Source organism: Streptomyces sp. WM6386 (assembly GCF_000972385.1).
Lineage (GTDB): Bacteria > Actinomycetota > Actinomycetes > Streptomycetales > Streptomycetaceae > Streptomyces.
On record NZ_JXTE01000072.1, the window covers coordinates 1 to 42,151 of the forward strand.

General features: G+C 69.1%; 41 protein-coding genes. 9 read left to right on the forward strand and 32 right to left on the reverse strand.

The genetic code is table 11. The features are described 5' to 3' along the window. The first annotated feature begins 37 nt into the window (after positions 1-37). The gene (locus tag TN53_RS33230) at positions 38-916 is read left to right on the forward strand and encodes an ABC transporter permease (protein ID WP_046262492.1); all 879 of its coding nucleotides are present in this window, start codon (positions 38-40) and stop codon (positions 914-916) included. Here the strand turns inward: TN53_RS33230 and TN53_RS33235 are convergent. After that, a complete protein-coding gene (locus TN53_RS33235; RefSeq protein WP_046262493.1) occupies positions 913-1,236 on the reverse strand; it encodes a hypothetical protein in 324 nt (107 codons plus the stop codon). The two genes, TN53_RS33230 and TN53_RS33235, sit on opposite strands and share 4 nt — an antisense overlap. Before the next feature lie 222 nt (positions 1,237-1,458). Here TN53_RS33235 and TN53_RS33240 point away from each other — a divergent pair, with 222 nt between their 5' ends. Next, positions 1,459-2,487 carry an LLM class flavin-dependent oxidoreductase gene (locus tag TN53_RS33240; RefSeq protein WP_046262494.1) on the forward strand — a complete coding sequence of 343 codons (1,029 nt, stop codon included), beginning with the start codon at positions 1,459-1,461 and terminating at the stop codon, positions 2,485-2,487. Between the two features lie 85 nt (positions 2,488-2,572). Here TN53_RS33240 and TN53_RS33245 read toward each other — a convergent pair whose 3' ends face one another. Beyond that, on the reverse strand, positions 2,573-2,965 hold the full coding sequence (locus tag TN53_RS33245) for an SCO5389 family protein (protein WP_046262495.1): 393 nt from the start codon (positions 2,963-2,965) through the stop codon (positions 2,573-2,575). Positions 2,966-3,214: 249 nt separating this feature from the next. Between TN53_RS33245 and nucS the strand changes: the two genes are divergently transcribed. Next, a complete protein-coding gene (gene nucS / locus TN53_RS33250) occupies positions 3,215-3,898 on the forward strand; it encodes an endonuclease NucS (protein ID WP_046262496.1) in 684 nt (227 codons plus the stop codon). 75 nt (positions 3,899-3,973) lie between these two features. On the opposite strand, the gene TN53_RS33255 is transcribed toward nucS, so the two are convergent. From TN53_RS33255 to TN53_RS33270, 4 genes are all read right to left on the reverse strand, one after another. Further along, on the reverse strand, positions 3,974-6,496 hold the full coding sequence (locus TN53_RS33255; protein WP_046262497.1) for an ATP-binding protein: 2,523 nt from the start codon (positions 6,494-6,496) through the stop codon (positions 3,974-3,976). A 255-nt stretch (positions 6,497-6,751) separates the two neighbouring features. Further along, a complete protein-coding gene (locus TN53_RS33260) occupies positions 6,752-7,075 on the reverse strand; it encodes an STAS domain-containing protein (RefSeq protein ID WP_046262498.1) in 324 nt (107 codons plus the stop codon). A gap of 150 nt (positions 7,076-7,225) precedes the next feature. Beyond that, entirely contained in the window at positions 7,226-8,074 is an 849-nt protein-coding gene (locus tag TN53_RS33265) for a 3-hydroxyacyl-CoA dehydrogenase family protein (protein ID WP_046262499.1), read from the reverse strand. 136 nt (positions 8,075-8,210) lie between these two features. After that, positions 8,211-8,852 carry a TetR/AcrR family transcriptional regulator gene (locus TN53_RS33270; RefSeq protein WP_046262530.1) on the reverse strand — a complete coding sequence of 214 codons (642 nt, stop codon included), beginning with the start codon at positions 8,850-8,852 and terminating at the stop codon, positions 8,211-8,213. Between the two features lie 80 nt (positions 8,853-8,932). Between TN53_RS33270 and TN53_RS33275 the strand changes: the two genes are divergently transcribed. Genes TN53_RS33275 through TN53_RS33285 form a run of 3 tightly spaced genes read left to right on the forward strand, consistent with a single transcriptional unit; the run spans position 8,933 to position 11,064 of the window. Then, positions 8,933-9,715, forward strand: a complete 783-nt coding sequence (locus TN53_RS33275; RefSeq protein ID WP_046262500.1) for an ABC transporter ATP-binding protein — start codon at positions 8,933-8,935, stop codon at positions 9,713-9,715. A 13-nt stretch (positions 9,716-9,728) separates the two neighbouring features. Continuing rightward, on the forward strand, positions 9,729-10,478 hold the full coding sequence (locus TN53_RS33280; protein ID WP_046262501.1) for an ABC transporter permease: 750 nt from the start codon (positions 9,729-9,731) through the stop codon (positions 10,476-10,478). A gap of 13 nt (positions 10,479-10,491) precedes the next feature. Beyond that, positions 10,492-11,064: a cob(I)yrinic acid a,c-diamide adenosyltransferase gene (locus TN53_RS33285; RefSeq protein ID WP_046262502.1), complete on the forward strand. Its 573-nt coding sequence runs from the start codon at positions 10,492-10,494 to the stop codon at positions 11,062-11,064. Here the strand turns inward: TN53_RS33285 and TN53_RS33290 are convergent. Next, a complete protein-coding gene (locus TN53_RS33290; RefSeq protein ID WP_046262503.1) occupies positions 11,061-11,594 on the reverse strand; it encodes a hypothetical protein in 534 nt (177 codons plus the stop codon). The two genes, TN53_RS33285 and TN53_RS33290, sit on opposite strands and share 4 nt — an antisense overlap. A gap of 152 nt (positions 11,595-11,746) precedes the next feature. Here TN53_RS33290 and TN53_RS33295 point away from each other — a divergent pair, with 152 nt between their 5' ends. From TN53_RS33295 to TN53_RS33305, 3 genes are all read left to right on the forward strand, one after another. Then, on the forward strand, positions 11,747-12,952 hold the full coding sequence (locus TN53_RS33295; protein ID WP_046262531.1) for a sensor histidine kinase: 1,206 nt from the start codon (positions 11,747-11,749) through the stop codon (positions 12,950-12,952). Beyond that, entirely contained in the window at positions 12,949-13,590 is a 642-nt protein-coding gene (locus TN53_RS33300) for a response regulator (protein WP_046262504.1), read from the forward strand. The genes TN53_RS33295 and TN53_RS33300 overlap by 4 nt, the downstream gene beginning before the upstream one ends. A 119-nt stretch (positions 13,591-13,709) precedes the next feature. Next, positions 13,710-15,536 (forward strand): glycoside hydrolase family 18 chitinase, encoded by a 1,827-nt coding sequence (locus TN53_RS33305; protein WP_046262505.1) that lies wholly within the window; start codon positions 13,710-13,712, stop codon positions 15,534-15,536. 18 nt (positions 15,537-15,554) lie between these two features. Here the strand turns inward: TN53_RS33305 and TN53_RS33310 are convergent, their stop codons facing one another. The 25 genes from TN53_RS33310 to TN53_RS33430 all read right to left on the reverse strand — a co-directional run. After that, positions 15,555-16,001, reverse strand: a complete 447-nt coding sequence (locus TN53_RS33310; RefSeq protein ID WP_046262506.1) for a DUF2550 domain-containing protein — start codon at positions 15,999-16,001, stop codon at positions 15,555-15,557. 128 nt (positions 16,002-16,129) lie between these two features. Further along, positions 16,130-16,504, reverse strand: coding sequence for a F0F1 ATP synthase subunit epsilon (locus tag TN53_RS33315; RefSeq protein ID WP_046262507.1), 375 nt, complete (start codon positions 16,502-16,504; stop codon positions 16,130-16,132). A gap of 132 nt (positions 16,505-16,636) precedes the next feature. Further along, positions 16,637-18,073, reverse strand: coding sequence for a F0F1 ATP synthase subunit beta (atpD, locus tag TN53_RS33320; RefSeq protein WP_046262508.1), 1,437 nt, complete (start codon positions 18,071-18,073; stop codon positions 16,637-16,639). After that, positions 18,073-18,990 (reverse strand): F0F1 ATP synthase subunit gamma, encoded by a 918-nt coding sequence (locus tag TN53_RS33325; RefSeq protein WP_046262509.1) that lies wholly within the window; start codon positions 18,988-18,990, stop codon positions 18,073-18,075. Before TN53_RS33325 ends, atpD begins: the two co-directional genes overlap by 1 nt. 20 nt (positions 18,991-19,010) lie before the next feature. Then, a complete protein-coding gene (atpA, locus tag TN53_RS33330) occupies positions 19,011-20,603 on the reverse strand; it encodes a F0F1 ATP synthase subunit alpha (protein WP_046262510.1) in 1,593 nt (530 codons plus the stop codon). A gap of 122 nt (positions 20,604-20,725) precedes the next feature. Continuing rightward, positions 20,726-21,541 carry a F0F1 ATP synthase subunit delta gene (locus TN53_RS33335; protein WP_046262511.1) on the reverse strand — a complete coding sequence of 272 codons (816 nt, stop codon included), beginning with the start codon at positions 21,539-21,541 and terminating at the stop codon, positions 20,726-20,728. Next, complete coding sequence (locus TN53_RS33340; RefSeq protein WP_046262512.1) at positions 21,538-22,086, reverse strand: F0F1 ATP synthase subunit B; 549 nt, start codon at positions 22,084-22,086, stop codon at positions 21,538-21,540. Before TN53_RS33340 ends, TN53_RS33335 begins: the two co-directional genes overlap by 4 nt. 39 nt (positions 22,087-22,125) lie before the next feature. Continuing rightward, positions 22,126-22,362: a hypothetical protein gene (locus TN53_RS33345; protein ID WP_015657805.1), complete on the reverse strand. Its 237-nt coding sequence runs from the start codon at positions 22,360-22,362 to the stop codon at positions 22,126-22,128. 72 nt (positions 22,363-22,434) lie between these two features. Continuing rightward, positions 22,435-23,205, reverse strand: coding sequence for a F0F1 ATP synthase subunit A (gene atpB / locus TN53_RS33350; protein ID WP_046262513.1), 771 nt, complete (start codon positions 23,203-23,205; stop codon positions 22,435-22,437). 273 nt (positions 23,206-23,478) lie between these two features. Beyond that, complete coding sequence (locus TN53_RS33355) at positions 23,479-23,916, reverse strand: hypothetical protein (protein ID WP_046262514.1); 438 nt, start codon at positions 23,914-23,916, stop codon at positions 23,479-23,481. A 311-nt stretch (positions 23,917-24,227) separates the two neighbouring features. Next, positions 24,228-25,568: an MraY family glycosyltransferase gene (locus tag TN53_RS33360; protein WP_046262515.1), complete on the reverse strand. Its 1,341-nt coding sequence runs from the start codon at positions 25,566-25,568 to the stop codon at positions 24,228-24,230. A 129-nt stretch (positions 25,569-25,697) separates the two neighbouring features. Continuing rightward, positions 25,698-26,939, reverse strand: a complete 1,242-nt coding sequence (gene glyA / locus TN53_RS33365; RefSeq protein WP_046262516.1) for a serine hydroxymethyltransferase — start codon at positions 26,937-26,939, stop codon at positions 25,698-25,700. A 69-nt stretch (positions 26,940-27,008) separates the two neighbouring features. Beyond that, positions 27,009-27,680 carry a low molecular weight phosphatase family protein gene (locus tag TN53_RS33370; protein ID WP_046262517.1) on the reverse strand — a complete coding sequence of 224 codons (672 nt, stop codon included), beginning with the start codon at positions 27,678-27,680 and terminating at the stop codon, positions 27,009-27,011. Next, positions 27,677-28,324: an L-threonylcarbamoyladenylate synthase gene (locus TN53_RS33375; protein WP_046262518.1), complete on the reverse strand. Its 648-nt coding sequence runs from the start codon at positions 28,322-28,324 to the stop codon at positions 27,677-27,679. Before TN53_RS33375 ends, TN53_RS33370 begins: the two co-directional genes overlap by 4 nt. Positions 28,325-28,374: 50 nt before the next feature. Further along, positions 28,375-29,220 carry a peptide chain release factor N(5)-glutamine methyltransferase gene (gene prmC / locus TN53_RS33380; protein ID WP_046262519.1) on the reverse strand — a complete coding sequence of 282 codons (846 nt, stop codon included), beginning with the start codon at positions 29,218-29,220 and terminating at the stop codon, positions 28,375-28,377. Positions 29,221-29,260: 40 nt separating this feature from the next. Beyond that, positions 29,261-30,337: a peptide chain release factor 1 gene (gene prfA / locus TN53_RS33385; protein WP_046262520.1), complete on the reverse strand. Its 1,077-nt coding sequence runs from the start codon at positions 30,335-30,337 to the stop codon at positions 29,261-29,263. Positions 30,338-30,440: 103 nt separating this feature from the next. Then, complete coding sequence (gene rpmE / locus TN53_RS33390; RefSeq protein WP_046262521.1) at positions 30,441-30,659, reverse strand: 50S ribosomal protein L31; 219 nt, start codon at positions 30,657-30,659, stop codon at positions 30,441-30,443. Positions 30,660-30,817: 158 nt separating this feature from the next. Beyond that, complete coding sequence (locus tag TN53_RS33395) at positions 30,818-31,954, reverse strand: LCP family protein (protein ID WP_046262522.1); 1,137 nt, start codon at positions 31,952-31,954, stop codon at positions 30,818-30,820. Positions 31,955-32,158: 204 nt separating this feature from the next. Then, positions 32,159-33,901: a trypsin-like serine protease gene (locus TN53_RS33400; protein ID WP_046262523.1), complete on the reverse strand. Its 1,743-nt coding sequence runs from the start codon at positions 33,899-33,901 to the stop codon at positions 32,159-32,161. A gap of 170 nt (positions 33,902-34,071) precedes the next feature. Next, positions 34,072-36,150, reverse strand: coding sequence for a transcription termination factor Rho (rho, locus tag TN53_RS33405; RefSeq protein WP_046262524.1), 2,079 nt, complete (start codon positions 36,148-36,150; stop codon positions 34,072-34,074). 408 nt (positions 36,151-36,558) lie between these two features. After that, a complete protein-coding gene (gene thrB / locus TN53_RS33410; RefSeq protein ID WP_046262525.1) occupies positions 36,559-37,488 on the reverse strand; it encodes a homoserine kinase in 930 nt (309 codons plus the stop codon). A gap of 239 nt (positions 37,489-37,727) precedes the next feature. After that, a complete protein-coding gene (gene thrC / locus TN53_RS33415; RefSeq protein ID WP_046262526.1) occupies positions 37,728-38,786 on the reverse strand; it encodes a threonine synthase in 1,059 nt (352 codons plus the stop codon). A 6-nt stretch (positions 38,787-38,792) separates the two neighbouring features. After that, complete coding sequence (locus tag TN53_RS33420) at positions 38,793-40,085, reverse strand: homoserine dehydrogenase (protein ID WP_046262527.1); 1,293 nt, start codon at positions 40,083-40,085, stop codon at positions 38,793-38,795. Between the two features lie 144 nt (positions 40,086-40,229). Continuing rightward, positions 40,230-41,621 carry a diaminopimelate decarboxylase gene (lysA, locus tag TN53_RS33425; RefSeq protein ID WP_046262528.1) on the reverse strand — a complete coding sequence of 464 codons (1,392 nt, stop codon included), beginning with the start codon at positions 41,619-41,621 and terminating at the stop codon, positions 40,230-40,232. Between the two features lie 17 nt (positions 41,622-41,638). Then, positions 41,639-42,151: DALR anticodon-binding domain-containing protein (locus tag TN53_RS33430; protein ID WP_046262529.1), on the reverse strand; the 513-nt coding region annotated here is incomplete at its 5' end.

Consider the following 42,151-nt stretch of genomic DNA (forward strand, 5'->3'; position numbering starts at 1 on the left):
CGCCCGCCGCCGACCTGACGAAGTCCGAGGACGCCCGATGAGTACGCCCCAGCCCCCGATGCCGCAGGCCGCCGTACCCGACTGGCAGGCGGCGCCCGCTCCCTCGTACGCCGCGTACACCTCGCCGATCCCGGTCGTGCGCACGCACCTCGGGCACGCGATCGCCTCGGAGTGGACGAAGATCCGCTCGGTGCGTTCGACGATGTGGACGCTGGGCGTCTTCGTGCTGCTGGTCGTCGGCATCGGCCTGCTCGCCGCCGCCGTGGTGTCGAGCAGCGCGAGCGACGGCGGCCTGTCCGGTGAGAACCCGCTGTCGTTCGGCTTCTTCGGACTGCTGCTCGGCACGATGTGCGTGATCACGCTCGGCGTGCTGACCACGGCCTCCGAGTACGGCACCGGCATGATCCGCACGACGATGACCGCGTGCCCGAGCCGTGGCCGGGTGCTGACCGCGAAGGCCATCGTCTTCTTCCTGGTCGCCTTCGTCGTCACGTTCGTGTCGGTCCTGCTGGTCGCCCTCGCCGACGTGGCCCTCCTGGACGGCACCGGCGTGAAGGATCCCTCCGGCAGCGAGTGGCTCAAGGGCACCCTCGGCATCTCGCTCTACATCGCGCTGCTCGGCCTGCTCTCGCTGGTCGTCGGCTCGATCATCCGGCACTCGGCGGGCGCCATCACCATCATGATCGGCCTGGTGCTGGCCCCGCTGGTCATCGCCCTGTTCATGTTCTCGTCCTCGCTGGAGGACCTGCGTACGGCCCTGTTCGAGTACTCCATCCCGAACCAGCTGAGCGTCTTCTACTCCAACTCGCTCACCGAGACCGGCCCCTCCGGCTGGGACCCGCTGTGGATCATCGCGGGGGTGACGGCCGCCGCGTTCGCCGGCGCCTACGCCCTCCTCAACCAGCGGGACGTCTAGAACCTCGGCGCGTTACGGGACCGCTGCACCCGCGAGGTGCGGCGGTCCTTCGCGTTCCAGCACGCCTTGTGCCAGTGCCGGCGCTCGTCGACGCCCGAGTGGTCCGGCCAGGCCACCACGTGCGGGACGCCGTCGGGGATCAACTGGTCGCAGCCCGGGCAGCGGTAGGACTTGCCCTGGGCGCTCGCCCCCGCCACATGGCGGATGTTCCACTCCTCGCCCTGCCAGCTCTCGGTGGACTGGAATCCGCCGTAACGTCCCGAGCTGTCGTCCCCGCCTGAGGGGTCGGCTCCTTTGGGTCGGTTGCGACGCGGGGACACAGGACACCTCACGGGGCTATACAGGAAGCATGGGCCGTGTCCAGCCTACGCGGCGCGAGCCTGGGTAGGCGTAGGGGACCAACCCCCACAAGTGCCCCTTCGCATCGGGCCATTCTGCAGACAATCCGAGTATCTCTTCGCCAGGCCGTGTCCTCGGCACGTGTCAGACGGTTATGCCGGGTGGGGGAGCTCCGCGTCGGAGCCAAGGAAGCAGGAAAAGCAATGCACGTGGGAAGTTTCGTGTTGGCGGCCCAGTTCCCGGGGCAGGGCCAGGGGGAGGCGCTGCACCGCGCGGTCCGCTCGGCCGAGGTCGCCGAAGAGGCCGGCCTCGATTCGGTCTGGCTGGCCGAGCATCACTTCGTGCCGTACGGCACCTGTCCATCGGCGATCACCCTGGCGGCGTTACTGCTGGGCCGCACCCGCCGCCTCAGGGTCGGCACCGCGGTCAGCGTGCTGCCCACCGTGCACCCGGTCGCCCTCGGCGAGCAGGCCGCGCTGCTGCACATCGCGTCCGGCGGTCGGTTCTCGCTGGGCGTGGGGCGCGGCGGGCCGTGGGTCGATCTGGAGGTGTTCGGCTCGGGCCTGGAGGCGTACGAGACGGGGTTCCCGGAATCACTCGATCTGCTGGTGCGCTGGCTGCGCGAACCGTCGGTGGCAGCCTCCGGGGAGCGCTTCACCTTCCGTGAAGTAGCCGTCGTACCGCGGCCGTCGGAGTCCCTGTCGGAGGAACCAGGGCCCGAGGTCGTCGTCGCGTGCACCTCCCCGGCGAGTGTGCGGCTGGCCGCCGAGCGCGGGCTGCCGATGCTGCTCGGGATGCACGTGGGGGACGAGGAGAAGGCCGAGATGGTCTCCCTGTGGCGCACGCACGCACGCGCGGCGGGCCGTTCGCCGGAGGAGGTGCTGGGCGCGGCGCATGTCTCGGCCGGGGTCTGCCAGATCGCGGACCGGCGCACGGACGCGGTGGAGACCCTGGTGAAGGCGATGCCGGGCTGGCTGCGCCAGGGTCTGGAGGCCCATGTGACGGTCGATGGCCGGCCTCGCTCGATGCGCGACCCGGTGGCGTACACCGAACTGCTCTGCGGGCTGCACCCGGTGGGCACTCCGCGGCTCTGCGCCGACCGGCTCGCGGCGACCAGCGAGCGGACCGGCATCTCCCGCTTCGCCCTGCTCACGGAGGGCTCGGGGGATCTGGCGGCGACGGAGGAGAACGTCCGGCGGCTGGGCGCCGAGGTGCTCCCCCACCTCGGCTGACCGTGCGTACCGCCCCGCCGTGCTTGCCGCCCCGGTACTTGATGCACCTCCCGCGTACGGAGCGGCAAGCAGGCAGCTCGCTGTCTCAGCAGTCCCGGAACTCCGGTGACTGGTTGAGCAGCTGGCTACGGACCGAAGTGAAACGGGCCAGTGTCTCGTCCACCGAGCCATCCAGCGGGAACACCGCCACACGGTGGCAGTTCTGGAAGGCCAGTCGCACCCCGAAGTGCCGTTGCAGCGCGCCGCGTATCGCGTCACTCGCGAGCGCACGCAGCAGCTGACCGCGTGCCTGCTCGTCCGGCGGAGGCGTCTGGTTGTCGGCGAACTGACCGCCGTCGACCTTCAGCTGGGCCACCAGGGAGCTGACCATCTCCCATGCGTAGGGCAGGGAGGTCCGGACGCAGTCGACGAATTCCGCTTCGTCGACCTCGCCTCGCTCGGCCTTCTCGAGTAGGGCCGGTGAGACGTCGAGCGACATGGGTTCTCCTCTCGCACCCCCGAACAGGTATTCAGGGGTTGCCGGACAGGTAAGGGAGTTCGCGATTCTGAACACGCTGAGTGCACGCTCCGCGACCTCCCGGTTACTACGGTAAGCAACGGACGGTGACGGCACCAGGCGAACGCGTACATAGAGAGCCCTGGTTGGGCACACAATCGGCCACAAACGAACATCGCGTTTCTGGGGCGAATCGCGTGGACCCGGGCCCGTCGAGTAGCGTTGCCGACCATGCGTCTCGTCATTGCCCGGTGCTCCGTGGACTACGCGGGCCGGCTCACCGCCCACCTCCCGTCCGCCCCCCGTCTCATCCTGGTGAAGGCGGACGGCAGCGTGTCGATCCACGCGGACGACCGGGCCTACAAGCCCCTGAACTGGATGTCGCCGCCCTGCACGTTGAAGGAGGAATCGGGGGACTTTCCCGAGGGCGCCGTCGGCGTCTGGACCGTCGTCAACAAGGGCGGCGAGAAGCTGATCATCACCATGGAGGAGATCCTCCATGACTCCTCGCACGAACTGGGTGTGGATCCCGGCCTGATCAAGGACGGCGTGGAAGCACACCTTCAGGAGCTGCTCGCCGACCGCATCGAAACCCTCGGCGACGGCTATACGTTGATCCGCCGCGAGTACATGACGGCCATCGGCCCGGTCGACATCCTGTGCCGGGACGCCGAGGGCCAGACCGTCGCTGTCGAGATCAAGCGGCGCGGCGAGATCGACGGCGTGGAACAACTCACCCGCTATCTGGAGCTGTTGAACCGCGACCCGCATCTCGCCCCCGTCCGCGGCGTCTTCGCGGCCCAGGAGATCAAGCCCCAGGCCCGCGTCCTGGCCACGGACCGTGGCATCGGCTGCGCGGTCCTCGACTACAACGCCCTGCGCGGCATCGAGGACGACAAGCTGCGGCTGTTCTGACGGGTTTTTCTTCTACGACTAAGAGGGCCGGGTCCTGTTTCCAGGATCCGGCCCTCTTGTGCTGCCGTACCGGCGTCAGATCATCGCGTTCGACGCCGAGCCCGAGGTGCTGGGCGAACCCGCGCCGCTGCTCTCCGGGGCACTGGCGGAGGTGCTCGCCGGTGCGCTGGAGGCGGCGGGGCCGCTGGCCGAGTCCGAGGTGGACGGCTCGTCCGAAGGATCCGGCGTGGGGCTCGTCGTGGGCGAGGGCGACTCGGATGTCTCCGTCGGCGTCGGTGAGCCAGTGGGATCGGTCGGCGTCGACGACGTCGGCGGCTTCGAGGTCGAGGACGGCGGCTTCGTCGTGGGCGTCTTGGTCGGCGAGCTCGACGTCCCCTTCGTCCCGCTCGGGTCGTCCGAAGGCTCCGCGGTGTCCGTCGGTGTCGGGTCGTCGGACGTGCCGTAGGTGCCGTCGGGGCCCGGGTCGGTCGGCCGGCTGGTGGCCTCGCCGGTGTCGCCCTCGTCACCGTTCTTCGGCACGTCGGCGCCCAGGCTGCCGTCGTCCACGCCCTGGCTGGCCGACGGGTTGGGGCCGACCTTGGTGGACGGGTTGTCGTTGTCGGGGTTGGAGGTGGCGCCGAGCGTCACCACCGTGCCGAGCACCGCCGCGAGCAGCGCGCCCGCGCCGGCCGCGACGAGATTGCGGCGGGCGAGGCCCTTCAGGCCGCCCCGGGCCTTGCGGTTGGGAACGGGGGCCGCCGGGACCCGGTTGGTGACCAGGGTCGAGTTGTCGAGCGGCGACTGAAGCGGCGGGAATGCCGTGGGGACGCCACCGGGAGGCGACTGCGACTCCTCGTACCGGGCGTCGGGCACCTCTTCACCGGCGGTCGCGCCGATACCGAGCGGGGTGCCGGAGCGGTCGGAGACCAGCGCCAGGGCCCGGCGGCCGGCGACCGTGCCGCGCTTGTCGGCGAGTGCGCCGCGCAGCCCGATGGAGGCCTCCAGTTCGGAGCGGGCCCGGTCGAGCTGATCGGCGCAGAGCGCGAGGACACCCAACTCGTGGTGGAAGTAGGCCCGTTCGCCCCCGTCACCGGCGATCCGGGCGGCCTCGGCGCCGAACTGCAGGGTCCGCTCCCAGGCGCTCCAGTGCAGCCCCGCGGCGAACGCGGGTGCCGCCGTGCGGGCCAGCTGGACGGTGACGGACTCCTCGTCCTCGGCGGGCGGGACGGCGGCCGGCACGAGGATGCCGAGCGCGGCGAGCACGGCGTCCGCCTCGGCGCACACCCGCTCGGGAGTGACCGACGGATGCCCGGTCCACCAGGCGTAGTGCTGGGCGGCGGCAAGCGCCTTGGCCTCGATGTCGGTGCCGTATCCGGCGGCCTCCAGCTGGGCCTGCACTCCGGCGGCGAGCCGATAGCGGGAGCCGACCGGGGAGACCAGCGCGCAGCCCAGCAGTTCGCCGAGGGCGGCGTCCGCGTGGGTGTCGCCGACGAGGGCGGGCAGATGTGCCTGGTGCGGCATCTCGCCGCCGAGCGCCACGGCGAACCGCAGCGCGGCGCGCGCCGAGTCGCTGAGCCGGGTGGCGAGCAGGGCCGCGGGCGCGGCTCCCTCGGCGAGCGAGGGCAGCGGTACGTCGTGTCCGTCGCCGGCCTCGAAGGGCGCGTCGACCTGGGCTTCCTGGAAGACGCCGAACTCGTCGAAGGCGTCCGCGCTGGCCCGCAGTTCGTCGCGCTGCCGGAGCAGGGCGCCGGCCTGGACGAAGCGCAGCGGCAGACCCTCGGACTCGAACCAGAGGTCGCCGGCCCAGTTGGCCTCCTCCTCGGTGAGGACCCGGCCGACACCGCGCTCCAGGAGTTCGACGCCGCCGGCCCGGTCCAGGCCGCTGAGGAAGACCTCCTCGATGGCCGAGTCGGCGGAGGGCGCGGGCACGTCCGGTGTCGTGGCGACCAGGAAGGCGCACTCGGGGGTGGCGTCCAGGAGTTCATCGAGCGCGGCACCGCCGAACTCGACGTCGTCCAGGACGACTACCGCGCCGATCTCTCGGACGTATCCGAGCAGCTCGTCCCGTGCGGGCCGGTGCAGGGGGGCGTCGAAGACGGCGTAGAAGAGGTCGTACAGCAGGTCGTCGGCCGTGCGGTTGAAGCCGGTCAGCCGGACCACACCGTCGGGGGCGAGGTCCGAGCAGTCCTCGGCGAGGAGGTCGAGCAGGCTGGTACGGCCGGAGCCGGCGGGGCCGGTGAGACGTACGGAACGGCCGCGGGCGAGCAGGCGTACCAGCCGTTCGCGCTCGTCCTGGCGGGCCAGGAGATGCAGTGTGGGCCGGTTGAGGCCGGCCGGGACGGGCGGCTTGGCCGCGCGGTCCGTCTCGGCACGTTCGGTGGCGCTGAGCTTCCGCGGCCCCGAGGGCCGCTCGCCGGGCGGGCAGACCTCTATCTCGCTGCCGTCGACGGGGTTGACGGTGAGCAGGTAGTCGCCGGACACCAGCTGCACCGTGCGGGCCAGGGCGGGTGTGCTCTGGCCGAAGTCGGGTGTGAGGGGGTCCCTGGGCGGGCGCTGGCGCGGCGAATCGCCGTCACCGTCATGGCCGTACTCCTCGGGTCCCCGGTTGTTCGGGTCCATAGGTTCAAGCCCCCCAAAAGCGTCGTGTGCCGAGCCCCTCCCGGCCTTGCTGCACACCGCGCTGTCGCTTCTGGTCCGGGCCCGCTCGATCAGGGATGTTCACTCGGCGGGCGACCGAACCCTAAACCTTCGCACAGTATCTACGACAGCCCGGGGTACCGCGCCGTCCGAGACGTCACAGTCTCGTGAGGATTGTGCGCGACGTGCGTTTCACAGCCACAGCACCCGGCCCTCACACCGCATTCACACAAGGGGTCACACCCGGGGCAGTGACTCCACCCCGATGCCGCCCTCGATCGCCAGGATCCGGTGCAGCCGGGTGGCCACCAGCAGGCGCTGCATCTGCGGCGGTACGTCGCGCAGCACCAGGCGTCGGCCGCAGCGGCCGGCCCTGCGGTGGGCCCCCATGATCACCCCGAGTCCGGTGGCGTCCCAGGAGTCGAGCTCGGACAGATCCAGCACCAGATCGCCGACTCCGTCGTCGACGGCCGTGTGCAGGACCGTACGGGCGTCCGCCGCGCTGCGGACGTCGAGGCGGCCCCCGACGACCAGCTCGACGTGGTCGCCCCTGATGAACATATGCGCTCCCCGTGGTGCGTCTCGTGCTCCGCGAATGTGATGTCCGGTGATGCAACGTCTGACTGAGTTGGACGGTCAGAGGTTGCCGTCTGTAAGCGAACCGATACCGAATTCACCCCCGGGAGTGATGCCTCAGGGGCCTGTGCGGTTTCAGTGCTTGTAGAAGCCCTGCCCGCTCTTGCGCCCGATGTCACCGGCGTCAACCATCCGGCGCATCAGCTCCGGTGGAGCGAACTTCTCGTCCTGGGTCTCGGTGTAGATGTTGCTCGTGGCGTGCAGCAGGATGTCGACGCCGGTGAGGTCGGCCGTGGCGAGCGGGCCCATGGCGTGGCCGAAGCCCAGTTTGCAGGCGAGGTCGATGTCCTCGGCCGTGGCGACGCCCGACTCGTAGAGCTTGGTCGCCTCGACGACGAGGGCGGAGATGAGCCGGGTGGTCACGAAGCCGGCGACGTCCCGGTTGACGACGATGCAGGTCTTGCCGACGGACTCGGCGAACTCCCGTGCGGTGGCGAGGGTTTCGTCGCTCGTCTTGTAGCCGCGGACGAGCTCGACGAGCTGCATCATCGGCACCGGCGAGAAGAAGTGCACACCGACGACCCGCTCGGGGCGCTCGGTGGCCGCCGCGATCTTGGTGATCGGGATGGCGGAGGTGTTGGAGGCGAGCACGGCGTCTTCGCGCACGATCTTGTCGAGGGCGCGGAAGATCTCGTGCTTGACCTCGAGCTTCTCGAAGACGGCCTCGACGACGATGTCGGCGTCCGCGACGGCGTCCAGGTCGGTGGTGGCGGTGATCCGGCCGAGGGCGGCGTCGGCGTCGTGCGCCTCCAGCTTGCCCTTGCTCACGAACTTGTCGTACGAGGCCTTGATGCCGTCGGTGCCACGCTTGAGCGCCTCGTCGGTGACGTCGCGCAGGACGACGTCCCAGCCCGCAGACGCGGAGACCTGGGCGATCCCGGAACCCATCAAGCCGGCGCCGATGACGGCAAGCTTCCGTGCCACTGTGCGACTCCCCTTTGAACGCCTTACACGCTGTTTACGCATGCCTCTTCGGCGGACCTTAGCGGGCGTGAGGTGCCGTGTGACTGGTTAGTAATGCGCGTCACGTCTCATCTGACGGACATCACACCGGCACGGCTCATCGGTGGTCTCGTACGGCGTAGTTGAGCACGTTCTCGCTCAACAACTCCTCGATGTCGTCGAGAAGCGCCAGCACCTCTCGTGACACTTCGTCCGGATTGCGCCCTGCGACCATCTCACGTCCGATGTGGACGAATACCTCCGAGTGGACCCAGCAGATCTGACCGGCGATCAGCCCCGGCAGCGGGTCGGCGTCGACGGCGCCGGTCGCCTCCCGAAGGGTCGCTTCGAGGTGGTCGTGGATCTCCTGCTGCAGACTCCACAGCCGGGAACGGAGCGGCGGCGCCTCGTGGATGCAGCGCATGAAACGGTCGTAGCCCGTCATGAGGCCGACCCGAGGCGAGACGGCCTCCACCTCCGCGCGCAGCTCGCGCAGCACGGCCCGCGCGGCCGACTCCCCCACGTCCCGGCCGCGCACCCAGCGGGAGAGCTGTTCGACGACACCGGAGGAGCGGTCGAAGAAGAGGTCCTCCTTGGCCGGGAAGTAGTTGTAGACGGTGTTCACGGAGACATCGGCGGCCTCCGCCACCTCAGCGATGGTCACGGTCACGAACCCGTGCTCCAGGAACAGCCCGGTGGCGATGTCCGAGATCCGCTGTCTCGTCTCGCGCTTCTTCCGCTCCCTGAGCCCTTCAGCCATGGTCCACATCCTAGCTTCGCTGGTCTCTCTGAAACTTTGGGGTCATTGCAAAATTTAAGAGACTCTGTTTTTCTGTGGCCATGACCGTCATCAGTACGGCGGGCCTGGCCCGTACCTTCCAGACCAGACTCGGCCCGGTGGAGGCCGTGCGCGGCATCGACCTGAGGGTCCGCGAGGGCGAGATCCTCGGCTTCCTCGGCCCGAACGGCGCCGGGAAGACCACCACCCTGCGGATGCTCACGACCCTGTTGAAACCCACCGGCGGCGCCGCCACCGTCGCCGGCCACGACCTCACCACCGACCCCGCCGGGGTGCGGAGGGCCTGCGGCTATGTGGCCCAGTCGGGAGGGGTCGACCCGCAGATCACCGTGCGGGAGGAACTGCTCACCCAGGGCCGCCTCTACCGCCTGACGAAGACCCAGGCAACCGAGCGGACCGAGGAGTTGGCCCGGGATCTGGATCTGACCGGGCTGCTCGACCGCAAGTGCGGGGCGCTGTCGGGCGGCCAGCGCCGGCGCCTGGACATCGCGATGGCCCTCACCCATCGCCCCAAGGTGCTCTTCCTCGACGAACCCACCACCGGACTCGACCCCGGCAGCCGGGCCGACCTGTGGGACCTGGTCCGCCGTCTGCGAGACGAGCACGGCACGACGGTGTTCCTGACCACCCACTACCTGGACGAGGCCGACGCCCTCGCCGACCGTCTGGTCGTCGTCGACAAGGGCGTGGTCGTCGCGGAGGGCACACCCACCGCGCTCAAGCTGGAGTACGGCGGCTCGATCGACGCCTCGCTCCAGGACACCTTCCTCGCCATCACCGGCCGCAGCGCCACACCGGCCGACGCCGCCCCCGTAGCCGTATAGGAATCCCCCGACGATGCTTCTCCACGACACCGCGCTGATCTACGGCCGCTATCTCCGTCAGTCCCTGCGCTCCCGCTTCGCCCTGCTCTTCGGCGTGCTGATGCCGCTGCTCTATCTCCTCTTCTTCGGTCCGCTGCTCACCGATCTCCCGCTGGGCGGTGCGGGCAGCTCGTGGCAGCTGCTCGTGCCCGGGCTGCTGCTTCAACTCGGCCTGTTCGGGGCCTCGTTCGCGGGGTTCACGATCATCGTCGAGAAGAGCCAGGGGGTGGTGGAGCGGATGCGGGTGACACCGGTCAGCCGGCTGGCGCTGCTGCTCGGGCGGGTGCTGCGCGACGCCACCGTCTTCGTGCTCCAGGCGGTGCTGCTCGTGCTGGCCGCGCTGGCGATGGGGCTGCGGGCCCCGCTGCCCGGCATCCTGATCGGCTTCGCGTTCGTCGCGCTGCTGACGGTGTCGCTGGCCTCGCTGTCGTACGCGCTGGCCATGAAGCTGCACACCCCGGGCGAGTTCGGTCCGGCGGTCAACGCCCTGACGATGCCGATGATGCTCCTGTCGGGCCTGATGCTCCCGATGACCCTGGGCCCGGCCTGGCTGGACGTCCTCTCGCACTTCGTGCCGTTCCGCTATCTGGTGGACGCGGTCAGGGACGCGTACGTCGGCTCCTACACCTCGGCGCACATGGCGTACGGCGTGCTGGTCGCCCTCGCCCTCACGGCACTCGCCGTGACGGTGGGCACACGCGTGTTCCGAACGGCCGGGGCGTAACTACGCTGGCACCATGGTCAATCTGACGCGCATCTACACCAGGACCGGCGACCAGGGCACCACCGCCCTCGGCGACATGAGCCGGGTCGCCAAGACCGATCTGCGGATCTCGGCGTACGCCGACGCCAACGAGGCGAACGCGGTGATCGGCACGGCGATCGCGCTGGGCGGGCTCGACGAGGAGATCGTCAAGGTCCTCACCCGTGTGCAGAACGACCTGTTCGACGTGGGTGCGGACCTGTCGACGCCGGTCGTGGAGAACCCGGAGTTCCCGCCGCTGCGGGTCGAGCAGTTCTACGTCGACAAGCTGGAGGCGGACTGCGACCACTTCAACGAGCGGCTGGAGAAGCTCCGCTCCTTCATTCTGCCCGGCGGCACGCCGGGTGCGGCCCTGCTGCACCAGGCGTGCACGGTCGTACGACGTGCCGAGCGCTCCACGTGGGCCGCACTGGAGGTCCACGGCGAGGCGATGAACCCGCTGACGGCGACCTATCTGAACCGGCTCTCGGACCTCCTGTTCATTCTCGCGCGCACCGCCAACAAGGACGTCGGGGATGTGCTCTGGGTCCCGGGCGGGGAGCGTTAACGCTCGCGCTTGGGGAACAGGGTGTAGCTGCCGGCGATGATCACGTTGATGCCGATCAGCCACACCATGCGCTGCTGCCAGGCCCGTAGCGAGTCGGTCCCGCCCTCGCCGCCGACGTACCAGATCGCGGCCTGGAGCAGGGCCATGGCGACGACCGCGGCGAGGATCCAGCGGCCCGCGACCTGCCATTCGTGGACGGCGCGGGCCGTGCCGTACTTCGGCGGCCGTACCGGCGGCGGGCCGCCCGCGAAGCGGTGGGCGAAGCGGGCGTCGGCCCATCGCATCGTGGAGTGGCCGAGGCCCACGGTGAAGCCGATGTAGACCGCGGCCAGGCCGTGCTTCCAGTCGGGCTCGGCGCCGCCGCGCAGGTCGACCGCGGTGACGGTGAACAGCACGAGTTCCAGCAGCGGCTCGCACAGCAGCAGGGCCAGCCCCACCCGCGGCATCCCGAAGACGTACCTGAAGGCCAGTCCCGCGGCCAGCAGCACCCAGAACGCCACCTCACAGGCGACGATCAGTCCGACGATCACGGCTCGCTCCCTTCACTCACCCTTCCAGGCTCCCGGTGCGCGCCGCCGCTTTCGTCGTCGCCGCTGACGAGGTCGCCGTACATCGAAAGATGCAGTCCGGGACCGTCCCCGGGGATCAGGCGGACGCCGCGCGGGCCGTGTTTCATGGGGACATGGCCGTACGACTCCCCCGCCCGCACCGCTTCGACGTGTACATCGCGGCCGGCGGACTGCTCGGCGGGCTGCTGCTCGTCCTCGCGGGCCTGGGCACCCGGCGGTCCGACGACCCGATCACCCTCTTCGACGGCCCCTGGCCGGTGCTGGTGCCGCTCACCGTGCTGGCCGGCTGCGAGCTGCTGCGCCGCACGGCACCCCGCGTGGCGCTGCTGACCGGCACGGTCGCGATCTGCGCGGACCTGCTGACCCAGGGCAGCCTCGCGTCGGTGCTGATGTTCACCGACGTCGTCTACGCGGCCGTCCTGTACGGCCCGCTCGCCTCGGCCCGCCGCATCCAGTGGATCACCGGTCTGCTCACGGTGGCCGGGACGCTGGTGCCGTTCGCGGTGTGGCGGGTGCCGGAGGCGCTGCTGATCGGCGTGATCGTCGGTGTCGTGGCGTACGGGCCCGCCGCCACCGGCTGGATCGTCCGCAACCACCGCGACGCGGCCGAGGCGGCGCGCCTTCGCGCCGAACAGACGGCTCTGCTCGCCGAGATGGACCGCACCCAGGCCGTCGTCGCCGAACGCGCCCGGATGGCACGGGAGTTGCATGACATGGTCGCCAACCATCTCTCGGCGATCGCGATCCACTCCACGGCCGCGCTGTCGCTGGACGATCCGGAGACGTCCCGGCAGGCCCTCGGCGTCATCCGCGAGAACAGCGTCAAGGGCCTCGAGGAGATGCGCCGGCTGATCGGCATCCTGCGGGACGGCGACGGTGAACCCAGCGCGGTCCCGACCCTCGACGGCCTCTGCGTCCTGGTCGACGACGCCCGCGCCAACGGCCTCGACGTCACGCTGGACGCCGAGCACGGCACGACCCTGCCGGCCCCCGTCGAGCTCGCCGCCTACCGGATCGTCCAGGAATCCCTCACCAACGCCCTCAAGCACGCCTGCCCCGGCCGGGTCACCGTGCTCCTGCGCCAGCCGGACGGCTCCCTCGCCATCGCCGTGACCAGCCCGTACGGCGACCGCGACGGGCCGAGAGCGCCCGGTTCCGGCGCCGGTCTGGTGGGTATGCGGGAGCGGGCGGCGCTCTTGGGCGGCACCTTCGAGTCCGGCCCCGAGAGCTCGGCGAACGGCAAGGTCTGGGCCGTACGCGCCACCCTGCCCGTCGCCGACGTCACTGAAGCCGACGTCACTGAAGGAGATCCCGCATGATCCGCGTGCTCGTCGCCGAGGACCAGTCCGCCGTCCGCGCCGGGCTGGTCCTCATCCTGCGCAGCGCGCCCGACATCGAGGTGGTCGGCGAGGCCGCGGACGGCGAGCAGGCGGTCGCGCTGGCCCGGGAACTGCGGCCCGACCTCGTGCTGATGGACGTACAGATGCCGCGTCTGGACGGTGTGGCGGCGACCCGGAAGGTCACGGAGGAGGGGCTCGCGGACGTCCTCGTGCTGACCACCTTCGACCTCGACGCGTATGTGTTCGGGGCGCTCAGGGCCGGGGCGGCCGGGTTCCTGCTCAAGAACACGGAGGCGAGGGATCTCGTGGAGGCGGTCCGTACGGTGGCGCGCGGCGAGGGGATCGTCGCTCCGGCCGTCACCCGACGGCTGATCTCCGAGTTCGCCGCCAGGCCCGTGCGGCAGCCGAGTGTCGACCCGGCGGTCCTGGACACCCTCACCCGGCGGGAACGGGAGGTGCTGTCCTGCCTGGGCGAGGGACTGTCCAACGCGGACATCGCGACCCGTCTCGACATGGCGGAGGCGACGGTGAAGACGCACGTCAGCCGACTGCTGGGGAAGCTGGAACTGCGCAGCCGCGTGCAAGCCGCTGTCCTTGCGCAGGAGTTGGGTGTCTGAGCGATCGCATACTGAGTGGTCCAGACCTATTGACCCGTGGTCCAGACCTTTCTATTCTCGCCGCACCGTGGGCGTGAAGGCTCAGTCGCGCCCCCCAAGACCCCTCAAGGAGGCGCGGTATGCGCTTCAGACACAGAGTGGCGGCAGGGATAGCGACCCTGGTGCTCCCCTTCGCCGGCCTCGTCGGCCTCGCGAGCCCCGCCCTGGCCGCGACATCCGCGACCGCCACCTACGCCAAGCCGCAGGACTGGGGCACCGGTTTCGAAGGCAGGTGGACCGTCAAGAACACCGGCGACACCGCCCTCAGCTCCTGGACCGTCGAGTGGGACTTCCCCTCCGGCACATCCGTCACCTCCGCCTGGGACGCCGACGTCACCTCCTCCGGCACCCACTGGACCGCCAAGAACAAGTCCTGGAACGGCACCCTCGCCCCCGGCGCCTCCGTCTCCTTCGGCTTCAACGGCGCCGGGTCCGGCTCCCCCGCCAACTGCAAACTCAACGGCGGCAGTTGTGACGGCGGCCCCACGACCCCCGGTGACAGCGCGCCGAGCGCCCCCGGCACTCCCACCGCCTCGGACATCACCAACACCTCGGTGAAGCTCTCCTGGAGCGCCGCCACCGACGACAAGGGCATCAAGAACTACGACGTCCTGCGCGACGGCACCAAGGTCGCCACCGTGACGACGACGTCGTACACCAACACCGGCCTGACCGCCGGCACCGACTACTCCTACAGCGTCCAGGCTCGCGACACCGCCGACCAGACCGGCCCGGTCAGCGGCGCCCGCGCGGTGCGCACCACCGGCGGCACCACCGAGCCGCCGCCCACCGGTGACAAGGTCAAGCTCGGCTACTTCACCGAGTGGGGCGTCTACGGCCGCAACTACCACGTCAAGAACCTGGTCAGCTCCGGCTCCGCGTCGAAGATCACGCACATCAACTACGCGTTCGGCAACGTCAAGAACGGTCAGTGCACCGTCGACGACACCTACGCCGCCTACGACAAGGCCTACACCGCCGACCAGTCCGTCAGCGGCACCGCCGACACCTGGGACCAGCCGCTGCGCGGCAACTTCAACCAGCTGCGCCAGCTGAAGGCCAAGTACCCGCACATCAAGGTGCTGTACTCCTTCGGTGGCTGGACCTACTCCGGCGGCTTCGCCCAGGCCGCGGCCAACCCGGCCGCGTTCGCCAAGTCCTGCAAGGCGGTCGTCGAGGACCCCCGCTGGGCCGATGTCTTCGACGGCATCGACATCGACTGGGAGTACCCGAACGCCTGCGGACTGACCTGTGACACCTCGGGCGCGGCGGCCTTCAAGAACCTGATGTCGGCGCTGCGCACCGAGTTCGGCTCGAACTACCTGGTCACCGCGGCCATCACGGCCGACGGCTCCTCCGGCGGCAAGATCGACGCGGCCGACTACGGCGGCGCCTCGGCCTCCGTCGACTGGTACAACGTGATGACCTACGACTACTTCGGCGCCTTCAACGCGCAGGGCCCGACCGCCCCGCACTCGCCGCTGACCTCGTACTCCGGCATCCCGCAGGCGGGCTTCAACTCCGCCGACGCGATCACCAAGCTGAAGTCGAAGGGCGTGGCCTCGAAGAAGCTGCTGCTCGGCATCGGCTTCTACGGCCGCGGCTGGACCGGTGTCACCCAGGCCGCCCCCGGCGGCACGGCGACCGGCGCGGCCCCGGGCACCTACGAGGCGGGCATCGAGGACTACAAGATCCTCAAGACGTCCTGCCCGGCCACCGGCACCATCGCGGGCACGGCGTACGCCTACTGCGGCAACAACTGGTGGTCGTACGACACCCCCGCCACCATCGGCACCAAGATGACCTGGGCCAAGAACCAGGGTCTGGGCGGGGCGTTCTTCTGGGAGTTCAGCGGCGACACCGGCAACGGTGAGCTGGTGAGCGCCATCAACAGCGGGCTCAGCTAGCAGTAGTAGTAAGCAGTACTAGGCGACATTGACGCGCTGACCGGGCGGGGCTGCCTCAAGCCACGCGAGGAAACCGGTCAGCGCGTCTTCGCTCATGGCGAGCTCCAGACGCGTGCCCCGGTGCAGACAGGTGAGGATGACGGCGTCGGAGAGCAGCGCCAGCTCCTCCTCGCCCTCGGGCAGCCGGCGTCCGGCGACCTCGATCGCGGCGCGCTCCAGGACCCGGCGGGGGCGGTAGGCGTAGGAGAAGACGCGGTACCACTCGATGCGGTCGCCGTTGTAGCGGGCGACGCCGTAGCTCCAGCCCTTGCCGTTGGTGTCGGGTTTCTCGGGTGTGTCCCAGCGCAGCGAACAGTCGAAGGTGCCACCGGAACGCTGGATGAGTCTGCGGCGCAGGCCGAAGACGAACAGCCCCACCACCACAAGGGCCACGACCAATCCGCACACAGTCAGAGCGAGGACCATCGACACCGACCTCCTCGTCTACTCGGTAACGGAATGGAAAAAACTTCCACATTTGCCTCAGCCGCGACCAGGGCCGGATTCCTCCGGTCCCAGCCGCGGCTGAGTGACGTCATACGGTCTCGCGCAGGCTAGCGCGTCGCCGCCGCACGGATTCGTACGTCCGCGCGGCGCTCGGCGGCGGCGTCACCCTCCGCCTTCGCACGCTCCAGCTCGCGCTCCGCGCGCTGGACATCGATCTCGTCCGACAGCTCGGCGATCTCGGCCAGCAGCGACAGCTTGTTGTCCGCGAACGAGATGAAACCGCCGTGCACCGCGGCGACGACCGTTCCACCATCACTCGTACGGATGGTCACCGGGCCCGACTCCAGCACACCGAGCAGCGGCTGGTGACCGGGCATGACGCCGATGTCGCCGGACGTGGTGCGCGCGACGACCAGGGTGGCCTCGCCGGACCAGACCTCTCGGTCGGCCGCGACCAGCGCGACGTGCAGCTCAGCAGCCAAGGTGGCTCCTCGGGTCACCACCCGGCTGTTCGGCCGGGTGTTGGTTACAAGTCTAGTAGGCGTGAAAGAGGGGGCGGGACGTGCCCCGCCCCCTCAGTCGAACTCAGAGCTCAGGACTCTTCAGGTCCGAGTTCAGGAGACGCCGAGCTCCTTGGCGTTGGCCTTGAGGTCCTCAATGCCACCGCAGAGGAAGAACGCCTGCTCCGGGAAGTGGTCGTACTCGCCGTCGATGATCGCGTTGAACGCGGTGATCGACTCCTCCAGCGGGACGTCCGACCCGTCGACGCCGGTGAACTGCTTGGCGACGTGGGTGTTCTGGGACAGGAAGCGCTCCACGCGACGGGCACGGTGGACGACGAGCTTGTCCTCTTCGCCCAGCTCGTCGATACCGAGGATCGCGATGATGTCCTGGAGGTCCTTGTACTTCTGCAGGACACCCTTGACACGCATGGCCGTGTTGTAGTGGTCCGCCGCGATGTAGCGGGGGTCCAGGATGCGGGACGTGGAGTCCAGCGGGTCCACGGCCGGGTAGATGCCCTTCTCGGAGATCGGACGGGAGAGAACCGTCGTCGCGTCGAGGTGGGCGAAGGTGGTGGCCGGGGCCGGGTCGGTCAGGTCGTCCGCGGGGACGTAGATCGCCTGCATCGAGGTGATCGAGTGACCACGGGTCGAGGTGATGCGCTCCTGGAGGAGACCCATCTCGTCGGCCAGGTTCGGCTGGTAACCCACCGCGGAGGGCATACGGCCGAGCAGGGTCGAGACCTCGGAACCGGCCTGCGTGAAGCGGAAGATGTTGTCGATGAAGAACAGCACGTCCTGCTTCTGCACATCGCGGAAGTACTCCGCCATGGTCAGACCGGCCAGGGCCACGCGCAGACGGGTGCCCGGGGGCTCGTCCATCTGACCGAAGACCAGGGCGGTCTTGTCGATGACGCCCGACTCCGCCATCTCCTCGATGAGGTCGTTGCCCTCACGAGTGCGCTCACCGACACCGGCGAACACGGAGACACCGTCGTGGTTGTTGGCGACGCGGTAGATCATCTCCTGGATGAGCACCGTCTTGCCGACGCCGGCACCACCGAACAGACCGATCTTTCCACCCTTGACGTACGGGGTGAGAAGGTCGATGACCTTGACGCCGGTCTCGAACATCTCGGTCTTCGACTCGAGCTCGTCGAAGTTCGGAGCCTTGCGGTGGATGCCCCAGCGCTCGCCGTCGTACTGCTCGTCGGTGTTCAGTACCTCGCCGAGGGTGTTGAACACCTTGCCCTTGGTGAAGTCGCCGACCGGCACGGTGATGGAGGCACCCGTGTCGGTGACCGCGGCCTGGCGGACCAGACCGTCGGTGGGCTGCATCGAGATGGTGCGGACCAGGCCGTCACCCAGGTGCTGGGCGACCTCCAGGGTCAGCGTCTTCTTCGCGCCGTCGAGGGCCGGGTCGGCCACCTCGACGTGCAGAGCGTTGTAGATCTCCGGCATCGCGTCGACGGGGAATTCCACGTCGACGACCGGGCCGATGACCCGGGCGACGCGGCCCGTGGCAGCGGCCGTCTCAACTGTCGTCGTCATTACCTGTCACTCCCCGCGGTCGCGTCGGCCAAGGCTGCGGAGCCACCGACGATCTCGCTGATTTCCTGGGTGATTTCGGCCTGGCGGGCCGCGTTGGCAAGACGGGAGAGAGTGGTGATCAGCTCTCCCGCGTTGTCTGTGGCCGACTTCATCGCGCGCCGCGTGGCGGCGTGCTTCGAAGCGGCCGACTGGAGCAGCGCGTTGTAGATACGGCTCTCCACGTAGCGCGGCAGAAGGGCGTCGAGGACGTCCTCCGCCGAGGGCTCGAAGTCGTACAGCGGAAGGATCTCGCCCTTGGGCGTGGCCTCCGCGGCGACCTCTTCGAGGCTGAGCGGCAGCAGACGGTCGTCGAACGCCGTCTGCGTCATCATCGAGACGAACTCGGTGAAGACGATGTGGAGTTCATCCACGCCACCCTCGGCCGTGTCCTTCTCGATGGCCTCGATCAGCGGACCCGCGACCTTCTTCGCGTCCGCGTACGTGGGCTCGTCGGTGAAGCCCGACCACGACTCCACGACCTTGCGCTCGCGGAAGTTGTAGTGGGCCAGACCGCGGCGGCCGACGATGTACGTGTCGACCTCCTTGCCCTCGGCCTCGAGGCGCTCGGTCAGCTTCTCCGCCACCTTGATGGCGTTGGAGTTGAAGGCGCCGGCGAGACCACGGTCGCTCGTGAGGAGCAGCACCGCGGACCGCACGACCGTCTCGGCCTGCGTGGTCAGCGGGTGCTTGGTGTTCGAGCCGGTTCCGACCGCCGTGACCGCGCGGGTGAGCTCGGTCGCGTACGGCGTGGAGGCCGTCACCTTGCGCTGCGCCTTGACGACACGCGAGGCGGCGATCATCTCCATCGCCTTCGTGATCTTCTTGGTCGCGGTGACGGATCGGATGCGACGCTTGTAGACCCGGAGCTGGGCTCCCATGAGTCAGGTCCCTTCCGTCGTCACTTGGCCGCGGCGGCCGGCGCGTCTTCGCCGAGAAGCTTGCCGTCCGAGGTCTCGAACTGCTTCTTGAACTCCGCGATGCCGTCGGCGATGGCGGTGAGCGTGTCGTCCGACATCTTGCCGCCCTCCTTGATGGAGGTCATGAGGCCCTGCTCCTTGCGGTGCAGGTACTCCAGGAGCTCCTTCTCGAAGCGGCGGATGTCGGCGACCGGGACGTCGTCCATCTTGCCGGTGGTACCGGCCCACACGGAGACGACCTGGTCCTCGGTCGGCATCGGCTGGTACTGAGCCTGCTTGAGCAGCTCGACCAGTCGCTGACCGCGCTCCAGCTGCGACTTCGACGCGGCGTCCAGGTCGGACCCGAAGGCGGCGAACGCCTCCAGCTCACGGTACTGGGCGAGGTCGAGGCGCAGACGGCCCGAGACCTGCTTCATCGCCTTGTGCTGCGCGGAACCGCCGACTCGGGAGACGGAGATACCGACGTTCAGCGCGGGGCGCTGACCGGCGTTGAACAGGTCCGACTCCAGGAAGCACTGGCCGTCGGTGATGGAGATGACGTTGGTCGGGATGAACGCCGACACGTCGTTCGCCTTGGTCTCGACGATCGGCAGACCCGTCATCGAACCGGCGCCCAGGTCGTCGGAGAGCTTCGCGCAGCGCTCCAGCAGACGGGAGTGCAGGTAGAAGACGTCACCCGGGTAGGCCTCACGCCCCGGCGGGCGGCGCAGCAGCAGGGACACGGCGCGGTAGGCGTCGGCCTGCTTCGAGAGGTCGTCGAAGATGATGAGGACGTGCTTGCCCTCGTACATCCACTGCTGACCGATGGCCGAACCGGTGTACGGCGCCAGGTACTTGAAGCCGGCCGGGTCGGACGCCGGGGCGGCGACGATGGTCGTGTACTCCAGCGCGCCGGCCTCGTCGAGGGCGCCACGCACGGAGGCGATGGTCGAGCCCTTCTGGCCGATGGCGACGTAGACGCAGCGGACCTGCTTCTTCGGGTCACCGGAGCGCCAGTTGTCACGCTGGTTGATGATCGTGTCGACGGCCAGGGCGGTCTTGCCGGTCTGACGGTCACCGATGACCAGCTGACGCTGGCCACGGCCGATCGGGGTCATCGCGTCGACGGCCTTGTAGCCGGTCTCCATCGGCTCGTGCACCGACTTACGGGCCATGACGCCCGGAGCCTGCAGCTCAAGGGCGCGACGACCGCTGGTCTCGATCTCGCCGAGGCCGTCGATCGGGTTGCCGAGGGGGTCGACGACACGGCCGAGGTAGCCCTCGCCCACGGCGACCGACAGGACCTCGCCGGTACGCGTGACCGGCTGACCCTCCTCGATGCCACTGAACTCACCGAGGACGATGGCGCCGATCTCGCGCTCTTCCAGGTTGAGCGCGAGGCCGAGGGTGCCGTCCTCGAACTTCAGCAGTTCGTTGGCCATGGCCGAGGGAAGACCCTCGACCTTCGCGATGCCGTCGCCGGCAAGGGTGACCGTACCGACCTCCTCGCGCGAGGCCGCGTCCGGCTTGTACGACTGGACGAAGTTCTCCAGCGCGTCCCGGATCTCCTCCGGCCGGATCGTGAGCTCCGCCATCTGGGTTCCCTGCTCTCCTTGTTGGGCCCGAAGTTTCACTTTGGGGGTCTGGGGGCGACCCCCAGGAATCCTCTGCACGGCCCAACCGGGCCGTCTGTACGTACTGCTTATGAAGTTGCTGCTCAGCCCGCCAGGCGGCGGCCGGCGTCCTCGATGCGGTCCGCGAGGGAGCCGTTGATGACCTCGTCGCCGACCTGCACCCGGATCCCGCCGAGGACCTCGGGGTCCACGTCGATGTTGAGGTGCATCGTGTGGCCGTAGAGCTTCGCGAGGGCGGCGCCCAGGCGCTGCTTCTGCGTGTCGCTCAGCGGCACCGCCGAGGTGACGACGGCGACCAGCCGGTCCCGGCGCTCGGCGGCGAGCTTGGACAAGGACTCCAGTCCCGACTCCAGGCTACGTCCCCGCGGCGCGGTGACGAGACGCGTCACCAGACGCTCGGTGGTCGCATGGGCACGGCCGCCGAGCAGGCTGCGCAGCAGCTCGCCCTTGGCCGACGCTGTCGCGGCGCGGTCGGTCAGTGCGGCGCGCAGCTCGGTGTTCGAAGAGACGATCCGGCCGAACCGGAACAGTTCGTCCTCGACGTCGTCGAGCGCGCCCGTCTGCTGCGCGGCGGTGAGGTCGGCGATGTTCGCCAGCTCCTCCAGGGCGTCCGCGAGGTCACGCGACTGCGACCAGCGGGAGCGCACCATGCCGGACACCAGGTCGGCGGCCTCGCCGCCCACCTGGCCACCGAGGAGGCGCTGGGCGAGTTCGGCCTTGCCCTCGCCGGCCTGCGCCGGGTCGGTGAGGACCCGACGCAGCGACACCTCGCGGTCGAGCAGCGCGGTGACGGCGGCCAGCTCCTCGGCGAGCGTGCCGACGTTCACGGACGTGTTGTCCGTCAGCGCGTCGAGACGCTCACGTGCGGCTGCCAGGGCCTCGCGGCTCGCTCCGTTCATCGCGCAGCCTCGGCCTTCTCCTCGAGCTCGTCGAGGAAGCGGTCGATCACGCGGCTCTGTCGGGCGTGGTCCTCGAGGGACTCACCCACGAGCTTGCCGGCCAGGTCGGTGGCGAGCTTGCCGACGTCCTGGCGCAGCGCGGAGGACGCGGCCTTGCGGTCGGCCTCTAGCTGCGCGTGACCGGCGGCGACGATCTCCTCGCGCTGCCGCTGGCCTTCCGCGCGCATCTCGGCGATGAGCGTGGCGCCCTGCTCCTGCGCCTCCTGGCGCAGACGCGCGGCCTCGTGCCGGGCCTCGGCGAGCTGAGCCTTGTACTGCTCAAGGACGCTCTGGGCCTCGACCTGCGCGGCCTCGGCCTTCTCGATTCCGCCTTCGATCGCCTCGCGGCGCTCTTCCAGAACCTTGTTGATGCTCGGAAGGAGCTTCTTCCAGAAGAAGAAGAACACGATGGCGAAGGCGATGGTGCCGACGAGCAGCTCGGGGCCCGGAGGAATGAGCGGGTTCTGCTCTTCCTCGGCCGCCAGCTGTACCAGGTTGGCGATCACATCAGTGCCTTTCGTCGAAACGTGTCAGGTAAGGGGTGATTACTTACCGAACACGAACGGCATGACGATGCCGATGAGGGCGAGCGCCTCACAGAAGGCGAAGCCCAGGATCTGGTTGGCGCGGATCAGGCCGGCGGCCTCGGGCTGACGGGCGAGGGCCTGGGTGCCGTTACCGAAGATGATGCCGACGCCGACGCCGGGGCCGATGGCGGCGAGGCCGTAGCCGATGGAGCCGAGCGAACCGGAGACAGCGGCGAGGGTCTCAGTGGCAGCCATGCTGATTCTTCCTTCTCTTTCTTGGACCGGCGGGGGTTGGCCACCGGACGTTCTGGGGCTTGGGGTAGGGGCTCAGTGGTGCTCGGCGAGAGCGCCCTGAATGTAGGAGCAGGCCAGCAGCACGAAGACGTATGCCTGGACGGCCTGCACGAAGAGCTCGAAGAGGATCATGACCATGGTCATGACGAAGGAGACACCGGCCGCCGGGATCATCGCGCCGTTCAGCAGGTACCAGGAGGCGACGGTGAACATGACCAGCATCAGGTGACCGGCGAACATGTTGGCGAAGAGCCGGACCGCGTGCGTGAAGGGCCGGACGAACAGGTTCGAGAGGAACTCGATGATCATCACGAGCGGCAGCACAGCGCCGAGCGACTTGTCGTAGCCCGTCACGTTCTTGAAGAAGCCGACGAAGCCGTGACGCTTGAACGTCAAGCCGACCCAGAGAACCCAGACGAGCGCGGCGAGCACCACCGGGAAGGCGAAGACCGAGGCCACCGGGAACTGGGCCAGCGGGATCACGGACCAGATGTTCATGATCCAGATGAAGAAGAAGAGGGACACCATGAGCGGCACCCACTTCTCACCCTCCTTCTTGCCGAGGGTCTCGTAGACGATGCCGCGGCGCACGAAGTCGTAGCCGGCCTCGCCGATCATCTGCAGCTTGCCCGGGACCACCTTGGCCTTGCCGAAGGCCGCGTAGAAGAAGCTGATGACGAGCAGGGTGGTGATGAGCGCGAGCAGCATCACCTTGTTGAACTCGAACCCGCCGACCGTCGCGATCGGCTGGAAGAGGAACGAGTGCAGGCCCGGTGCCGGGAAGCCGCAGCCGTTGTCGGACATGATCCGACAGTTCCACTCAAAGGCGAGCTGGGTCTGGTCAGCACTCACCACGGGCTCCTTCGGCGTGACGCATGGGTACGGCAACCTCGTTGTGTCGGCGCGGCGCGCAGCCGCGGGTCGGCACTGGACTGGTGTTACGGATGTGGGGGCGGCTGGGGGGCATCAAGCCTCGCGATTGAGCAGGCGTCAGCTCAGATGCCCGCGCCCGCGATGCCGCAGTTGGCACCGGACGATAGCAGGAGTTCTTCCATGCCTTTATCCCGGCCCTACCCCTCACGACGACGACCCTGACTTCTCCGACTTCCCGCTCTTCTCGGAGTCCGGGTCGACGTAGAAGATCTTGGCCTTCATATGCGCACGGGCCTGAGCGGCCATCCACACGACGGTCGCGACGACAAGCGAGGCCGCGAACGCCTTCGGGTTGAAGAGGGAGGTGTCCTGGAAAAGGGCGACGAAGATGAGGAGCAGCAGGAGTTGGGCGACATAGAGCATCAGCCCCATGGCCTGGAACAACTGCGGGAGCGTTTTTGCCGTCCATTGCAGGACGTACAGACCGATTCCCATGAACAGGATGGCCAGCACTGTGCCGACGGCCGCTCCGAGTGCCCCCTTGCCGCCGGCCACAACTCCACTGACGGCAACGGTGACCGCACCGGCGGCCGCTGTTGGCACAGCGGTCTGGAGAAGGTTCCGGGCGTCATTGGACGGCATGGCGGCAACTCCGCTTTCACAGGGGGCAGGGTGTCGTCATGGACGAGCGTAGTCCCGGATGGAGAGCTTGAGTCTCACGCCAATGGACCGTCGCACTACGGTCCTTCGACTCTGTCCGGGGTTCTCGTGAACCGTATCACAAACTATTTGATGAGGTCTTTACCTGGTTGGTGTGCTCGGTGTCACACATGAGAGTGAGAGTGCGCGTCTGTGCAAAAACGCCGCCCAGTTGTCTGGTATTGGGGCGCTTTACACCCCCAACCCACTCCCACGACTTGGCAATGCTCTAGTCAGATTCTTACCTTGCCGCGTCAGCGCGACGTTCCGGCTTTCCGTCTGTCCAGGAAGCGCGAACGGGCGCCGAGGGCGGTCGCCCCGTTGACGCCGGAGATCCCGACGGCGACCGGAGTGCGCTCCTCCTCTTCCTCCGACTCCACGGCCGCGGCGACCGGTTCGGCGACCGGCGCGGATTCCGCAACGGCCCTGCGGCGGCGGTAGCGCGGCGGCACGAAGGCCTGCGCCCACATCGGGGCACGCGGCGTGAAGCGCGGCAGCAGGAGCAGGAGCAGACCGATCGCGGAGAGGAACACCACACTCAGGACGATCCACATGGACGCCGAGTTCACGGAGTAGGCGAGCGCGCCGAACGCGATCAGCGCCGACCAGAAGTACATGATCAGCACCGCGCGGCTGTGCGAGTGCCCGATCTCCAGCAGCCGGTGGTGCAGATGACCACGGTCGGCGGCGAACGGCGACTGACCGCGCCAGGTGCGCCGCACGATCGCGAGGATCAGGTCGGCGGCCGGGATCGCGATGATCGTGAGCGGCAGCAGCAGCGGGATGTAGACCGGCACCGTCTGGTGCACGGCCGCCTTCTCGGACCCGGCGAACAGCTTCAGCGCGTCCGGGTCGACCTGTCCGGTGATGGAGATCGCGCCGGCCGCCAGCACCAGGCCGATGAGCATCGAGCCCGAGTCGCCCATGAAGATCCGCGCGGGATGCATGTTGTGCGGCAGGAAGCCCAGGCACATGCCCATCAGGATCGCCGAGAACAGCGTGGCCGGGGCGGCGGCCTCGATGCCGTACGACACCCACACGCGGTAGGCGTACAGGAAGAACGCCGCCGACGCGATGCACACCATGCCCGCCGCGAGGCCGTCGAGGCCGTCGACGAAGTTGACCGCGTTGATGGTGATGACGACGAGCGCCACCGTCAGCAGGGTGCCCTGCCACTGGGTCAGCGCGACATTGCCCACCGTCGGGATCGGCAGCCACAGGATCGTCAGACCCTGCATGACCATGACGCCGGCGGCGATCATCTGGCCGCCCAGCTTGATCAGGGCGTCGATCTCGAACTTGTCGTCCAGGACGCCGATCAGCCAGATCAGCGCGGCACCGCTGAGCAGCGCTCTGGGCTCGTTCGAGTTGTCGAAGACCTGGCTGAGGTTGGTGAGGTGGTCGGCGACCAGCAGACCCGCGCACAGGCCGAAGAACATGGCGATACCGCCGAGCCGCGGAGTCGGTTCCCGGTGCACGTCACGGGCCCTGATCTCCGGCATCGCTCCGGCCACGATCGCGAATTTACGTACCGGCCCTGTCAGCAGATACGTCACCGCGGCCGTGATGCAGAGCGTCAGCAGGTATTCACGCACAGGCTTCCCCACAGGTCTCGCTGGCCATCTCAGCCCCACACCCTAGCGATGGACGCATATGGATGGGGACTTTCGGGTAGCGACGATGGTTGCACGAGTGGCTGTGCACCTCGGAACGCCTACCCCCGCTCAGGCCGGATACGGCGGAAATCCCCCGACCAGATACCGGACTTCTTCACGTGCCTTCTGCGTCTCGGCCTCACCTCTGAGCACCCCCGCGAGCAGTACGGCGATCCGCGCCATCTCCGCCTCCCCCATGCCCTGGGTGGTCACGGCCGCCGTTCCCAGGCGCAGGCCGCGGGCGTCCGCGTGCGGCAGCGCACAGCAGTCGAGCACCATGCCGGCCGCCGCGAGCCGGCCCCTGGCGGTCCGCCCGTCGACGCCGAGCGGTGCCGGGTCGGCGGTGACCAGATGGGTGTCCGTGCCGCCGGTGGTGACGACGAGCCCCTCGGCGGCCAGCCCCGCCGCGAGCACCCTCGCATTCGCGACCACCTGATGGGCGTACGTCGTGAAGGCCGGTGTTGCCGCCTCGCCGAACGCGACGGCCTTGGCGGCGATGGTGTGCATCTGCGCTCCGCCCTGTGTGAACGGGAAGACGGCGCGGTCGACCCGCTCGGCCAGATCGGCGCCGCACAGGATCATGCCGCCGCGGGGCCCGCGCAGCACCTTGTGGGTGGTGGCGCAGACTACGTCGGCGTACGGCACCGGGCTGGGCGCCGCTCCCCCGGCGACGAGCCCGATGGGGTGGGCGGCGTCGGCGATGAGATACGCCCCGACCTCGTCGGCGACCTCGCGGAAGAAGGCGTAGTCGATGTGCCGGGGGTAGGCGATGGAGCCGCACACGATGGCCTTGGGCCGGTGCTGACGGGCGAGCGTGCGGACCTGGTCGTACTCGATGAGCCCGGTCTCCGCGTCGACCCCGTACGGCACGAAGTCGAACCAGCGGCCGGAGAAGTTGGCGGGCGAGCCGTGGGTCAGGTGACCGCCGTAGGGCAGGCCGAGGGCGAGGACGGTGTCGCCGGGGCGCAGGAGTGCGGCATAGGCGGCCAGCACGGCCGACGACCCCGAATGGGCCTGCACATTGGCGTGCTCGGCGCCGAAGAGGGCCTTGGCGCGGTCCACGGCGATCCGCTCGGCGACGTCGACGATCTCGCAGCCGCCGTGGTGCCGGGCACCGGGGTATCCCTCGGCGTACTTGTTCGCCAGCGGCGACCCCATCGCGGCCAGCACGGCCGGCGAACTGAAGTTCTCGGCGGCGATCAACTGCAACGACGTCGACTGCCGAGCGAGCTCACCGAGCAGGATCTCGGCCAGTTCGGGATCCTGCCGCCGCAGGATGTCGGCGGTCTCGGGGGCATGGGTGACCGACATGGTGGACTCCGGGGCGTCGACGGTGACGTACGTCCAATGTAGGCCCGGGACCGGTGAGGTGCTCGGTCGTCACGTCCTGGCAGCTACTCCAGTGAGAGCAGTGACCACAGGATCCACCGCCTGGTGTATCTCGTCCCCGATCGACCGGAAGAACGGCAACGGGGCGCCGTACGGGTCGTACACCTCGTCCGCCTCCGCCGTCGGTGCCAGAAGCCACCCGCGTAGAGCCGCCGCAGCACGGACCAGAGCACGGGCACGGGCCACCACGCCGTCCTCCAGAGGAGGCAGCGTTGTCGGGTCTATCGCGCGGACCAGGCGGGTGAACTCCTTGAGGGTGAAGGTGCGCAGGCCCGCCGAGTGGCCCATCGAGATGACCTGCTGACGGTGGTCGCGGGTGGCGGTGAGGACCAGGTCGGCCATGATGACGTGCTCGTCGAGGAGTTCGCGGCCCGTGAAGCCGGTCGCGTCCGCGCCGAAGTCGGCCAGCACGGTCTCCGCGTTGGCCTCCATGGGCGCGCCCTCATGGCCCCAGGTCCCCGCGCTCTCCACGACGAGCCCGCCCCACAGCGGATCGCCGAGCCGGTCCGCCAGGGCATGCCGGGTCAGCCGCTCGGTGATCGGCGAGCGGCACACGTTGCCGGTGCTGACGTGGAGGATGCGAAAGGTGTCACGCGGAAGCCCTGTGAACGTCCGCGTCTCTTCCGGGTCCCATATGCCACGCCCCGCGTCAGGGGCCGTCAATTCGCCACCTCGAGGTCGGGTACGACCTTCCTGAGCTCCTCCGCGGAGATCGCGCCCGCACGCAGCAGCAGCGGCACCTCACGGGTGACGTCGACGATCGAGGAGGGGACGTTGCCCGGGGTCGGACCGCCGTCGAGGTACACGGAGACCGAGTCGCCGAGCATCTCCTGGGCCGCGTCACAGTCCTCCGGCGCCGGATGGCCCGTCAGGTTCGCCGAGGACACCGCCATCGGGCCGACCTCGGTCAGCAACTCGATGGCCACGGGGTGCAGGGGCATCCGCACGGCGACCGTGCCCCTCGTGTCCCCCAGGTCCCACTGCAACGACGGCTGGTGCTTGGCGACGAGCGTCAGCGCGCCCGGCCAGAACGCGTCGACGAGCTCCCAGGCCAGCTCGGAGAAGTCCGTGACGAGGCCGTGCAGGGTGTTCGGGGAGCCGATGAGGACGGGCGTGGGCATGTTGCGGCCCCGCCCCTTGGCCTCCAGCAGGTCGTGCACCGCTTCCGAGGAGAACGCGTCGGCGCCGATGCCGTACACCGTGTCGGTCGGGAGGACCACGAGCTCGCCACGGCGGACGGCGGACGCGGCTTCGCGCAGACCGGTCGAGCGGTCGGTCGCGTCGTTGGTGTCGTATCGCCGAGCCATTTAGCGGGCCTCCTCGTACACGTACTGCTCTGAAGACTGCGGGGTGGGGCTCACGGCATCGCCTTGCGGGCCGTGGCGAACCGGGGGCGGTTGTTGAGGTCCGGGTGGTCGGCCGCGTCGGCCCAGCCCCGCTCCTCGGTGAAGATCCACGGCACCTGGCCGCCCTGGGTGTCGGCGTGTTCGATGACGACGACGCCGCCGGGGCGCAGGAGCCGGTGTGCGGTCCGTTCCAGACCGCGGATGAGTTCGAGGCCGTCCTCCCCTGAGAACAGGGCGAGTTCGGGATCGTAGTCCCGCGCCTCGGGAGCGACGTACTCCCATTCGGTCAGCGGGATGTAGGGCGGGTTGGAGATGACCAGGTCGACCTGGCCGTCGAGGTCCGGGAAGGCGCCCAGGGCGTTGCCCTGACGCAGGTCGACCCTGGACCCCTCCATGTTCTTGCGGGTCCACTGGAGGGCGTCCTCGGACAGCTCCACGGCGTGTACCCGGGAGCGCGGGACCTCCTGGGCGAGGGCGAGCGCGATGGCGCCGGAGCCGGTGCACAGGTCGACGATGCAGGGCTCTACGACGTCCATGGCGCGTACGGCGTCTATCGCCCACCCGACCACGGACTCGGTCTCGGGACGGGGGACGAAGACGCCCGGGCCGACCTGGAGTTCGAGATACCGGAAGAAGGCCCGCCCGGTGATGTGCTGGAGCGGCTCGCGCTGCTCACGGCGGGCGATGACCTCCCAGTACCGGGCGTCGAAGTCCGAGTCCTTCACGGAGTGCAGCGCGCCCCGCTTCACGCCGTGCACGAACGCGGCGAGCTCCTCCGCGTCGTTGCGCGGCGAGGGCACGCCGGCGTCGGCCAGCCGCTGGGTGGCCTGGGCCACCTCTGCGAGCAGCAGGTTCACGCAAGTCCTCCGTGTCGTACTAGGTCGTGCGTACGTGCCTTTAGGCGGCTGCCAGCTTCGCCGCCGAGTCCGCGTCGACGCAGGCCTGGATCATCGCGTCGAGGTCGCCGTCCAGGACCTGGTCCAGGTTGTACGCCTTGAAGCCGACGCGGTGGTCCGAGATGCGGTTCTCCGGGAAGTTGTACGTACGGATCTTCTCGGAGCGGTCGACGGTGCGGACCTGGCTGCGGCGGGCGTCGGCGGCATTCTTCTCCGCCTCCTCCTGCGCCGCGGCGAGCAGCCTGGAGCGCAGGATACGCAGTGCCTGCTCCTTGTTCTGCAGCTGGCTCTTCTCGTTCTGGCAGGAGGCGACGACTCCCGTGGGAATGTGCGTGATGCGCACGGCGGAGTCGGTCGTGTTGACGGACTGGCCGCCGGGACCGGAGGAGCGGTAGACGTCGATGCGGAGGTCGTTCGGGTTGATCTCGACGTCGACCTCCTCGGCCTCGGGGGTCACCAGGACACCGGCCGCGGAGGTGTGGATCCGGCCCTGGGACTCGGTCGCCGGCACCCGCTGCACGCGGTGCACACCGCCCTCGTACTTCAGCCGGGCCCAGACGCCCTGCCCGGGCTCGGTGGCACCCTGGCCGCCCTTGGTCTTCACGGCGACCTGGACGTCCTTGTAGCCCCCCAGCTCGGACTCGGTGGCGTCGATGATCTCGGTCTTCCAGCCGACCCGCTCGGCGTACCGCAGGTACATGCGCAGCAGGTCGCCGGCGAACAGGGCGGACTCGTCGCCGCCGGCGCCCGCCTTGACCTCGAGGATGACGTCCTTGTCGTCGTTGGGGTCCCGCGGAACGAGCAGCAGGCGCAGCTTCTCGGTGAGCTCCTCGCGCTGCTTCTCCAGCTCCTTGACCTCAGCGGCGAAGTCCGGGTCGTCGGCGACGAACTCCTTCGCCGTCTCGATGTCGTCACCGGTCTGCTTCCAGGAGCGGTACGTGGCGACGATCGGGGTGAGCTCGGCGTAGCGCTTGTTCAGCTTGCGCGCGTTGGCCTGGTCGGAGTGGACCGACGGGTCGGCGAGCTTCGTCTCCAGGTCGGCGTGCTCACCGACGAGTTCCTCGACGGCCTCGAACATCTCTGGGCTCCTGTACTGCGGATGACGGGGGAAGGCGGGCGACCAAAAACGCCGGTCCCGGCGCACTCCGAGGAGTGCGGCGTGGACCGGCGCTGGTGGCTCGCTACTTCTTGGCAGCAGCCTTGCCGAAGCGGGCCTCGAAGCGGGCCACACGGCCACCGGTGTCGAGGATCTTCTGCTTGCCCGTGTAGAACGGGTGGCACTCGGAGCAGACCTCGGCGCGGACGGTGCCGCTGGAGATCGTGCTGCGGGTGGTGAACGACGCGCCACAGGTGCAGCTGACCTGCGTCTCGACGTACTCGGGGTGGATCTCGCGCTTCAAGGTGTCTCCTAGTTTCGGGAGGGCGCCGGGTCGCCGTCCGCGGGTTGCGGGGGCGTGAACCGGGGCCGACGTACCAGTCTGCCAGCACTGGCCGCATCCCCCAAAACCGGGAGGCGGGGCGATCTATTCCCAGCGCCCCGGCGGGGGTCGTGCTCGGCCTACGGCGAGGTCACGACGCCCTTGGCCTGGCCGGTGGCGGTGCCCTTGGTGGCGCTCTTCGGGATCGCCCGGTCGTTCTCCAGGGCCTTCCAGACCAGCTTCGCCTTGTCCTTGTCCACCAGCACCCGGTTGCCGTCCTGCGGGTCGTACTGGACCGGCATGGTGACCATGGTCATGTTCTTGGAGCTGATGCCCTTGAGACCGTTCGCGAAGGACATGAGCTTGTTGACCGAGCCGAGGCCGGTGTCGGTCGTCACGGCGTTGGTCGCGGTGTCGGCGAGGTTGTAGAGCTTCTTCGGGCTGTCGAAGAGGTCGACGGTCTTGATCTGGTTGATCAGGGCCTTGATGAACGCCTGCTGGAGCTGGATGCGCCCGAGGTCGGAGCCGTCGCCGACGCCGTGCCGGGTGCGGACCAGGCCGAGGGCCTGCTTGCCGGTGAGCGTGTGCGTGCCGGCCTTCAGGTCGAGGTGACTGTCGGGGTCGGTGATGGTCTTCGTGGTGGTGACCTCGACGCCGCCGAGCTCGTCGATGAGCTTCTGGAAGCCGGAGAAGTCGACCTCCAGATAGTGGTCCATGCGGATGTCGGTGAGCGACTCGACGGTCTTCACGGCGCAGGAGGCGCCGCCCGTGGAGTACGCGGAGTTGAACATCTCGTTGGTCGCGGCGTCGTGTTCGGTGCCGTCGGAGTCGGTGCACTCGGGGCGGTCGACGAGGGTGTCGCGGGGGATGGAGACCACGCTGGCCTTCTTGCGGCCCTCGTAGACGTGCACGATCATCGCCGTGTCGGAGCGGGCGCTGCCGTCGTCGGCGCCGCCGCCCAGCTTCTTGTTGGAGCCGGATCGGGTGTCGGAGCCCAGGACCAGGATGTTCTCGGAGCCGTTGTCGACCTTCGTGGGCCGGTCGGTGCCGAGGGCCTGGTCGATGTCGACGCTCTTGATGTTGCCGTTGAGCTTGAAGTACAGATAGCCGGCGCCCGTACCGCCCAGCACGACGATGCCCGCGGCGGTCCAGGCCGCGATCAGCAGGCCCTTGCGCTTGCCGCGGGTCCTGCGGCGGCGGCCCTTGGCGCGGCGGCGCGGGCCCGTGGTGCCGGACTCCTCGGGTATACCGGGTTCCGGCGTGCTCTCGGCAGACATGTGCTCCTCATTCTCGTCCGGTCGGTTACCCCCTGCTTTCAGGGTCAGACGTGGTCGTTACGACCCGAACATCACCATGGTCGCTCCGTCCGGTCAGACGGGTAAACCGGAGAAAGGGTTGCACAACGCACTGTGCCCACCCCGTGGATGGGTGGGCACAGTGCGTAGTCGTTGAACGCGGGCGTACCGCGCTCACCTGCTATTTCATCCGAAGATGTCGTACTGCTTGAAATCGGTACCGACCGAGATCCTAGTGGCGAAGATCTCGCTCGTGGCCTTGCCGGTGCCCTTGTACAGGTACAGGGTGCCGCCGGGCGTACGGGCCAGGAAGTCGGCCTTGCCGTCACCGGTGATGTCACCGATGGCGTCGAAGGCGTTGTACGACGAGTTGCTCCAGGTGCGTACCTTCACGCGGGCGGAGAAGGGGCTGGAGGCCTTGCCGGTGCCCTTGTAGAGGTAGATGGCACCGGTGCTCTTGTTGCGCGCGAGCAGGTCGGCCTTGCCGTCACCGTTGAAGTCGCCCTTGCCGCGGACCATGTTGTACGCGTTCCAGCCGGTGCCGGTGCCGATCTGCACACGGGCCGAGAAGGTGCCGTTGCCCTTGCCCGGGTAGAGCCACGCCTTGCCGGCGGAGTCCACGGAGACCAGGTCGGGCTTGTAGTCGCCGGTCAGGTCGCCCGGGGTGATGATGCGGGTGCGGGTCTTCCAGTTGTCGAAGATCTGCTTGGTCGCCCAGTCCTGGATGGACCAGTCGTAGTGCGTCCAGTAGACGTCGCCGGTGTCGCTGCGGCGGTACACCAGGTCCTGGACGCTGTCCCGGTCGAAGTCCGTCTGGGTGACGAGGTTGACGCCGCCCCAGTTGTCAAGGCTCTGCCGGGCGCCGAAGGACGTGCCCTTGGAGTCCTTCTCGTAGCCGGTCTTCGTGGACGCGTTGCGCACGAAGAGGTCGGCCTTGGCGTCCGTGTAACTCATGTTGGCGTCGTCGACCTGGGCGTAGGCGGCACCGAGGTACGTCTTGACCTTCGAGAAGACGCTGTACGCGCCCTTCTCGACGCAGTCCACGACACCCCAGGAGACGACACCGACGATGCGGCCGTTGACCACCAGCGGGCCACCGGAGTCACCGTTGCAGGCGGACGTCGTACCGGTGTCGCTGCCGCTGGCGGGCTTGCCCGCGCAGACCATGTGGCCCTTGACGAAGTCCGTGCCGTAGTAGTTGGCGCAGGTGGTGTCCGACTGGATCGGCAGCGTGGCCGTCTTCAGGGTGTCGGAGACGTCCTGGGTGGTGGAGCTGGTACGGCCCCAGCCGTAGACCTTGGCGCTGGTGCCGGCGGCGTACGAGGCGGTGTCCGTGGACGTCGTCATACGGATCGGCGTCGACTTGGTCGGGGTCGCCAGGGTGAGGACGGCGATGTCGTTGTCGATGGTCCGCGAGCTGTACGACGGGTGGGTCCACTGACGGACCACACCGGAGACCGCGCCGGTGGTGTTGCCCTCGTCGTCGGGCAGCTTCGTGGCACCGGTCACGATCGCGCCGTACTTGGCCCAGTTGTAGCCCTTGGCGCAGTGCGCGGCGGTGAGGATCTTCGTGGGCGAGACGACCGTGCCACCGCAGAAGAACCCGGTGTCGGTGGTGTCGTCGTAGTACCAGAGCTGGGCCATCCACGGCGCCGAGGTGATCGTCGTGGTGGAACCGCCGATGATCTTCGCGTCGACGGTGCCGCTGCTCGAGCTCAGCGACGACTTGCTGGTGTTCTCCCCCGCGGTGTCGTCACCGGCGACCGCGCCGGCGACCCGCTTCTCCAGCTCGGCCTGGGACACCGTGCTGATGGCGGGCTTGACCGTCGGCTTCGGAAGCGCGGTGGCGGCCCCTGCCGACGTGGTCAGCAGTGCGGCGGCGACGGCAGCGGCGACAGCGGCCGCGCCGACGGGCAGGGCGATCCGCATCCGACGTCTGTGGCGACCGGCTCCGGACGTGGCTGTACCCACTCAAGTCCCCCCTAGGGATCAGAAGTTCAAGGGTCGAAAAAGTGACCGAAGAGCGCGATCGTACACCGGCCGCACAAAGCAGAAAGGGCCACCCCTGTCACAGGAGTGGCCCTTTGCGAAGACTTTCGTCAGTCGCCGTTACCCGGCGTCGGCGTGGTCTTCTGGATCTGCATCAGGAACTCGGCGTTCGACTTCGTCTGCTTCATCTTGTCGAGGAGCAGTTCGACCGCCTGCTGCTGGTCGAGCGCGTGCAGCACCCGGCGCAGCTTCCAGACGATCCCGAGCTCGTCGGGAGCGAGCAGGATCTCTTCCTTACGGGTACCGGACGCGTCCACGTCCACCGCCGGGAAGATGCGCTTGTCGGCGAGCTTGCGGTCGAGCTTGAGCTCGGCGTTGCCGGTGCCCTTGAACTCCTCGAAGATGACCTCGTCCATGCGGGACCCGGTGTCCACCAGGGCGGTGGCGAGGATGGTCAGCGAGCCGCCGTCCTCGATGTTGCGGGCCGCACCGAAGAAGCGCTTCGGCGGGTACAGGGCGGTCGAGTCGACACCACCGGACAGGATGCGGCCGGAGGCGGGCGCGGCGAGGTTGTACGCACGGCCCAGGCGCGTGATCGAGTCGAGCAGCACGACGACGTCGTGGCCCAGCTCCACCAGACGCTTGGCGCGCTCGATGGCGAGCTCGGCGACCGTGGTGTGGTCCTCGGCCGGGCGGTCGAAGGTCGAGGAGATGACCTCGCCCTTGACCGACCGCTGCATGTCGGTGACCTCTTCCGGACGCTCGTCGACCAGGACGACCATCAGGTGGCACTCGGGGTTGTTGTGCGTGATCGCGTTGGCGATCGCCTGCATGATCATGGTCTTGCCGGTCTTCGGCGGGGCCACGATCAGACCGCGCTGGCCCTTACCGATCGGCGCGACGAGGTCGATGATGCGGGTGGTGAGGATGCCCGGGTCCGTCTCCAGACGGAGGCGGTCCTGCGGGTACAGCGGCGTCAGCTTGTTGAACTCCGGCCGCCCGCGCCCGGATTCGGGCGCCATGCCGTTGACGGAGTCCAGCCGGACCAGCGCGTTGAACTTCTCGCGGCGCTCGCCGTCCTTCGGCTGACGGACGGCACCGGTGACGTGGTCGCCCTTGCGCAGGCCGTTCTTGCGGACCTGGGCGAGGGAGACGTACACGTCGTTGGGACCCGGGAGGTAACCCGACGTACGGATGAAGGCGTAGTTGTCGAGGATGTCCAGGATGCCCGCGACGGGGATCAGGACGTCGTCGTCGGCGACCTGCGGCTCGGCGGTGCCACCCATCTCGTCACGGCCACGACGGCCACGACGGTCCCGGTAACGGCCGCGACGGCCACGGCGGCCATCGCCGAACTCGTCGTCGTCCTGCGGCCCGGCGTTGCGGTCCTGACGGCCGCCGCCCTGCTGCTGGCTCTGCTGCTGACCGCGCTGGCCGCCGCCCTGCTGGTCGTCGCCCTTGCCGCGACGGTCGCGGTCCCGGCCGCCGCGCTCGCGGTCACCGCGGTCACCACGCTCGCCGCGGTCCCGGCGGTCGCGACGGCCCTGACGGCCCTCCGCGTCACCGGCGTCGCCCTGCGTCTGCGCGGGCGTCTCGGCCTTCGGCTCGCTCTTCGCCTCGGCAACGACCGTCTCGGGGCTGCCGGCATCGGCCGTGGCACGACGACGACGACGCTCCGTGGGAGCGTCCTCTCCCCCACGCTCGGCTTCTCCCCCACGCTCGGCTGCGCTCGCGCGGGAGGTACCCCCATCGCGGGAGGGGCCCCCAGCGGGCTGGCCGGGAATCTCGATCTGCTGCTGGGCCACGGCCTTCTCGGCGGGGGCCTCGGCCGCCTTCTCCGCCTTCTTCTCGGCGGCTTCGCCGGTACGGGCCTTGGAGGTGGCGCGGCGCTTGGGCTTGGTCTCGGCGGCGTCCCCTGCGGGGGAAGAGGCGGCCTTCGCCGGGGCGGCACCACCACCGGCCTGTGCCTCCTTGATGACCTCGATCAGCTGGCTCTTGCGCATACGCGCCGTGCCCCTGATGCCGAGGCCGGATGCGACCTGCTGCAGCTCTGCCAGCACCATGCCGTCGAGGCCGGTACCGCGGCGCCGCCGGGAGCCGGCACCGCTGGCAGGCGCGGAGGCGTCCGTGGCGGGCGCGGCAGCGGTCTCCTCGACACGTGCGCCCATCAGATCGGTGGTGTCGCTCACGAAGGGTCCTTCCCTGGAGCGGACGTCGGCCTGTCTGGCTCGGCGACCGTTTGTGCTGTCCGACGGCGGTCCCATCCTTGTGGACCGTGCCGGGGCGGTGGTCCGCCTGGGCGGCGGAGGAATCTGGTGATGGCGCTTCCCAGAGCAGTGACACCGACGGTCTGTGTCACGTGGCTCGGTCGCACCGGTTCCGGAGCGTGCCCGGCAAGTCGCTCAGTGCTCGCGTACGAGGTACAGCCCGCGTACGTCGTACGAAACACAGTGCGGCTTGGGAGGCTCCCGGAAGAATGTCTGTCCCGGACGGGGACGTGAAGCACCTCGCCATGGTGGGGTCGGGTGCAGACTTGAGGTTAACACTACCGGATCCAACAAACATTCCCCCTCTCCAAATCCGGCAATCGCCGGTATTCAGATGTCACTGGTAGAAGCGAGTGGCAGCACAATCGCCCCCTGAGCATCGAGTTCAAGCCGGTTGGCGGCCCAGCCCTCGCCTGCCAGATGGGCCACCTTGTCCGCGCTGTCCTCATCGGCCAGCGCGAGAACGGTGGGCCCGGCTCCGGAAATCACGGCCGGAACTCCGTCCGCCCTCAAGCGCTCCACGAGCGCGGCGCTTTCCGGCATGGCCGGAGCCCGGTATTCCTGGTGCAGCCGGTCCTCGGTCGCGGGCAGCAGCAGCTCGGGGCGCCGGGTGAGGGCCTCGACGAGCAGCGCGGCGCGGCCCGCGTTGGCGGCTGCGTCGACGTGCGGCACGGTGCGTGGAAGCAGTCCGCGCGCGGTCTCGGTGAGGACCGGCTTCCCGGGCACGAAAACCACCGGAACGACGGAACGGTCGGGCTCCATCCTGATCGCCCGCGCGGCGCCCGCCTCCATCCAGGAGAGCGTGAAACCGCCGAGCAGACACGCCGCGACATTGTCGGGGTGACCCTCGATCTCGGTCGCGAGCTCAAGGAGCGCGGTGTCGTCGAGCTTGGACTCGCCGCCTATGGTCACGGCACGCGCGGCGACGATGCCTGCGCAGATGGCGGCCGAGGAGGAGCCCAGGCCACGGCCGTGCGGGATGCGGTTGGCGCACACGATCTCGAGACCGCGCGGCTGTCCGCCGAGCAGGTCGAAGGCGGTGCGCAGGGACCGTACGAGAAGGTGTTTCTCGTCGCGCGGGAGGGTCTCGCTGCCCTCACCCGCGATGTCGATGTGCAGCCCGGAGTCGGCCACCCGGACGACCACGTCGTCGTAGAGCCCCAGCGACAGGCCGAGGGCGTCGAAGCCCGGGCCGAGGTTGGCGCTGGTGGCGGGGACGCGCACCCGGACGGCGGCGGCGCGGAACGCTGGACCGGCCATCGCTCGATGACTCTCCTTGAGCTGCGTGATTGTCGAAGACATTCGATACGTACCTGGAAACCCTCGGGTCGCGGAGATGACGCGACACCCGGCCATGCGCGGGGGCATATGCGGCGGGCGGGTTCAGTACAGCCTATCGAAGGAAGGTTCTGTGGCGACATAGGGCGCACAGGAGGCGCACGATGCGTGTCGTAAGCCCCCTGTGCACCCCCTATAGGGATGCCGCTCCAGGACCGTCCTTATACGAGGCCGAGGCGCTCGGCCGCCGTCGCCGCGTCGACCGGGACGGTGACCGGCTGCGGGGCGCCGGCGACGGCCCAGTCGGGGTCCTTGAGGCCGTTGCCGGTGACGGTGCACACGATCTTCTGGCCCGGGTCGACCAGACCCTGCTCGGCGGCCTTCAGCAGACCGGCGACGGACGCGGCGGAGGCGGGCTCCACGAAGACGCCCTCCTGCGCGGCCAACAGGCGGTAGGCGCGCAGGATCTCACGGTCCGTCACCTCGTCGATGAGGCCGCCGGACTCGTCCCGCGCCGCGAGGGCGTAGTTCCAGGAGGCCGGGTTGCCGATGCGGATGGCGGTGGCGATCGTCGACGGGTCCTTGACGACCTCGCCGCGCACGATCGGGGCACTGCCGGAGGCCTGGAACCCCCACATGCGGGGGGTCTTCGCGGCGATGCCGTCGGCGGCGTACTCCTTGTAGCCCTTCCAGTACGCGGTGATGTTGCCCGCGTTGCCGACCGGGAGGACGTGGATGTCGGGTGCGTCGCCGAGCATGTCCACGATCTCGAAGGCGGCGGTCTTCTGGCCCTCGATACGCACCGGGTTGACCGAATTGACCAGCGCCACGGGGTAGTTGTCGCTCAGCGAGCGGGCGAGGGTGAGGCAGTCGTCGAAGTTGCCGTCGACCTGGAGGATCTTCGCGCCGTGGATGAGCGCCTGGCCCATCTTGCCGAGCGCGATCTTTCCCTGCGGAACGAGTACGGCACAGACCATGCCGGCGCGCACGGCGTACGCGGCGGCGGAGGCGGAGGTGTTGCCGGTGGAGGCGCAGATGACCGCCTTCGCGCCCTCCTCCTTGGCCCGGGTGATGGCCATGGTCATGCCGCGGTCCTTGAAGGACCCCGTCGGGTTCGCGCCCTCCACCTTGAGGTGGACCTCGCAGCCCGTGCGCTCGGAGAGCACCTGCGCGGGCACGAGGGGCGTGCCGCCCTCGCGGAGCGTCACGACCGGCGTGCTGTCGGAGACGGGCAGCCGGTCCCGGTACTCCTCGATGATTCCGCGCCACTGGTGGGTCATTGCTGGTTACTCTCCTTCAACCCGCATGATGCTGGCGACACCGCGCACGGTGTCGAGCTTGCGCAACGCCTCGACGGTCCCGCCCAGGGCGGCGTCGGACGCGCGGTGGGTCACCACGACGAGGGACGCCTCGCCGTCCTTACCCTGCTGGCGAACCGTATCGATGGAAACCCCGTGCTCGGCGAACACGGTCGCGACCTGGGCGAGAACACCCGGTTTGTCGGCGACATCGAGACTGATGTGATACCGCGTGAAGACCTCGCCCATGCCCGACACGGGAAGGGCTGCGTACGCGGACTCGCCGGGACCGGTCGCACCATTGAGCCGGTTCCGGCAGACGGCGACGAGGTCGCCGAGCACGGCCGAGGCGGTGGGAGCACCACCGGCGCCGGGGCCGTAGAACATGAGCTGACCGGCGGCGTCGGACTCGACGAAGACGGCGTTGTAGGCGCCGCGCACGGAGGCCAGCGGATGGGTCAGCGGGATCATCGCGGGGTGCACGCGCGCGGTGACGGACCCGCCGTCCTCGGCCCGCTCGCAGATCGCGAGCAGCTTGATGGTGCAGCCCATGTTCTTCGCGGAGGCGAAGTCGGACGCGGTGACCTCGGTCATCCCCTCGCGGTAGACGTCGTCGAGACGCACGCGCGTGTGGAAGGCGATACCGGCGAGGATGGCGGCCTTGGCGGCGGCATCGAAGCCCTCGACGTCGGCGGTGGGGTCGGCCTCGGCGTATCCCAGGGCGGTGGCCTCGTCGAGGGCCTCCTGGTAGCCGGCGCCCGTGGAGTCCATCTTGTCGAGGATGAAGTTGGTCGTGCCGTTGACGATGCCCAGCACGCGGTTGACCTTGTCGCCGGCGAGGGACTCGCGCAGCGGCCGGATCAGCGGGATGGCACCGGCGACTGCGGCCTCGTAGTAGAGGTCCGCGTCGTGCTCCTCGGCGGCGGCGTGCAGGGCCGCGCCGTCCTGGGCGAGGAGCGCCTTGTTGGCGGAGACGACGGAGGCGCCGTGCTCGAAGGCCGTGGTGATGAGGGAGCGGGCGGGCTCGATGCCGCCGATGACCTCCACCACGACGTCGATGTCCCCGCGTTTGACGAGGGCGGTGGCGTCGGTGGTGACGAGCTCGGCCGGGATGCCTTCGCGCACCTTGGAGGGCCGTCGCACGGCGACCCCGGCGAGCTCGACGGGGGCGCCGATGCGCGCGGCGAGGTCGTCGGCGTGCGTCGTCATGATGCGCGCCACCTCTGAGCCGACTACCCCACAGCCCAGCAGCGCCACCTTCAGCGGACGCGTACGCATCATCCGACCTCGTTTCCTCATACCGTCTACGGTTGGACCAGTCTCACTCACCGGACGGGAGTTTCTACCCTTCGTCCGGATCGTGAGACATCTATTTCATTTGTACGGGGGTGGAAGACAGGAGATCTTCCACCCGCCGACGAGGGCTCACCCGATGTCGAGACGCAGGAGGTCCTCCTCCGTCTCACGGCGGACGATGACTCGGGACTCACCATCGTTCACCGCGACGACCGGCGGCCGCAGCACATGGTTGTAGTTGCTGGCCATGGACCGGCAGTACGCACCCGTGGCCGGTACGGCGATGAGGTCACCGGGCACGATGTCGGCCGGCAGGAACGCGTCCTTCACCACGATGTCCCCGCTCTCGCAGTGCTTGCCGACGACCCGGGCGAGCATGGGCTCGGCGTCGGAGGTGCGGGAGACCAGGGCGACGGTGTACTCGGCGTCGTACAGCGCGGTCCGGATGTTGTCGGACATGCCGCCGTCGACGGAGACGTAGGTGCGAAGGCCGTCGAGGGGCTTGGTGGTGCCGACCTCGTAGAGCGTGAAGGCGGTGGGGCCGACGATGGCGCGCCCCGGCTCGACGGAGATACGGGGGGTGCGGAGCTTGGCAAACTCGCACTCACGCGTGACGATCTCGGTGAGCGCCTTGGCGATCTCGTGGGGCTCGCGGGGGTCGTCGTCGGAGGTGTAGGCGATACCGAGGCCACCACCGAGGTCGATCTCGGGAAGCTCTACGCCGTGCTCGTCACGGATGTCCTTCAGCAGCCCGACGACCCGGTGGGCGGCGACCTCGAAGCCGGACATGTCGAAGATCTGCGACCCGATGTGGGAGTGGATGCCGATGAGCTCGAGTCCGTCCAGCTGAAGAGCCCGTCGTACGGCTTCGGCGGCCTGCCCACCGGCCAGCGGGATGCCGAACTTCTGGTCCTCGTGGGCCGTGGCGATGAACTCGTGCGTATGCGCTTCCACGCCGACGGTGATACGGATCTGGACGCGCTGCCGCTTGCCGAGTTCCCGGGCGATGTGGGCGACGCGGACGATCTCCTGGAAGGAGTCGAGGACGATACGGCCGACGTCTGCGCGGATCGCCCTTTCGATCTCCTCCTTGGACTTGTTGTTGCCGTGGAAGGCGATGCGGTCGGCGGGCATCCCGGCGGAGAGGGCGGTGGCGAGCTCGCCACCGGAGCAGACGTCGAGGTTGAGCCCCTCCTCGTGCAGCCAGCGCACGACGGCGCGGGAGAGGAAGGCCTTGCCGGCGTAGAAGACGTCGGCATCGGCACCGAAGGCCGAACGCCAGGCGCGGGCCCGCGCACGGAAGTCGGTCTCGTCGATGACGTAGGCGGGAGTGCCGTACTCCTCGGCGAGCTGCGTGGCGGTGATGCCGCCGACGGTGAGGACACCGTCCTCGTTGCGCGTGACCGTCTGGGCCCAGACCTTGGGGTCGAGGGTGTTGAGATCGGCGGGCGGCGCGGAGTAGTGGCCCTCGGGGAGGACGTCGGCGTGACGGGGCCCGGCGGGGTGTGCGGAACGGCTCATGGTCTGTGGCTGGCTCTCTAGATGTGGTCGGGTGCGTCGATGCCGAGCAGGGTCAGGCCGCCGGCCAGCACCGTCCCGGCGGCTTCGGCGAGGGCGAGCCGGGAGCGGTGGGCGACCGAGGGTTTCTCGTCGCCGAGCGGGAGGACCGTGGGAAGGAGGGCGAGGGTCGCGTCGGCGACGGTGACCAGGTGACGGGCGAGACGGTCCGGCGTATGTGCCGTGGCGGCGGCGCCCAGGATCCGGGGGTGGTCGGCGAGGGCGGCGATGAGGACACCGGGGGCGGCTTGCGGGTCGCCGGGGATGGCTTGCGGGTCGCCGGGGTGCGGGTCTCCAGGCTGTACGTCTCCCGGGTGGGGGCCGAACCCCAGGTCGGCGGCGTTGCGGCTGAGGGCTCGGGTGCGGGCGTGGGCGTAGCGGACGCGGAAGAGAGGGTTGCTCTCGCGCTGGACCAGGTGCTCGTCGGTGATGCGGGGCCGGTCGTGGGCGGCGGGGTGGAGCAGGGCCCAGCGGGCGGCGTCGCGGCCGAGGGG

Bases quoted from the DNA above. Each gene is read 5' to 3' on its own strand.
- TN53_RS33325 (WP_046262509.1), bottom strand. From the start codon at position 18,990: ATGGGAGCCCAGCTCCGGGTCTACAAGCGTCGCATCCGATCCGTCACC.
- TN53_RS33395 (WP_046262522.1), bottom strand. From the start codon at position 31,954: ATGTCTGCCGAGAGCACGCCGGAACCCGGTATACCCGAGGAGTCCGGC.
- TN53_RS33255 (WP_046262497.1), bottom strand. From the start codon at position 6,496: ATGGACCCGAACAACCGGGGACCCGAGGAGTACGGCCATGACGGTGAC.
- TN53_RS33355 (WP_046262514.1), bottom strand. From the start codon at position 23,916: ATGCCGTCCAATGACGCCCGGAACCTTCTCCAGACCGCTGTGCCAACA.
- prfA (WP_046262520.1), bottom strand. From the start codon at position 30,337: ATGTTCGAGGCCGTCGAGGAACTCGTCGGTGAGCACGCCGACCTGGAG.
- TN53_RS33285 (WP_046262502.1), top strand. From the start codon at position 10,492: ATGGTCAATCTGACGCGCATCTACACCAGGACCGGCGACCAGGGCACC.
- thrB (WP_046262525.1), bottom strand. From the start codon at position 37,488: ATGGCCGGTCCAGCGTTCCGCGCCGCCGCCGTCCGGGTGCGCGTCCCC.
- TN53_RS33270 (WP_046262530.1), bottom strand. From the start codon at position 8,852: ATGGCTGAAGGGCTCAGGGAGCGGAAGAAGCGCGAGACGAGACAGCGG.
- TN53_RS33295 (WP_046262531.1), top strand. From the start codon at position 11,747: ATGGCCGTACGACTCCCCCGCCCGCACCGCTTCGACGTGTACATCGCG.
- TN53_RS33420 (WP_046262527.1), bottom strand. From the start codon at position 40,085: ATGATGCGTACGCGTCCGCTGAAGGTGGCGCTGCTGGGCTGTGGGGTA.
- TN53_RS33260 (WP_046262498.1), bottom strand. From the start codon at position 7,075: ATGTTCATCAGGGGCGACCACGTCGAGCTGGTCGTCGGGGGCCGCCTC.
- TN53_RS33400 (WP_046262523.1), bottom strand. From the start codon at position 33,901: ATGCGGATCGCCCTGCCCGTCGGCGCGGCCGCTGTCGCCGCTGCCGTC.
- atpB (WP_046262513.1), bottom strand. From the start codon at position 23,205: ATGTCCGACAACGGCTGCGGCTTCCCGGCACCGGGCCTGCACTCGTTC.
- atpD (WP_046262508.1), bottom strand. From the start codon at position 18,073: ATGACGACGACAGTTGAGACGGCCGCTGCCACGGGCCGCGTCGCCCGG.
- thrC (WP_046262526.1), bottom strand. From the start codon at position 38,786: ATGACCCACCAGTGGCGCGGAATCATCGAGGAGTACCGGGACCGGCTG.
- TN53_RS33230 (WP_046262492.1), top strand. From the start codon at position 38: ATGAGTACGCCCCAGCCCCCGATGCCGCAGGCCGCCGTACCCGACTGG.
- TN53_RS33245 (WP_046262495.1), bottom strand. From the start codon at position 2,965: ATGTCGCTCGACGTCTCACCGGCCCTACTCGAGAAGGCCGAGCGAGGC.
- atpA (WP_046262510.1), bottom strand. From the start codon at position 20,603: ATGGCGGAGCTCACGATCCGGCCGGAGGAGATCCGGGACGCGCTGGAG.
- TN53_RS33300 (WP_046262504.1), top strand. From the start codon at position 12,949: ATGATCCGCGTGCTCGTCGCCGAGGACCAGTCCGCCGTCCGCGCCGGG.
- TN53_RS33305 (WP_046262505.1), top strand. From the start codon at position 13,710: ATGCGCTTCAGACACAGAGTGGCGGCAGGGATAGCGACCCTGGTGCTC.
- TN53_RS33275 (WP_046262500.1), top strand. From the start codon at position 8,933: ATGACCGTCATCAGTACGGCGGGCCTGGCCCGTACCTTCCAGACCAGA.
- TN53_RS33345 (WP_015657805.1), bottom strand. From the start codon at position 22,362: ATGGCTGCCACTGAGACCCTCGCCGCTGTCTCCGGTTCGCTCGGCTCC.
- TN53_RS33280 (WP_046262501.1), top strand. From the start codon at position 9,729: ATGCTTCTCCACGACACCGCGCTGATCTACGGCCGCTATCTCCGTCAG.
- nucS (WP_046262496.1), top strand. From the start codon at position 3,215: ATGCGTCTCGTCATTGCCCGGTGCTCCGTGGACTACGCGGGCCGGCTC.
- glyA (WP_046262516.1), bottom strand. From the start codon at position 26,939: ATGTCGGTCACCCATGCCCCCGAGACCGCCGACATCCTGCGGCGGCAG.
- lysA (WP_046262528.1), bottom strand. From the start codon at position 41,621: ATGAGCCGTTCCGCACACCCCGCCGGGCCCCGTCACGCCGACGTCCTC.
- TN53_RS33335 (WP_046262511.1), bottom strand. From the start codon at position 21,541: ATGAACGGAGCGAGCCGCGAGGCCCTGGCAGCCGCACGTGAGCGTCTC.
- TN53_RS33375 (WP_046262518.1), bottom strand. From the start codon at position 28,324: ATGGCTCGGCGATACGACACCAACGACGCGACCGACCGCTCGACCGGT.
- TN53_RS33240 (WP_046262494.1), top strand. From the start codon at position 1,459: ATGCACGTGGGAAGTTTCGTGTTGGCGGCCCAGTTCCCGGGGCAGGGC.
- TN53_RS33310 (WP_046262506.1), bottom strand. From the start codon at position 16,001: ATGGTCCTCGCTCTGACTGTGTGCGGATTGGTCGTGGCCCTTGTGGTG.